At 63.9% G+C, this 54,801-nt stretch carries 57 protein-coding genes, 3 tRNA genes and 1 riboswitch (2 of these 61 cut by a window edge); of the genes, 43 read left to right on the forward strand and 17 right to left on the reverse strand.

Annotation, left to right across the window (positions count from 1 at the left end; translation table 11 throughout):
* Nucleotides 1-370, forward strand: the final stretch of a protein-coding gene (locus tag GYB81_RS04850; RefSeq protein WP_161866356.1) for a DUF4434 family protein. Its footprint begins 476 nt before the window's first position; 370 of the gene's 846 nt are visible here — the last part of the coding sequence; its start codon lies off the left edge, out of view; it ends in the stop codon at nt 368-370.
* Between the two features lie 43 nt (nt 371-413).
* Here the strand turns inward: GYB81_RS04850 and rimO are convergent, their stop codons facing one another.
* From rimO to GYB81_RS04865, 3 genes are all read right to left on the reverse strand, one after another.
* Nucleotides 414-1,736 carry a 30S ribosomal protein S12 methylthiotransferase RimO gene (gene rimO / locus GYB81_RS04855; RefSeq protein WP_161866355.1) on the reverse strand — a complete coding sequence of 441 codons (1,323 nt, stop codon included), beginning with the start codon at nt 1,734-1,736 and terminating at the stop codon, nt 414-416.
* A gap of 142 nt (nt 1,737-1,878) precedes the next feature.
* Nucleotides 1,879-1,955: transfer RNA gene (locus GYB81_RS04860), tRNA-Met, on the reverse strand.
* Between the two features lie 114 nt (nt 1,956-2,069).
* Nucleotides 2,070-2,146, reverse strand: a tRNA-Met gene (locus tag GYB81_RS04865).
* Between the two features lie 144 nt (nt 2,147-2,290).
* On the opposite strand from GYB81_RS04865, the gene dinB reads away from it, so the two are divergent.
* Nucleotides 2,291-3,343, forward strand: a complete 1,053-nt coding sequence (gene dinB / locus GYB81_RS04870; protein WP_161866354.1) for a DNA polymerase IV — start codon at nt 2,291-2,293, stop codon at nt 3,341-3,343.
* 93 nt (nt 3,344-3,436) lie between these two features.
* On the opposite strand, the gene GYB81_RS04875 is transcribed toward dinB, so the two are convergent.
* The 3 genes from GYB81_RS04875 to GYB81_RS04885 all read right to left on the reverse strand — a co-directional run bounded on the left by GYB81_RS04875 (nt 3,437) and on the right by GYB81_RS04885 (nt 7,213).
* Nucleotides 3,437-3,835 carry an META domain-containing protein gene (locus GYB81_RS04875; protein WP_161866353.1) on the reverse strand — a complete coding sequence of 133 codons (399 nt, stop codon included), beginning with the start codon at nt 3,833-3,835 and terminating at the stop codon, nt 3,437-3,439.
* A 4-nt stretch (nt 3,836-3,839) separates the two neighbouring features.
* On the reverse strand, nt 3,840-4,271 hold the full coding sequence (locus GYB81_RS04880; protein ID WP_024308724.1) for a hypothetical protein: 432 nt from the start codon (nt 4,269-4,271) through the stop codon (nt 3,840-3,842).
* A 191-nt stretch (nt 4,272-4,462) separates the two neighbouring features.
* Nucleotides 4,463-7,213 carry a response regulator gene (locus GYB81_RS04885; protein WP_161866352.1) on the reverse strand — a complete coding sequence of 917 codons (2,751 nt, stop codon included), beginning with the start codon at nt 7,211-7,213 and terminating at the stop codon, nt 4,463-4,465.
* A gap of 118 nt (nt 7,214-7,331) precedes the next feature.
* Here GYB81_RS04885 and GYB81_RS04890 point away from each other — a divergent pair, with 118 nt between their 5' ends.
* The 9 genes from GYB81_RS04890 to GYB81_RS04930 all read left to right on the forward strand — a co-directional run bounded on the left by GYB81_RS04890 (nt 7,332) and on the right by GYB81_RS04930 (nt 19,048).
* Nucleotides 7,332-8,042 carry a response regulator transcription factor gene (locus GYB81_RS04890; protein ID WP_161866351.1) on the forward strand — a complete coding sequence of 237 codons (711 nt, stop codon included), beginning with the start codon at nt 7,332-7,334 and terminating at the stop codon, nt 8,040-8,042.
* Nucleotides 8,039-9,391, forward strand: coding sequence for a sensor histidine kinase (locus GYB81_RS04895; RefSeq protein WP_161866350.1), 1,353 nt, complete (start codon nt 8,039-8,041; stop codon nt 9,389-9,391). The genes GYB81_RS04890 and GYB81_RS04895 overlap by 4 nt, the downstream gene beginning before the upstream one ends.
* A gap of 167 nt (nt 9,392-9,558) precedes the next feature.
* A complete protein-coding gene (locus GYB81_RS04900; protein ID WP_161866349.1) occupies nt 9,559-11,628 on the forward strand; it encodes a TonB-dependent receptor domain-containing protein in 2,070 nt (689 codons plus the stop codon).
* 129 nt (nt 11,629-11,757) lie between these two features.
* The gene (locus GYB81_RS04905) at nt 11,758-12,720 is read left to right on the forward strand and encodes a siderophore ABC transporter substrate-binding protein (protein WP_161866348.1); all 963 of its coding nucleotides are present in this window, start codon (nt 11,758-11,760) and stop codon (nt 12,718-12,720) included.
* Nucleotides 12,721-12,844: 124 nt separating this feature from the next.
* Nucleotides 12,845-13,750 (forward strand): cysteine synthase CysM, encoded by a 906-nt coding sequence (cysM, locus tag GYB81_RS04910; protein WP_115291237.1) that lies wholly within the window; start codon nt 12,845-12,847, stop codon nt 13,748-13,750.
* Nucleotides 13,750-15,108, forward strand: a complete 1,359-nt coding sequence (gene rlmD, locus GYB81_RS04915) for a 23S rRNA (uracil(1939)-C(5))-methyltransferase RlmD (protein WP_161866347.1) — start codon at nt 13,750-13,752, stop codon at nt 15,106-15,108. The genes cysM and rlmD overlap by 1 nt, the downstream gene beginning before the upstream one ends.
* A gap of 134 nt (nt 15,109-15,242) precedes the next feature.
* Nucleotides 15,243-17,486, forward strand: a complete 2,244-nt coding sequence (gene relA / locus GYB81_RS04920; protein ID WP_161866346.1) for a GTP diphosphokinase — start codon at nt 15,243-15,245, stop codon at nt 17,484-17,486.
* 12 nt (nt 17,487-17,498) lie between these two features.
* A complete protein-coding gene (mazG, locus tag GYB81_RS04925) occupies nt 17,499-18,329 on the forward strand; it encodes a nucleoside triphosphate pyrophosphohydrolase (RefSeq protein WP_161866345.1) in 831 nt (276 codons plus the stop codon).
* A gap of 179 nt (nt 18,330-18,508) precedes the next feature.
* Nucleotides 18,509-19,048, forward strand: a complete 540-nt coding sequence (locus GYB81_RS04930) for a DUF2058 domain-containing protein (RefSeq protein ID WP_161866344.1) — start codon at nt 18,509-18,511, stop codon at nt 19,046-19,048.
* 48 nt (nt 19,049-19,096) lie between these two features.
* Here the strand turns inward: GYB81_RS04930 and GYB81_RS04935 are convergent, their stop codons facing one another.
* A complete protein-coding gene (locus GYB81_RS04935; RefSeq protein WP_161866343.1) occupies nt 19,097-19,369 on the reverse strand; it encodes a Rho-binding antiterminator in 273 nt (90 codons plus the stop codon).
* A 119-nt stretch (nt 19,370-19,488) separates the two neighbouring features.
* Complete coding sequence (locus GYB81_RS04940) at nt 19,489-20,736, reverse strand: OprD family porin (RefSeq protein ID WP_161866342.1); 1,248 nt, start codon at nt 20,734-20,736, stop codon at nt 19,489-19,491.
* Between the two features lie 316 nt (nt 20,737-21,052).
* Here GYB81_RS04940 and GYB81_RS04945 point away from each other — a divergent pair, with 316 nt between their 5' ends.
* A complete protein-coding gene (locus GYB81_RS04945; protein WP_161866341.1) occupies nt 21,053-22,189 on the forward strand; it encodes a DUF5610 domain-containing protein in 1,137 nt (378 codons plus the stop codon).
* A gap of 48 nt (nt 22,190-22,237) precedes the next feature.
* Complete coding sequence (locus GYB81_RS04950) at nt 22,238-22,474, forward strand: glutaredoxin family protein (protein ID WP_161866340.1); 237 nt, start codon at nt 22,238-22,240, stop codon at nt 22,472-22,474.
* 63 nt (nt 22,475-22,537) lie between these two features.
* Here the strand turns inward: GYB81_RS04950 and GYB81_RS04955 are convergent.
* The 3 genes from GYB81_RS04955 to mobA form a co-directional block, all read right to left on the reverse strand.
* Nucleotides 22,538-22,614: transfer RNA gene (locus GYB81_RS04955), tRNA-Pro, on the reverse strand.
* A gap of 129 nt (nt 22,615-22,743) precedes the next feature.
* Nucleotides 22,744-22,965: a YgdI/YgdR family lipoprotein gene (locus GYB81_RS04960; RefSeq protein WP_161866339.1), complete on the reverse strand. Its 222-nt coding sequence runs from the start codon at nt 22,963-22,965 to the stop codon at nt 22,744-22,746.
* A gap of 85 nt (nt 22,966-23,050) precedes the next feature.
* A complete protein-coding gene (gene mobA, locus GYB81_RS04965) occupies nt 23,051-23,641 on the reverse strand; it encodes a molybdenum cofactor guanylyltransferase MobA (RefSeq protein ID WP_161866338.1) in 591 nt (196 codons plus the stop codon).
* A gap of 67 nt (nt 23,642-23,708) precedes the next feature.
* Between mobA and moaB the strand changes: the two genes are divergently transcribed.
* The 19 genes from moaB to GYB81_RS05055 all read left to right on the forward strand — a co-directional run bounded on the left by moaB (nt 23,709) and on the right by GYB81_RS05055 (nt 39,027).
* Nucleotides 23,709-24,248: a molybdenum cofactor biosynthesis protein B gene (gene moaB, locus GYB81_RS04970; RefSeq protein ID WP_161866337.1), complete on the forward strand. Its 540-nt coding sequence runs from the start codon at nt 23,709-23,711 to the stop codon at nt 24,246-24,248.
* The gene (locus GYB81_RS04975) at nt 24,245-25,459 is read left to right on the forward strand and encodes a molybdopterin molybdotransferase MoeA (protein ID WP_161866336.1); all 1,215 of its coding nucleotides are present in this window, start codon (nt 24,245-24,247) and stop codon (nt 25,457-25,459) included. Before moaB ends, GYB81_RS04975 begins: the two co-directional genes overlap by 4 nt.
* 147 nt (nt 25,460-25,606) lie before the next feature.
* A complete protein-coding gene (locus GYB81_RS04980) occupies nt 25,607-26,227 on the forward strand; it encodes a C40 family peptidase (RefSeq protein ID WP_024308707.1) in 621 nt (206 codons plus the stop codon).
* Nucleotides 26,228-26,311: 84 nt separating this feature from the next.
* On the forward strand, nt 26,312-26,836 hold the full coding sequence (locus GYB81_RS04985; RefSeq protein ID WP_161866335.1) for a C40 family peptidase: 525 nt from the start codon (nt 26,312-26,314) through the stop codon (nt 26,834-26,836).
* 6 nt (nt 26,837-26,842) lie between these two features.
* Nucleotides 26,843-27,163, forward strand: a complete 321-nt coding sequence (locus GYB81_RS04990) for a hypothetical protein (RefSeq protein WP_024308705.1) — start codon at nt 26,843-26,845, stop codon at nt 27,161-27,163.
* A gap of 38 nt (nt 27,164-27,201) precedes the next feature.
* Nucleotides 27,202-27,557, forward strand: a riboswitch (cobalamin riboswitch).
* 184 nt (nt 27,558-27,741) lie between these two features.
* Entirely contained in the window at nt 27,742-28,353 is a 612-nt protein-coding gene (cobO, locus tag GYB81_RS04995) for a cob(I)yrinic acid a,c-diamide adenosyltransferase (RefSeq protein WP_012018254.1), read from the forward strand.
* On the forward strand, nt 28,353-29,645 hold the full coding sequence (locus GYB81_RS05000; RefSeq protein ID WP_161866334.1) for a cobyrinic acid a,c-diamide synthase CobB: 1,293 nt from the start codon (nt 28,353-28,355) through the stop codon (nt 29,643-29,645). The genes cobO and GYB81_RS05000 overlap by 1 nt, the downstream gene beginning before the upstream one ends.
* Complete coding sequence (gene bluB, locus GYB81_RS05005) at nt 29,642-30,295, forward strand: 5,6-dimethylbenzimidazole synthase (RefSeq protein WP_161866333.1); 654 nt, start codon at nt 29,642-29,644, stop codon at nt 30,293-30,295. Before GYB81_RS05000 ends, bluB begins: the two co-directional genes overlap by 4 nt.
* 3 nt (nt 30,296-30,298) lie before the next feature.
* Nucleotides 30,299-31,207 (forward strand): adenosylcobinamide-phosphate synthase CbiB, encoded by a 909-nt coding sequence (cbiB, locus tag GYB81_RS05010; protein ID WP_161897745.1) that lies wholly within the window; start codon nt 30,299-30,301, stop codon nt 31,205-31,207.
* On the forward strand, nt 31,200-32,210 hold the full coding sequence (cobD, locus tag GYB81_RS05015) for a threonine-phosphate decarboxylase CobD (RefSeq protein ID WP_161866331.1): 1,011 nt from the start codon (nt 31,200-31,202) through the stop codon (nt 32,208-32,210). The genes cbiB and cobD overlap by 8 nt, the downstream gene beginning before the upstream one ends.
* Complete coding sequence (locus tag GYB81_RS05020) at nt 32,210-33,679, forward strand: cobyric acid synthase (protein ID WP_161866330.1); 1,470 nt, start codon at nt 32,210-32,212, stop codon at nt 33,677-33,679. Before cobD ends, GYB81_RS05020 begins: the two co-directional genes overlap by 1 nt.
* Before the next feature lie 3 nt (nt 33,680-33,682).
* Entirely contained in the window at nt 33,683-34,204 is a 522-nt protein-coding gene (gene cobU, locus GYB81_RS05025; RefSeq protein ID WP_161866329.1) for a bifunctional adenosylcobinamide kinase/adenosylcobinamide-phosphate guanylyltransferase, read from the forward strand.
* On the forward strand, nt 34,201-35,256 hold the full coding sequence (gene cobT / locus GYB81_RS05030; protein WP_161866328.1) for a nicotinate-nucleotide--dimethylbenzimidazole phosphoribosyltransferase: 1,056 nt from the start codon (nt 34,201-34,203) through the stop codon (nt 35,254-35,256). The genes cobU and cobT overlap by 4 nt, the downstream gene beginning before the upstream one ends.
* The gene (gene cobC / locus GYB81_RS05035; RefSeq protein WP_161866327.1) at nt 35,256-35,828 is read left to right on the forward strand and encodes an alpha-ribazole phosphatase family protein; all 573 of its coding nucleotides are present in this window, start codon (nt 35,256-35,258) and stop codon (nt 35,826-35,828) included. The genes cobT and cobC overlap by 1 nt, the downstream gene beginning before the upstream one ends.
* On the forward strand, nt 35,825-36,556 hold the full coding sequence (locus tag GYB81_RS05040; RefSeq protein WP_161866326.1) for an adenosylcobinamide-GDP ribazoletransferase: 732 nt from the start codon (nt 35,825-35,827) through the stop codon (nt 36,554-36,556). Before cobC ends, GYB81_RS05040 begins: the two co-directional genes overlap by 4 nt.
* Before the next feature lie 71 nt (nt 36,557-36,627).
* Nucleotides 36,628-37,032: a MarR family winged helix-turn-helix transcriptional regulator gene (locus GYB81_RS05045; RefSeq protein WP_161866325.1), complete on the forward strand. Its 405-nt coding sequence runs from the start codon at nt 36,628-36,630 to the stop codon at nt 37,030-37,032.
* Nucleotides 37,033-37,085: 53 nt separating this feature from the next.
* On the forward strand, nt 37,086-38,291 hold the full coding sequence (locus GYB81_RS05050) for an MFS transporter (protein WP_161866324.1): 1,206 nt from the start codon (nt 37,086-37,088) through the stop codon (nt 38,289-38,291).
* On the forward strand, nt 38,288-38,413 hold the full coding sequence (locus GYB81_RS24940) for a hypothetical protein (protein ID WP_267903725.1): 126 nt from the start codon (nt 38,288-38,290) through the stop codon (nt 38,411-38,413). The genes GYB81_RS05050 and GYB81_RS24940 overlap by 4 nt, the downstream gene beginning before the upstream one ends.
* 62 nt (nt 38,414-38,475) lie before the next feature.
* Complete coding sequence (locus tag GYB81_RS05055) at nt 38,476-39,027, forward strand: glutathione peroxidase (RefSeq protein ID WP_161866323.1); 552 nt, start codon at nt 38,476-38,478, stop codon at nt 39,025-39,027.
* Nucleotides 39,028-39,084: 57 nt separating this feature from the next.
* On the opposite strand, the gene GYB81_RS05060 is transcribed toward GYB81_RS05055, so the two are convergent.
* From GYB81_RS05060 to GYB81_RS05070, 3 genes are all read right to left on the reverse strand, one after another.
* Nucleotides 39,085-40,359: an OmpP1/FadL family transporter gene (locus tag GYB81_RS05060; protein ID WP_161866322.1), complete on the reverse strand. Its 1,275-nt coding sequence runs from the start codon at nt 40,357-40,359 to the stop codon at nt 39,085-39,087.
* Nucleotides 40,360-40,508: 149 nt separating this feature from the next.
* A complete protein-coding gene (locus GYB81_RS05065) occupies nt 40,509-40,988 on the reverse strand; it encodes a hypothetical protein (RefSeq protein WP_161866321.1) in 480 nt (159 codons plus the stop codon).
* 199 nt (nt 40,989-41,187) lie between these two features.
* Nucleotides 41,188-42,042, reverse strand: a complete 855-nt coding sequence (locus GYB81_RS05070; protein ID WP_161866320.1) for a sulfurtransferase — start codon at nt 42,040-42,042, stop codon at nt 41,188-41,190.
* Between the two features lie 96 nt (nt 42,043-42,138).
* Here GYB81_RS05070 and GYB81_RS05075 point away from each other — a divergent pair, with 96 nt between their 5' ends.
* Both GYB81_RS05075 and gdhA read left to right on the forward strand, forming a co-directional pair.
* Nucleotides 42,139-42,951, forward strand: coding sequence for a lysophospholipid acyltransferase family protein (locus GYB81_RS05075; protein ID WP_161866319.1), 813 nt, complete (start codon nt 42,139-42,141; stop codon nt 42,949-42,951).
* A gap of 170 nt (nt 42,952-43,121) precedes the next feature.
* Nucleotides 43,122-44,459 (forward strand): NADP-specific glutamate dehydrogenase, encoded by a 1,338-nt coding sequence (gdhA, locus tag GYB81_RS05080; protein ID WP_161866318.1) that lies wholly within the window; start codon nt 43,122-43,124, stop codon nt 44,457-44,459.
* A gap of 268 nt (nt 44,460-44,727) precedes the next feature.
* On the opposite strand, the gene GYB81_RS05085 is transcribed toward gdhA, so the two are convergent.
* Complete coding sequence (locus tag GYB81_RS05085; RefSeq protein WP_438810697.1) at nt 44,728-45,792, reverse strand: SMP-30/gluconolactonase/LRE family protein; 1,065 nt, start codon at nt 45,790-45,792, stop codon at nt 44,728-44,730.
* Nucleotides 45,793-45,919: 127 nt separating this feature from the next.
* Between GYB81_RS05085 and rnd the strand changes: the two genes are divergently transcribed.
* The 5 genes from rnd (at nt 45,920) to GYB81_RS05110 (ending at nt 50,141) form a co-directional block, all read left to right on the forward strand.
* Nucleotides 45,920-47,053, forward strand: coding sequence for a ribonuclease D (gene rnd, locus GYB81_RS05090; protein ID WP_161866317.1), 1,134 nt, complete (start codon nt 45,920-45,922; stop codon nt 47,051-47,053).
* Nucleotides 47,050-47,343: a YcgL domain-containing protein gene (locus tag GYB81_RS05095; RefSeq protein ID WP_024308684.1), complete on the forward strand. Its 294-nt coding sequence runs from the start codon at nt 47,050-47,052 to the stop codon at nt 47,341-47,343. Before rnd ends, GYB81_RS05095 begins: the two co-directional genes overlap by 4 nt.
* Before the next feature lie 3 nt (nt 47,344-47,346).
* Nucleotides 47,347-48,279: a D-2-hydroxyacid dehydrogenase gene (locus GYB81_RS05100; protein ID WP_161866316.1), complete on the forward strand. Its 933-nt coding sequence runs from the start codon at nt 47,347-47,349 to the stop codon at nt 48,277-48,279.
* A gap of 84 nt (nt 48,280-48,363) precedes the next feature.
* Nucleotides 48,364-48,813 carry a YcgN family cysteine cluster protein gene (locus tag GYB81_RS05105; protein ID WP_161866315.1) on the forward strand — a complete coding sequence of 150 codons (450 nt, stop codon included), beginning with the start codon at nt 48,364-48,366 and terminating at the stop codon, nt 48,811-48,813.
* Nucleotides 48,814-48,914: 101 nt separating this feature from the next.
* Nucleotides 48,915-50,141, forward strand: a complete 1,227-nt coding sequence (locus GYB81_RS05110; protein WP_161866314.1) for a hypothetical protein — start codon at nt 48,915-48,917, stop codon at nt 50,139-50,141.
* Between the two features lie 236 nt (nt 50,142-50,377).
* Here the strand turns inward: GYB81_RS05110 and GYB81_RS05115 are convergent, their stop codons facing one another.
* Nucleotides 50,378-50,746 carry a YajD family HNH nuclease gene (locus tag GYB81_RS05115; protein ID WP_161866313.1) on the reverse strand — a complete coding sequence of 123 codons (369 nt, stop codon included), beginning with the start codon at nt 50,744-50,746 and terminating at the stop codon, nt 50,378-50,380.
* Between the two features lie 75 nt (nt 50,747-50,821).
* Here GYB81_RS05115 and GYB81_RS05120 point away from each other — a divergent pair, with 75 nt between their 5' ends.
* A complete protein-coding gene (locus GYB81_RS05120; protein WP_161866312.1) occupies nt 50,822-51,133 on the forward strand; it encodes a hypothetical protein in 312 nt (103 codons plus the stop codon).
* Nucleotides 51,134-51,212: 79 nt separating this feature from the next.
* Here GYB81_RS05120 and GYB81_RS05125 read toward each other — a convergent pair whose 3' ends face one another.
* Nucleotides 51,213-53,255, reverse strand: coding sequence for a S9 family peptidase (locus GYB81_RS05125; RefSeq protein WP_161866311.1), 2,043 nt, complete (start codon nt 53,253-53,255; stop codon nt 51,213-51,215).
* A 101-nt stretch (nt 53,256-53,356) separates the two neighbouring features.
* Between GYB81_RS05125 and GYB81_RS05130 the strand changes: the two genes are divergently transcribed.
* From GYB81_RS05130 to GYB81_RS05140, 3 genes are all read left to right on the forward strand, one after another.
* Entirely contained in the window at nt 53,357-53,830 is a 474-nt protein-coding gene (locus tag GYB81_RS05130; RefSeq protein WP_161866310.1) for an MFS transporter, read from the forward strand.
* Nucleotides 53,831-53,892: 62 nt separating this feature from the next.
* The gene (locus tag GYB81_RS05135) at nt 53,893-54,339 is read left to right on the forward strand and encodes an HIT family protein (RefSeq protein ID WP_161866309.1); all 447 of its coding nucleotides are present in this window, start codon (nt 53,893-53,895) and stop codon (nt 54,337-54,339) included.
* A 4-nt stretch (nt 54,340-54,343) separates the two neighbouring features.
* A protein-coding gene (locus GYB81_RS05140) for a class II glutamine amidotransferase (protein ID WP_024308676.1) crosses the window boundary here: on the forward strand, nt 54,344-54,801 show its 5' portion. It continues 316 nt past the right edge of the window; 458 of the gene's 774 nt are visible here — the first part of the coding sequence; its start codon is at nt 54,344-54,346; its stop codon lies beyond the right edge, outside the window.

Genomic DNA, 54,801 nt, shown 5'->3' on the forward strand with positions numbered 1-54,801 from the left:
CCGCCAGTTGCAGGATTTCGCCACCAAGCTGGACGCGCCTCTGCACGTGAGCGCCTATACCGGTGCGCAGTTGGCTCCGGATATCTATGCCGCCTGGCTATACGAACTGCAATCGCTGGGATTGACGGTGTGGTGGCAGGATGGCGAAGGCACCGGCAACCTGTCCAAGGCAGTGCGCCGGGCCTACGGTCAGGCGTTGCCCTGTGAAGTCGGGATCGTCAGGGAGGCATTCCGTCAGGTCAGTGCCGATGGCGAACCGTTTCGCGCCGAGCCGGCCGAACCGAAGCGCATCTACCCCGACTGCCATGACGAGGCTGTATTTTCTCTGAGCTATCGTCCCTGGGGCGCGCCGCTGCGCGCCAACAGATAAAACAAACCCCGCATCGAGCGGGGTTTGTTTTAGTCGGCGGGTATCAGACCAGCTCGCCCCACATGTCGTATTCATCGGCGTCGACGATGCGCACGCGCACCTTGTCGCCCGGCTTGACGCTGGTGGAGTCGATGAACACGCTGCCGTCGATCTCCGGGGCATCGGCCCAGGAGCGGGCCACCGCACCTTCGCCGTCCACTTCATCGACCAGCACGTCCATTTCCAGGCCGATCTTGGCCTGCAGGCGTGCCGAGCTGATCGCCTGCTGGTGCGCCATGAAGCGCTCCCAGCGCTCCTGCTTGACGTCATCCGGTACTGGTTCCAGGCCCAGGTCGTTGGCCGGCGCGCCTTCTACAGGCGAGTACTGGAAGCAGCCGACGCGGTCGAGCTGCGCTTCGGTGAGCCAGTCCAGCAGGTACTGGAAGTCTTCTTCGGTCTCGCCGGGGAAACCGACGATGAAGGTGGAGCGGATGGTCAGCTCCGGGCAGATCTCGCGCCACTTCTTGATGCGCGCCAGGGTCTTGTCTTCGAAGGCCGGACGCTTCATCGACTTGAGCACTTTCGGGCTGGCGTGCTGGAAGGGGATATCCAGGTACGGCAGCAGCTTGCCGGCGGCCATCAGCGGGATCACGTCGTCGACGTTGGGGTAGGGGTAGACATAGTGCAGGCGCACCCACACGCCCATCGACGACAGCGCCTCGCACAGCTCGAGCATGCGCGTCTTCACCGGCTGGCCGTTCCAGAAGTCCAGCTTGTACTTCATGTCGACGCCGTAGGCGCTGGTGTCCTGGCTGATCACCAGCAGCTCCTTGACTCCGGCCTTGACCAGGCGCTCGGCCTCGCCGAGCACATCACCCACCGGACGGCTGACCAGCTTGCCGCGCATCGACGGGATGATGCAGAAGCTGCAGGTATGGTTGCAGCCTTCGGAAATCTTCAGGTAGGCGTAGTGGCGTGGGGTCAGCTTGATGCCCTGCGGCGGCACCAGGTCGATCAGCGGGTTGTGGGACGTAGCAGGCGGGATGACCTCGTGCACCGCGCTGACCACCTGCTCGTACTGCTGCGGGCCGGTGACGGCCAGCACGCTGGGGTGCACATCGCGGATGCTGTCCTCGGCCACGCCCATGCAGCCGGTGACGATGACCTTGCCATTCTCAGCCAGTGCCTCGCCGATGGCGTCCAGCGACTCGGCCTTGGCGCTGTCGATAAAGCCGCAGGTATTGACCACCACCACGTCGGCATCCTGGTAGGTCGGTACGATCTCGTAACCTTCCATGCGCAGCTGGGTCAGGATGCGTTCGGAGTCGACGGTGGCCTTGGGGCAACCCAGGGAAACGAAGCCGACTTTCGGTGTGGCGGTGGACATGCGGGCTAACCTCTAAGGGCGCCTGGGTGGCGCCTCTGATCAAAAAGTGCGCAATTCTAGCGGCGGATCATACGCTTGACCAGTGCTGGTCAGGGGGCGGAAACGAAAAAGGCCACTCGTTTGAGTGGCCTCTTTCTGAAGGTGGTTGCGGGAGCAGGATTTGAACCTACGACCTTCGGGTTATGAGCCCGACGAGCTACCAGACTGCTCCATCCCGCGTCGACAATTCTACGCTTGCTTAAAGTCTTGTCAATCGATTTCTTACTTATGATCGAAAAAACTAATTCTCGCCAAAGCAAAAAGGCCACTCAGTGAGTGGCCTTTTCGTGAAGCTGGTTGCGGGAGCAGGATTTGAACCTACGACCTTCGGGTTATGAGCCCGACGAGCTACCAGACTGCTCCATCCCGCGTCTGTGGGGCGGCATTCTACAGCCAGATGCTCGGGTGTCAACCGCTATTTATAAGAAAAGTGTTTTCAACTCAGGTGCTTAGCGTTAAACAGCTGTTAGACTTTAGTGCTCCAGGCCAGGCCGGACAAGGCTTCCGAGGATGTTGTGCGTAAGATAATTCATGTGGATTGCGACTGCTTTTACGCTGCCATCGAGATGCGTGACGACCCGAGCCTGGCCAATCGTCCGCTGGCTGTCGGCGGTTCGGCGGACCGTCGCGGGGTGATCGCTACCTGCAATTACGAAGCGCGTGCCTACGGTGTGCGCTCGGCGATGTCGTCGCGGCATGCATTGAAGCTGTGTCCGGACCTGCTGATCGTCAAACCGCGCTTCGAGGTCTACCGCAGCGTGTCGCGGGAGATTCACGGCATCTTTCGCCAGTTCACCGATCTGATCGAGCCGCTCTCGCTGGATGAGGCCTATCTCGACGTCAGTGACTCGCCGCATTTTTCCGGCAGCGCCACGCGCATCGCCCAGGAGATTCGCCGAAGGGTGGCGCAGGAGCTGCACATCACGGTTTCGGCCGGCGTGGCGCCGAACAAGTTCCTGGCCAAGATCGCCAGTGACTGGCGCAAGCCCAACGGATTGTTCGTCATCACGCCGGATCAGGTGGACGATTTCGTCGCCGAGTTGCCGGTGGGCAAGCTGCATGGGGTCGGCAAGGTCACAGCAGACAAGTTGACGCGCTTAGGGATTCGTACCTGTCTGGATCTGCGTGACTGGAACAAGCTGGCGCTGGTGCGTGAGTTCGGCAGTTTCGGTGAGCGCCTGTGGCGCCTGGCCCACGGCATCGATGAGCGCGAGGTGAAGGTGGATAGCCGCCGCCAGTCACTGAGCGTGGAGCACACCTACGATCAGGATCTGCCCGATCTGGACGCCTGTCTGGAGAAACTGCCGGCGCTGCTCGAGGAAATGAACGGCCGCCTGCAGCGCCTGGACGCGAGCTATAGGCCGGACAAGCCCTTCGTCAAAGTGAAGTTCCACGACTTCACCCAGACCACTCTGGAGCAGGCGGGCGCCAGCCGGGATCTGGACAGCTATCGGCAATTGCTCAGCAATGCTTTCGCCCGGGGCGACAAGCCGGTGCGGCTGCTCGGAGTGGGGGTCAGGCTGCACGATCTGCGTGGCCGGCAGGAGCAGCTGGAGCTTTTCGCCTAGTTGCCGTTGTGGGAGGGGCTTTAGCCGCGAGGTTTTATCGCGGCTGAAGCCCCTCTTACAGGAGCAGTGCGCGTCCTGTAAGCGAGTGTCGTGTTACTCGGCCCAGAGGCGGATCGGCTTGCCGCTTGCCGGCCACAGCTGCAACTGGCCGATGCCGTTGAAGTCCCAGCGCTGCACCTCGCCGAGCGCCGCGAGGAAGCGCTGTTCCTGTTCCATCAGAGCAGGAGCGCACATCTTGCGGGTGCTGCCGGCCGGCTCGAAGCTGAGCGCGTCGCCATTGAGCGTATAGCCGGCGAACCAGTGATTGCAGCCCGCGTGGCCATGGGCGCGGCCGTCAGCGGCGAAGGTGATGGTCAGGTGGCTGCGGTCGATCAGCGGGCGTTCGCCGATCCACTCCACACGGTAGCTGCGCTCGGTTTCCAGTTGCGGCGCGTCGCTGGCGCAGCCGGCCAGTGCGGCGGCGAACAGGGCGAGGGGCAGGGCGCGGTTCATGGTGTCAGGCCTCCTGGCAGGTGCGGCATAGATGACGGCCAGCGTCGTTGCGCCAGCCCAGTTCGGCGATGCGGGCCTCGGCTGCCGGCGCCTGCGCGGCTTTGCCGAGGGCCGCATCGACGGCGAATTCGAAATCCAGCTGCTTGCCGCAGCCGTCGCAGTTCACCTGCCAGTTATGAATGGCCAGTTCCTTGAACTGCGGCCCTTTGCACACGGCCAGCCACTGGCCGGGCGGGTTGATCAGGTGGCGAACCTTTTCCACATCCAGGCGCATGTGCAGGTCGCGGCTGCCCTTGAGGGTGACCAGCAGCGTGTCACCCGCCTGGATCGAACCGCCGTTGCCGGTGACCTGGTAGCGGCCCGGCGCCAGGGCGCGGCATTCGGTGAGGGTGTGTTGCGGGTTGAGCAGGGAATAACGGAAATCGTGTTCGGCCATGGGTCCTCCGGTTCAGCCGGCATGCTATCACGCGGTGCTGTGCGCTACGGCTTCTGCTTGGAGCGGATCTATCCGCGAAATTCGCGCTGTGATGGTGAATGAATTCGCTCCTGCAAAGCTGCCTAGCCCGGATGAAATCCGGGAAACGCAGCCAGCCGGCCCCGCACGCAGCCGGGCTACAGCTCTGGGCCCTACGCGCTCTGGGCAGTTGCTTCGGTCAGGCGCACGATGGCGTCGTCCAGTTCGTCAAGTGCGCGTTGCGCCTCGGGATCATCCTGCTTGAGCAGCGTCTCGCTGCGCTGGCAGGCGGCGCGCAGTTGCGGCACGCCACAGTAGCGGGTGGCGCCGTGCAGCCGGTGAACCCGCTCGATCAGCGCGGTGCGCTCGCCTGCATCGCGCGCCTGGCGGATGGCCTGACGATCTCCAGGCAGGCCGGCCAGCAGCATGCTGAGCATGTCCGCCGCCAGGTCGGCCTTGCCGGCGGCCAGGCGCAGGCCCTCTTCGGCGTCGAGCACCTTGGGCTGCAACTGAGGCGGCGCAGCTGGGGCGATTCTGTGACTCGGCTGGTTGCGCAGATTCAGGCCTGTCCACTTGAGCACCACCTGGGCCAGCTGGCGTTCATTGATCGGTTTGGTCAGGTAGTCGTCCATACCGCTTTGCAGCAGGGCGCGCTTCTCGTTGGCTAGGGCGTGGGCGGTCAACGCAATGATCGGCGTGGCGCTGCAGCCTTCTTCACTTTCCCACTGGCGAATCGCTTCGGTGGCTTCACGACCATCCATGCCGGGCATCTGCACGTCCATGAACACCAAGTCGAAGCTGCCTTGCTGAACGGCTTCTATCGCCGCGTAGCCGCTGTCCACTGCCTTGACCTGGGCACCCAGGTCGTCGAGCAGGGTTTGCACCAGCAGCAGGTTGGCCGGGTTGTCATCGACGCAAAGGATTTGCGGTCGGCGCGTGTCGCCAATGGCGACCGGCTCGCTGGCCGAGCGCTGTGGGTTGACCATTTCCGTCAGCGCCTTGTGCAGCTTGCGCGTGCAGGGAGGCTTGGCCTGCAGCTGGGTGTAGGCGTCGGGCAGCGATTCGTGGAACAGCCCCAGCTCGGTGGTCGGGCATAGCACCAGGGCTTTGCAGCCAAGACGATCGAGGTCGTGGATACGCTGGCCGAGTTCTTCGGGTGGCATCTGACTGGCGGTGATGCCCAGCACTGCCAGGCTCAGCGGTGGTTCGCGATGCCGCTGGTCGTTCACCGCCTCGAAGAGCTGGCTGGCATCGGCAAAGCTTTCCACCACCAGACCGCAGTCTTCGAGCTGATGGGCCAAGGCTTGACGCGCCAGCTCGTGGCTTTCCAGTACGGCCACGCGGCGGCCCTGCAGAGCGGCGCGCGGCAGGTCCTCGGCATCGTCCCGGGCCTTGGGCAGGGTCAGGGTGATCCAGAATTCCGAGCCTTCGCCCGGCGTGCTGTCGACACCGATCTCGCCGCCCATCTGTTCGATCAGGCGTTTGGAAATCACCAGGCCGAGGCCGGTGCCGCCGGCCTGGCGGCTGAGCGAGTTGTCGGCCTGGCTGAAAGCCTGGAACAACGCGCGCAGGTCTTCATCCGACAGGCCGATGCCGGTATCCATCACGCTGATGCGCAGCTGCGCGGTGTCGGCGCTCTCGTCCTCGACCATGGCGCGCATGACGATGGTGCCTTCGCGGGTGAACTTGATCGCATTGCTCACCAGGTTGGTCAGCACCTGTTTCATGCGTTGCGGGTCGCCGCGCAGCGCCAGCGGAGTGTCGCGGTAGATCAGGCTGACCAGCTCCAGCTGTTTTTCATGAGCGGCGGGGGCGAGGATGGTCAGGGTGTCCTGCAACAGGTCGCGCAAATTGAAGGGGATGGATTCGAGCACCAGCTTGCCGGCCTCGATCTTGGAAAAGTCGAGCACTTCGTTGATGATGCCGAGCAGGCTGTCGGCGGATTTTTCGATGGTCGACAGGTAGTCCTGCTGGCGCGGGCTGAGCTCGCTTTTTTGCAGCAGGTTGGTGAAGCCGAGAATGCCATTGAGCGGGGTGCGGATCTCATGGCTCATGTTGGCCAGGAATTCGGACTTGATGCGGCTGGCCTCCAGGGCTTCCTTGCGCGCGAAGTCCAGCTCGATGTTCTGGATTTCGATGGTTTCCATGTTCTGGCGCACGTCCTCGGTGGCCTGCTCGATGCTGTGTTGCAGTTCTTCCTGGGCATTTTGCAAGGCTTCGGCCATGCGGTTGATGCCGGCGGCCAATTCGTCCATCTCATGGCTGCCCAGCGGCGGCAGGCGGGTTTCAAGACGGCCGTCCTTGAGCAGGGCGACGCCGGCCTTGATCTCGCGCAGCGGGCCGTTGATGCTGCGGCTCATGCGCAGGGCGAGTAGGGCGGTGACGGCAAGGCCTGCGGCGATCAGCAGCAGGCTGGCGAACAGGCTGCGATAGCCGCTGAGCAGCGTGCCCTGGTGCGAGAGCTCCAGCTCGACCCAGCCGAGCAGCTCCAGCTTGCGCTCTTCACCCCGGAGATCGCTGAACACCAGATGCTGGTCGTAGACGGGCAGCAGAAAACGCGTGGCGTCCTGGCCGCTGAGCAGGCTGATCCCCGGCTGTCCGGCGGGAGAAGGATTCAGCATGCTCGGCCCGGCATGCGCCAGCAGGGCACGTTCGGGGGCAAGAAAACTGACTGCACGAACGTCCGGGTGCTCCAGTGCCTGCTGAGCGATGCGTTCAAGTTTTTTTACATCGTTCTGTTCCAGCGCCGGGGCAGCGAGGGGCGCCAGGTGTTCGGTCAGCATCTCGCCGCGCTGCAACAACTGAGTCTGCAGGTCCGACAGCTGCACCCAGGTAAAATAGCCACCCAGCACCAGCGCCAGCAGGCTTGTGGGTAGCAAGGTGAGCAGCAGCACGCGCCCTTTGATGCTGAGATCCTTGAACACGACCTTCCTCCTTCAGAACGTCCGAGCAGTGTAGCGATTCGGCGCGGGGGAATCTGTAGGTGAGTGCTCGTCGTTTAATAGGTAGAATTGTTCTCATTCTGCCTGTTCGGTTTTCACCATGATGACTCCTGTTTCCACCTCGGCTCGAATCCTTGCCGTCGAGGACGATCCGATGCTTGCCAGTCACCTGCAGGCCCACCTGATGAGGTGTGGGTTTGACGTGACGCTCAGCCATGACGGCAGCGAAGGTCTGCAGCTGGCTGAAAGCGAAGATTTCGACCTGATCCTGATGGATATCCTGCTGCCTGGTACCAACGGCCTCGAGGCGCTCCAGCGCCTGCGTCGGCAGCGCAGTGTGCCGGTGTTGCTGATGTCGGCGCTGGGCGACGAGCAAAACCGCATCGCCGGTTTCAGCCAGGGCGCCGATGACTACCTGCCCAAACCCTTCAGTCTGGGTGAACTGAGCGTGCGGATAGAGGCGATACTGCGGCGTGTGGCCTATGAGCGACGTGAACTGCGGCCGAGCACCGAGGACAGCGGCTTGCAGTTCGACGAAGGGCGCAGCGATGTCGCCTTCCGTGACAGCTGGGCTGGCCTGACACCCAGCGAATACCGCGTGCTGGAGCTGCTCTGGCGGCACAAGGACGAGGCTTTGAGCAAGCCCTTCCTTTATCAGCAGGCGCTGCGCCGCGCCTACGCTCAGCACGACCGCAGCCTGGACATGCACGTCAGTCATATCCGTCGCAAGCTGCAGGCCATTGGTTACGCTGCGGCCCGGGTGGAAACGGTCTGGGGCAGGGGGTACATACTGGTGCAGGTGAGCGCGTGACCCTGCCCGGCAGGCATTCGCTGCTGTGGCGCCTGACCGGAGCGCTGGCGCTGTTCTGCCTGTTTCTGACGAGTCTGTACGCCGATCTCGGGCGATTCGTGACCGAGGCTTCGTCCTATCTGTCGGACTCGAGTCGGCAGGTGCTGCTGGATTACGCCGAGGAGGCAGAGCATGCCTGGCGCCGGGATGGGGTCGAGGGTGTCGATGCTTTCCTGGTGCGGCTGCGCGAGCGCGAGTCGGTCTGGGCCGTGGTGGTCGATAACGGCAAGAGATCGCTGTCTTCACGGCCGCTGGATGATGAGGAATCGCAGCGTCTGGATTTCGTGCGTCGCCTGGATTTTCCAGTGGGCCGTCCTGACGGAACGCCCTCTTTTTACATCCCGTTCAGCGACGGCCAGGGCCGCCTGGTGATGGACCTTCCCTGGCACCTGAGCCCAAGGCGCTACAGCGATTTGTGGAACCTGCTGTTGGAACGCCTACTGCCAGCGCTGCTGGCGGTCTTTTTTGGTGTGGTGCTGTATCGCGTATTGATCGCGCCGCTGTCCATCATGCGGCGGCAGGCAGCGGCTCTCAGTGCGGGCGATCTTTCGGCTCGACTGGGACCGGAGATGGTCAAGCGTCGCGACGAGCTCGGCGAGCTGGCGCGTACCTTCGATCATATGGCTGAGCGCCTTGAAGGTACGGTGGCCTACCAGCGGCAGTTGCTGCGAGCGCTTTCACACGAGCTGCGTACACCATTGGCTCGCCTGCGCGTTGCGGGCGAGAGCGAACAGGACCTTGCGGCGTTGCGCCAGCGCCTGGAGCGTGAAGTACAGACCATGGAGAAGCTGGTGGGGGATGCCCTCGAACTGGTCTGGCTGGATACCGAAAGGCCTAGTTTGCCGCTAGAAGAGGTGGACGTTGTAAGGCTCTGGGATGTTTTACGGGAGAACGCGGGGTTCGAAACGGGATGGCCCGCCGAGCGCATGCCCTGCGACCTGCCTGCCAACTGCCGCGTGATGGGTAACCTCAACGGGCTGGCGCAGGCATTGGAGAACATCCTGCGCAACGCTATTCGTCATTCGCCGCAGGGCGGTGTCGTGCGCTTGCAGGGGTGGCTGGAAAATGATCGCTGGCATCTGCAGCTGAGCGATGAAGGATGCGGTGTGGATGAGTCAGAGCTGGAGTTCATCTTCAAGCCCTTTGCGCGACTTGATGATGCGCGCCCTGGTGACGGAGGCTTCGGACTCGGACTGAGCATCGCGCGTGGCGCCATCGCCTTGCAGGGCGGGCAGATGTGGGCGACGAGTCCGCAGCGGCGCGGCCTGCATATGCACGTTTTGCTGCCCGCGGCCCTTGACGCGACCTAATTGTATAGAATGTAAATTCAATTTACTCGCAAATGATATTAAGTATCGTTTGGCTTTTCCTGTTGCCTGACCGAAGGCAGCAATAGTCATCGTTTCAGGCTCTGCATGGTTGTGTTTGATCCATGCATGGCTCTGACCGGGATATGGATCGCCAAGGAGATACTTATATGTTGCGTTTTTCTCGCAGCCGGCTGGCATGCGCCATCAGTTGCGTTGCCATGACCTGTACGGCTGCGCATGCCCAGGACGCCATTGAGCTGCAAAGCGTCAAGGTGGTGAGTGCTGCTGGTTACGAGCAGAACATAGCCGACGCGCCGGCAAGCATCTCGGTGATTTCTCGTGAAGAGCTGGAGAAAAAAGCCTACAAGAACGTCGTTGACGCGCTGAAAAACGTGCCGGGTGTCTATGCCTCCGGCGGCAGCACCTATCAGGACATCTCCATCCGGGGCATGGCTAGCGACTACACGCTGTACCTGATCGATGGCCGTCCCATGCAGGGTAATGATGCCTTCAGCCCCAACGGCATGGCGGGCGGCACCCAGATCGCCTTCCTGCCGCCGCTGGAGATGATCGAACGCATCGAAGTGATCCGCGGGCCGATGTCGTCGCTGTACGGCAGCAACGCCATGGGCGGCATCATCAATATCATTACCCGTCGCGCGCCTGACCAGTGGACTGGCTCCGTTTCCGGCGAGTACACCACGCCTGGCAAGAATAACCAGATCAACGAAGATGGCTGGCAGACCAATGTCTATGCAGCCGGGCCGCTGATCGACCAGTTACTGTCGCTGCAGGTCAATGGCGGCTTCCAGCGTATCGAAGAAAGTCACTTTCAGGGTGGCGGCAAAGATGCCTCCAGTGATCCGAAGTTCACCCGCAAGCAGGGCGGTCTGAAGCTTACCCTGACGCCGGATGAAGAGAACGATATCTCCCTGGCTTATGACTTTTCGCGCCAGGAGCGTGAAGCCAATGCCGGTGTTTCCAGTACGGCTGACGCATTTACCCGTGGTGATCGGGAAGTGTTCACCCTGGCGCACGACGGTCGCTATGGCCAGCTTCAGATGAGCAGCTACATCAAGTACGAGGAAACCGAGAATCCCAGTCGCGGCAGTGAGACCACCGGGCTGCGCGGCATATTCTTCGACACCCTGACGGCCAATTCCCAGGGTACTTATTTCTTTGATCGCCACACTCTGACGCTTGGCGTGCAGTACATCAGCGAAGAGCTCAAGGACCGGGCGACCAATGCGCTCAACGACCGTGGCCCGATGACGGCTGATCGCTGGCAGTATTCGCTGTTCATGGAAGACGAGTGGCAGGTCACCGATGACCTGGCGATCACCGCTGGTCTGCGCATGAATCGCGACGAGAACTACGGCACGCATATCTCGCCACGCCTGTACGGCGTTTATCATCTGACCCCGGAGCTCGCGCTCAAGGGCGGAGTATCCACTGGCTACCGCACACCGACCCTGCGCGAGTCGGCTGCCAACTACGGAGCCATTACCGGTGGAGGTCGGCTGGCCTATCCAGGCGCAGTGATCATCGGTAATCCGAATCTCGATCCGGAAAAGAGCACCAGCTACGAATTCGGCTTCGTCTACGACAACCCCGAACTGGGCTTGAACACCAGCGCCATGCTGTTCCTTACCAAGTTCGAGGACAAGATTACCGAGAATCGTCTGTGTTCCAGTGCGGACGGCGGAGGCGTTTCTTCCAACCCGGCGAGTTGGGGCGTGGGCGCCAATGGCTGCTCCACGAATTATCAAGGCACCAACTACTGGTTCGTCAGCGAGCAGATCAACGTAGACGAAGCCGAGATGCAGGGTGTCGAGCTGACCCTGGACTATGACCTGCTGCGCAATCTGCGCCTGGGCACCAGCTATACCTTCACCGATTCCGAGCAGAAAAGCGGCAGTTTGAAAGGTGAGCCGCTGAACAAGATTCCCAGGCACATGTTCAATGCGCTCCTGGATTACCAGCTCAGCGACCGTATCGGCCTGTGGACCCAGTACAACTACCGTGGCCGTACCTCCGACTACCTGAGCCGTACCTCGATCGCCGAGGGCACCCCGGGCTACGGCTTCGTCGACCTTGGTGCGACCTGGCAGGTTACCGGCAGCACCCAGCTCAAGGCCGGCATTTACAACCTCGACAACAAACAGGTGACCAACAGCGACTACGGCGTGGTACTCGACGGGCGTCGTTATACCCTGGGCTTTACCACCACTTTCTAAAAGAGGCACGGCGGCGAATACCGGTCCTGGCGTCATCCGCCGTGTTGCCGTCGCCAACCCCTGGGCGTTTCACAACGTTCATGGGTAGCCCTTCTGACCTTCAATTGATAACGGATACAAGGAGAGAACATGATCTCGCTTCGCTGGGTTCTGGCCAACGTGCTTATGATCTTCAGTTCGCTGGTCCTCGCGTCGGCCCAGGCGGCCTATCCCGTTACGGTTAGTCATGCCCAGGGCAGCCTGACCTTGAATGAAGCGCCCAAACGGATTGCCGTGTTCGACCTGGGCACGCTGGACACGCTCGATGCGCTCGGCGTATCGGCGGCCGGAGTGCCGCAGATGGTCGGTCCGGCCTATCTGCAGAAGGCTTATGCCGGACGCGAGGTGGTCGACATCGGTACCCTGTTCGAGCCTGACTATGCCGCTTTGCAATCCCTCGAGCCGGATCTGATCATTATCGCCGGGCGTTCCAGCGCCGCTTACGAAAAGCTCGCGCAGCTGGCGCCGACCATCGACCTCAGTATCGCTCCGGAAAGCTTCCTTGCGGGCGTGGAGGGCAACCTGCAACTGCTGGGAGCTATCTTCGACAAGCAGGAGCAGGCCGCGAAACTCGGCAGCGAGCTTGAACAGGCGCTGGCAGCGACGCACGAGAAGAGCAAAGGGCTGACCTCGCTGACACTGTTCACCATCAACGATGCCCTGATGCTGCATGCCCCGGGTGAGCGTTTCGGTATGCTGTACGAGGTGTTAGGTACCCGCTCCGTTGCTGAGGCGGTGGACCCGGCCAGCGTGCCGCAGGGGCGCCCGGCGCCGGATTCGCCGGAGGCCAGGCAACTGCGCGAACAGCAGCAGGTGCGCCTGGATGCGGCCTTGCAGGCTGAGCCGGACTGGTTGGTGATTCTGGATCGTGGTGCGGCAACCGGGGGTGAAGGCAAGGCGGAAGAAACCCTGGGCAAACACCCGGGAATCGCCGCAGGCAAGGCCTGGACAGCAGGCAAGGTGTTCTACCTCAATCCGGCCACCTGGTATATCGCGACAGGCGGTTATCAGGGGCTGATGAAGACCTTGAAGGATTTCTCCGCCGCGCTGTGAAAACTAGCGGCAGCCCTGGTGGCTGCCGGCTTGCGTCACGACACGACAGCGATCATGGCGTGATGAAGTCACGGGTTCGGCGTATCATGACGCCCCTTCGCGTCAGTCTGGATTCGAGCGACCCATGACCCTGCAATTTCCCACCATTGCCGATTGCATCGGCAATACCCCCCTGGTTCGTCTGCAACGCCTGGGCGGCGACACCAGCAACACGCTGCTGGTCAAGCTGGAAGGCAACAACCCGGCCGGCTCGGTCAAGGACCGGCCGGCGCTGTCGATGATCAACCGCGCCGAACTGCGCGGCGACATCCGCCCCGGCGATACCCTGATCGAAGCCACCAGCGGCAATACCGGTATCGCCCTGGCCATGGCGGCGGCGATCAAAGGCTACAAGATGATCCTGATCATGCCGGACAACTCCACCGCCGAGCGCAAGTGGGCGATGACCGCCTACGGCGCCGAGCTGATCCTGGTCAGCAAGGAAGAGGGCATGGAGGGCGCGCGTGATCTGGCCGAGAAGCTGCAGGCCGAAGGGCGCGGCAAGGTGCTCGATCAGTTCGCCAATGGCGACAACCCCGAGGCGCACTACAGCGGCACCGGCCCGGAAATCTGGCGCCAGACCGGCGGGACCATCACTCACTTCATCAGCTCCATGGGTACCACCGGCACTATCATGGGCACCTCGCGCTACCTCAAGGAGCAGAACCCGGCGATCCAGATCGTCGGGTTGCAGCCGCAGGAAGGCTCGGCCATTCCGGGCATCCGTCGCTGGCCCGAGGAATACCTGCCGAAGATCTATCAGGCCGAACGGGTCGATCAGGTGATGGACATGGGCCAGGCCGAGGCCGAGCACGTCATGCGCCGTCTGGCGCGGGAAGAGGGCATCTTCTGCGGCGTTTCCTCTGGTGGCTCGGTGGCCGGCATGCTGCGCCTTTCGCAGCAGGTGGAGAACGCGGTGCTGGTGGCGATCATCTGTGATCGCGGCGACCGCTACCTGTCCACCGGCGTTTACCAAGAACCGGCTCACTGATGGCCAGACGCAGCTCCAACCTGCGCTTTCAACCCAGCGGCGGCAGTCGCGCGGCGCAGATTCCGGTCGGCAAGAAGCAGAAGCTCGCCATCGAGCGCCTGGCTGGCGACGGTCGCGGCATCGCCTTCGAAGGCGGGCGTACCTGGTTCGTCAGCGGCGCCCTGGCCGGCGAGCAGGTCGAGGCGCGGGTGCTCAGCGCCCGCAGCCAGACCATCGAAGCGCGCGCCGAACGCATCATCGCTGCCAGCGGCGAGCGCCGTGAGGCGCCTTGCAGGCATGCCGATCGCTGCGGCGGTTGCAACTTGCAGCATATGCCGCATGCCGATCAGCTTGCCCTGAAACAGCGCACGCTGGCCGAGCAGCTGTCACGCCTGGGCGGTGTTCAGCCGGACGAGTGGGCAGCTCCGTTGACGGGCCCCGAACTCGGCTACCGCCGCCGCGCGCGCGTTGCCGTGCGCTGGGATGCCAAAGGACGTCAGTTGCAGGTCGGTTTCCGCGCCGAAGCCAGCCAGGACATTGTCGCCATCGACCAATGCCTGGTACTGGTACAGCCCTTGCAACCTATTTTCAGCGCCTTGCCGGCGTTGTTGCACAGCCTGGAAAAACCGCAGGCGGTTGGGCACGTCGAGTTGTTCAGCGGCAGCGCCGAAGCCGTGCTGCTGCGCCATACCGCCGCGCTGCCGGAAGTTGATCTGAGCCGCCTGCGCGCCTTCTGCGACGAGCATCGCGCGCAGCTGTGGTTGCAGGGCGAGGGACAGCCACAGCCGGACGATCCCTCCGCGGTGCTGGGGTTCGAGCTGCAGCGCTGGCAATTGCAGTTGGCCTACCGTCCGGGCGATTTCGTACAGGTCAATGGTCTGGTCAATGAGGCCATGGTCGCTCAGGCGCTAGACTGGTTGGCAGTACAACCTGGCGAGCGGGTCCTGGATCTGTTCTGCGGCCTGGGCAACTTCGCTTTGCCGCTGGCGCGCCAGGCGGCCGAAGTGGTGGCCGTGGAGGGCGTCGAGGCGATGGTGCAGCGGGCTGCAGGCAACGCGCAGAACAACGGCTTGGACAATGCGCACTTTTATCGTGCCGACCTGTCCAACCCGCTGGCCAATGAAGCCTGGGCGCGCGGTGGTTTCGCCGCGGTGTTGCTCGACCCGCCGCGCGACGGGGCGTTTGAGGTGGTACGTGGGATGAGCGAGCTGGGCGCGCGGCGTCTGGTCTATGTATCCTGCAACCCGACTACGCTGGCGCGCGACGCCGCCGAGTTGGTGCAGCAGGGTTACCGCCTGCGCCGCGCCGGGATTCTCGATATGTTCGCGCAAACCGCGCATGTCGAGGCGATGGCTCTGTTCGAGAAACCCGAGATCTAGGTCTCGGGCCAAAGCGGTACGTTCGGTACCGCAGGGGTGTGCAGGACGCGCATCCTTTCAGTTAATCCGACCGGCTCAGAGAAGGCCGGCGACTGCTCGGTGTGGCCTATGCGCACCGTAGGGAAGGTAAGACGATGGTTCAAGTGAGAGCGCATCAGCCAGTCAACGACGACGGCAGCATCAATCTTGAGGCCTGGCTGGATCATGTCACCCGCGTCGATCCGGCGCTGGATCGCAAGGCGCTGCAAGAAGCCTGTGAGTTCGCCCGCGATCTGGAGCAGCAGGCCAACACTACCGAGCATCATTGGAGCGAGGGCGCATCGACATTTCGCGCCGGCCTCGATATCGCGGAAATCCTCGCCGATCTTAAACTCGATCAGGATTCGCTGGTTGCGGCGATCATTTATCGCGGGGTGCGTGAGGGCAAGATCACTCTGGCGGCGGTTCATCAGCGTTTTGGCCCGGTGGTGGCCAAGCTGATCGAAGGCGTGCTGCGCATGGCGGCGATCAGCGCCAGTATCAACCCGCGCGAGTCGGTAGTGGTCGGCTCGCAGACGCAGGTGGAGAACCTGCGCAAGATGCTGGTGGCCATGGTCGACGATGTACGCGTGGCGCTGATCAAGCTGGCCGAGCGTACCTGCGCCATTCGCGCGGTCAAGGAAGCCGACGAAGAGAAGCGTCAGCGCGTCGCGCGCGAGGTGTTCGACATCTATGCGCCACTGGCTCACCGCCTGGGCATCGGCCATATCAAATGGGAGCTGGAAGACCTGTCGTTCCGCTACCTGGAGCCGGAGCAGTACAAGCAGATCGCCAAGCTGCTACACGAGCGTCGTCTGGATCGCGAGCAGTACATCAATGATGCGATGGATCATCTGCGCCAGGAGCTCGACGCCACCGGCATCAAGGCCGACATCAGCGGCCGGGCGAAACATATCTACTCGATCTGGCGCAAGATGCAGCGCAAGGGCCTGCAGTTCAGCCAGATCTACGATGTGCGTGCGGTGCGCGTGCTGGTGCCGGAGGTGCGCGACTGCTACACCACGCTCGGCATCGTGCACACCCTGTGGCGACACATCCCCAAGGAGTTCGACGACTACATCGCCAACCCCAAGGAAAACGGCTACCGCTCGCTGCACACCGCCGTGCTCGGCCCGGAAGGCAAGGTGCTGGAGGTGCAGATCCGCACCCACGCCATGCACGAGGAGGCCGAGCTGGGCGTTTGCGCGCACTGGCGCTACAAGGGCACCGACGTCAAATCCGGCTCCAACCACTACGAAGAGAAGATTTCCTGGCTGCGTCAGGTCATCGAGTGGCATGAGGAGCTGGGCGATATCGGCGGTCTGGCCGAACAGCTGCGCGTGGATATCGAGCCGGACCGGGTCTACGTCTTCACCCCCGACGGCCACGCCATCGACCTGCCCAAGGGCGCGACGCCGCTGGACTTCGCCTACCGCGTGCACACCGAGATCGGCCACAACTGCCGCGGCGCCAAGATCAACGGTCGAATCGTTCCGCTGACCTACAGCCTGCAGACCGGGGAGCAGGTGGAGATCATCACCAGCAAGCAGGGCTCGCCGAGCCGCGACTGGCTCAACCCCAACCTGGGCTACGTCACCACCAGCCGTGCGCGAGCCAAGATCGTCCACTGGTTCAAACTGCAGGACCGCGACCAGAATGTCGCGGCCGGCAAGCAGTTGCTCGAGCGCGAACTGGCGCGGATGGCACTGGTGGGCGCGGACTTCGACAAGCTGGCCGAGAAAGCCAATCTCAAGACTGCGGAGGACCTGTTCGCGGCCCTGGGCGCCGGCGATGTTCGCCTGGCTCATGCGGTCAACCTGGCGCAGCAACTGGTCGAGCCGGAGCGCAGCAGTGAGCAGCTCGAACTGATTCCGCGCAAGGCGCAGGGCTTTAAACCGGGCAAGCGCGGCGATATCCAGATTCAGGGTGTCGGCAACCTGCTGACGCAGATGGCCGGCTGCTGTCAGCCGCTGCCTGGCGACCCCATCGTCGGTTACATCACCCTCGGGCGTGGCGTCACCATCCACCGTCAGGACTGTCCCACAGCCTTGCAGCAGACCGCGCGCGAGCCGGAGCGGATGATTCAGGTGAGCTGGGGGCCGGTGCCGGTGCAGACCTACCCGGTGGAAATCGTCATCAAGGCCTACGACCGCTCCGGTCTGTTGCGTGACGTCACCCAGGTGCTGCTTAACGAGAAACTCAACGTGCTGGCGGTCAACACCCGCTCGAACAAGGAGGACAACACCGCCTCCATGTCGATCACCGTGGAGATTCCCGGCCTCGATGCACTCGGTCGCCTGCTGGCGCGTATCGGCCAGTTGCCCAACATCATCGAGGCGCGTCGTCACCGCGTGGCATAACAGGACGTATTCATGTACCAACTCGACGACCTGCTGCACCTGATGGCGCGCCTGCGCGACCCGCAACACGGCTGTCCCTGGGACCTCAAGCAAAGCTACGCGAGCATCGTGCCCTACACGCTGGAGGAGGCCTACGAAGTCGCCGACGCCATCGAGCGCGGTGATTTCGATCACCTGCCGGGGGAGTTGGGCGACCTGCTGTTTCAGGTGGTCTACTACAGCCAGCTGGCGCAGGAGGAGGGGCGCTTCGACTTCGCCCGGGTGGTCGATGGCATCACCCGCAAGCTGATTCGCCGCCACCCCCACGTATTCCCAGACGGTGACCTGTATGGTGCGCCGGATGCGGCCAAACTGGAGGAGGCCGCGGTCAAGCAGCGCTGGGAAGAGCTCAAGGCGCAGGAGCGCGCCGAAAAGGCCGCGGCCCCCGAGCAGTTGTCCCTGCTCGACGACGTACCCACTGCGCTGCCGGCGCTTTCGCGCGCCGCCAAGTTGCAGAAGCGCGCCGCCCAGGTCGGTTTCGACTGGCCAGAAGCGCTGCCGGTGGTGGACAAGGTCCGCGAAGAGCTGGACGAAGTGCTCGAAGCCATGAGCGAGAACGATGCCGAGGCGGTGGCCGAGGAGATTGGCGATCTGTTGTTCGTGGTGACCAACCTGGCGCGGCACCTGAAGGTTGATCCTGAAGCCGCGCTGCGCGCCGCCAATGGCAAGTTCGAGCGACGCTTTCGCTTTATCGAGCAAAGCGTGCGCGAAGCCGGGCGCAGCCCTGGCGACTGCTCGCTGGAAGAACTGGACGCGCTGTGGGGCGAGGCGAAGAAGCTGGAGAAACAGGCGCCAGGCTGTTGATGACGTAGCCCGGATGCAATCCGGGAAATGCCTAGCTCGTGCCTCCCGGATTGCATCCGGGCTACCGTTGGGTTTTCGGGCTGGAGCCGCTGCGCCTTAGCCCTTATGCTGGGCGCCTTGGACTGGCAGCGCGAATCTGCGTCGCTGCCGCAACAAAATCATGTTCGGGATCTTTAGTCATGGGTCTTTCCCTGCGCGACCAGCTGCTCAAAGCCGGCCTGGTCAATGAAAAACAGGCCAAGCAGGTTGGCAAGCAGCAGCAGAAGCAGAAGCGTCTGGCGCACAAGGGCCAGGCCGAACTGGACGACAGCACGCGCCAGGCAGCACTGCAGGCTCAGGCCGAGAAGGCTGCGCGCGATCAGGAGCTGAACCGCCAGCAGCAGGAAAAGGCCGAGCAGAAAGCCCGTACGGCGCAGATCAAACAGTTGATCGAGCGTTCGCGCCTGCCCAAGCTCGATGGCGAGGACTACTACAACTTCGTCGATGACAAGAAGGTCAAGCGCCTGCCGGTCAACACCATGGTGCGCAACAAGCTGTCCAACGGCTGGCTGGCCATCGTTCGCCATGGTGGTGGTTATGAAATTATTCCGCGTGAAGCCGCGCTGAAGATCCAGGAGCGCGATGCCTCGCGCATCGTTCTGCTCAATACCCATGTCGAAGAGCCGGATGCCGACGATCCTTACGCGGCCTATCAGATTCCCGACGATCTGATGTGGTAATGCTGCGTTACTTGGGCGTTGCGCACCCTGCCGGTATGGGCGTTGCGCTCAGCAGCGCTTGCCGCTTAACAGCACCCGGCCGAAGCTGGCGCCCGGATCCTGCGGGGTGATCGCCAGCAGCCGATCCATGCGCAGACGCTGCTCGCCATCGGTCGTCCGTAGCAAGAGAAATTCCTCCTTGCTCGCGGCGGTTTCCGTGGTCATCGCCTGGCCCAGCAGGCGAGTGCCGTCGACCAGTTCGACATCCAGCTGATAACCGTGCATGCAGGCGATCTCGAGGTAGTCGTAGAGGTCGCAGGCCAGGGGTTGGTAGTTGTCCATCGCGTTATCCTCCAGAGTCGCTGGAGCCTGGTCGAGATAAGGCTCCGACTGTTCTTGGCAAGACCAAAGGCGCCGCAACCCGGTACTGGTGTTGCGGCGTCTAGGTGTTGCTGGAACGTTTACATCAGCGGGATGGTGTAGCTGACGATCAGGCGGTTCTCGTCAAGGTCACCGATACTCGCGTTGGAGCGTACCATCGCGTTACGCCAGCGCACGCCGAGGTTCTTCAATGGGCCTTCCTGGATGATGTAGCTGATATCCACGTCGCGTTCCCATTCCTTGCCGTTGGCGCCGCCGACGCCGTCGAAGCCGTCACCGGTAACGTAGCGCACGAAAGCCGTCAGCCCGGGAATGCCGTAGCTGGCGAAATTGATGTCATAGCGCGCCTGCCAGGATTTCTCGTCCTTGCGGGTGAAGTCGAGAATCTGCAGGTAGTTGACGATGTAGGGGTCGGTTTCGGCCAGGAAGGGGAAGGCATTGTCGCCGCCGACCTTCTGATAGCCCACGCGGAAGGTGTGCGCACCGATGCCGGCCCAGAGGTTGACCGAGGTCAGGTCGTTGTCGAGATTGCCGCCGAGTTTGCGGCCGTTGTCCTGAGAGTCGAAGTAGGCCAGGTTGGCGCCCAGTTTCCAGTCTCCGATCGGTTGCACATGGATCAGGTTGTACAGCTTCTGGTCGTAGATGTCTTCCAGCTCGCCGTACCACAGGCCAACGGTGGTGTTGCCACCGTTGAACTTGTAGTCGCCGCCAGCGAAATTGTAGCGATCGCTCTCGCCGCCGACGTTGGTGGCAGTGATGTCCTGACTGTTGGTGGAATTGCGGAAATTCACTTCGCGCAGCTGTCCGCCATTGAGCGTCAGGCCATCGATTTCCTGTGAGGTGATCATCCCGCCGTTGAAGACCTGCGGCAGCAGGCGCGAGTCGCCCGAGGAGACAATGGGGAGCTTGGGCATCAGGCCGCCGACTTTGCCCACGGTCTTGGACATGCGCACTTTGACCGCGCCGGTGGCTTCGGAGTATTCGTCCGGGCCTTCGTTGCCAAAACCATTGGGCAGCAGGTTGGTGCCGGCGCGCTCGTCCGAAGAGTCGAGTTTCAGGCCCAGGCCTGCGTAGGCATCCAGGCCGAAGCCGACGGTGCCTTCGGTGAACCCTGATTCGGCCTTGAAGATGAAGCCTTGAGCCCATTCTTCGCGCTTGGACTGCTGAGCCGCCGTAGTGTCGCGCAGATCGCGATTCATATAGAAGTTGCGCAGTTCCAATGTTGCTTTGCTGTCGCCGATAAAGTCAGCCTGTGCCAGGGTTGGCAGCGTCAGGCAGGCGCCCAGCGTGGCGAGGGCCACGGCGCGGGCGAGGGGAGTCTTGCTCATTATTGTTGTCTCCTCGTTGTTATTAGCAGCTCGGCCACCATGTGACCGATCAGTTACGGCGCGATGAAATAAAGCATCTGGATAGCGAGTCGACTGTAAGACTTTAGTCTGGCGGGGCTTCAAGCGAAGCGGAGGCTGGACGGGCGCAGGCTCTAGACCGCGGCTATGGGTATGTTCGGAGGGCGCCATCGATCAGAAAAAATGCGCCCACGGGAAATCGACCTGAGAAAAATCGGTAACCGTTGGTCGATAAAAGTTAAAGGTAGCTTTCCACAGGCCGTTAAGTTCGGCAGATAACCTATTCGGGTACCCAGCCATGAATCCTCTGAGCTCACTCAATTCTGCCGCGTCCCGCGCCGCGCAAACCAGCCCGTCTGTGGCAGCGCGCAACAGTTCCGCCGATCCGCAGGCTACCCTGGCCAATCGGCTTGCCGAGAAACTGGGCGTGCAGCCGGGGTCGCTTTCCGGGCCGCGTGATGACTACACGCCAGAGAAGGTAGCCGGGCGTATTCTCGGTTTCATCGAGCAGCGTCTGCAGAGTGAGGCGGCCGCCGGGGCCGATCCGGCCAAGCTGGACAAGCTGCTGACCCAGGCGCGCGACGGCGTGGAGAAGGGCTTCGCCGAGGCACGCAAGATTCTTGATGGTATGGGCGTGCTCAAGGGGCAGGTGGCCAGCGATATCGACGACACCTACAAGCGCATTCAGGATGGTCTTGGCGATCTCGACAAGCGCTTCGGTAGTGCCCCGAGCGAGTCTGGCAAGGTTGCGGTAGCTGGCTACAGCGAGCGCTTCAGTGCATTGGCAGAGACGTTCGATCTGTCCGTGACTACACGTGATGGCGATCGCCTGCGTATTTCCGTAGCGCAGGCTTCTGCCAGCTGGTCACAGAGCAGCTTCGCAGCCTCCAGCGACGGCAAGTCCACCACCGTAGCGGGTAGCAGCCAGTCCGGCAGCATGCGCATCGGCGGCTGGCAAGTCGATGTCGAAGGTGAGCTGGACGACGACGAGGTCAAGGCGCTGGAGAAACTCTTCAGCCAGGTTCAGGATCTTTCCGACAAGTTCTATGCCGGTGACCTGGCTGGCGCTTTCGACCGCGCCATGGCATTGGAAATGGACAGCGAGCAGTTGGCATCGATGTCTCTGCGTCTGACCCAGACCAGCGTGCGCCAGGCTACCGACGCCTATGGTGCGGTGGCCGGACAGGGTGCCAGCGCGGTCAATGGCGGGCTGCAGGAGTATGCGCAGGGGTTGCTCGATGCGCTGCGTACTGCCGGTGATCTGAGCAAGGATGCTGGCGGCCTGCTCAAGGATCTGCTCAAGGGCGGTTTCTCGCTCGATGAGCGCTTCGACCTGCCTCGTCTGGAAAAGGCTGACAGCCTCAATCGCAGCCTGCTCGACGGCTTGCAGTCGCTGCTCGCCGGTCAGGGAGGCAAGGGCGGAGACGTGAGCTGATCCAGCCCGGTGTTAAACTGCGCACCTTGCGGATAGTGAGGTGCGCACATGACGCCTGAATGCCAACTTTTCGGAACCCTGGGGTGTCATCTCTGTGAGGTGGCCGAGGCGTTGCTGATGCCGTTCGTCGAGAATGGTCTGCTGGTCGAGTTGATCGACATTGCCGAGCACGAAGGAATGGTCGAACAGTACGGTTTGCGCATTCCGGTGCTGCGCCGTTGTGATACCGGTAGTGAGCTGAACTGGCCATTCGATGCCGATCAGGTGGCGGGCTTTTTGAGCTGAAAGGCTGACGCCGAGAAAACTGCAGGCAATAAAAAACCCGCCGGTTAAGGCGGGTTTTTGATTTGGTCGGAGAGACAGGATTCGAACCTGCGACCTTCTCGTCCCGAACGAGACGCGCTACCAAGCTGCGCTACACTCCGAATGAGGCGTATTCTACCGAAAAACTTTTACCGCACAAGGGGTTAGCCTGAAAAAATCTGCAGGCTGATCCGCCGTTTCTGCAGCCGGGGCGAACCCCGATGCTAGTCGGTCGCGCCTCTGGGCTGGTCTCAGAGATCCTTGACGGTCTGCACCTGATCCTTGTTGATCGTGGCGCGCTTGCCATCAAGTTGCTCGAATTCGTAGAAGCCGGATTCCTCATCGAATTTTGGCTTGTCCACGGTCTGGATCTCACGCCCGTCATTCAGCGTGATCACCGACGGCGTAGAGCAGCCGGCCATTACAACGAAGCCGAGGGTCATCAGCAGGGCGGGGATGATCCGTTTGGTCATGGTCTTTCTCCTTGCATTCAAATGGGTGCCATACCTTCGCTCAGACGTAAAACTGTTTTGCGAGTTCCGCAGCGGGCGTTTGGCTTCAGCTTGCAGGTGCGCTTTTTGCCAGCGTTTCGGGGGTGTTCAGGTTGGCCAGCCGCGCATCGTCCGGCGGGCAATCGACGGCGATGGGGGACAGTTTGCCGAACCAGCGTTGCGGGCTGCGCTCGCCGGAATGCCAGGCGTGCTCCAGATCCTCCTTCAATCGAGTCGGCAGCAGGCAGAACAGGGGTTGCCAGTAGTTGCCCTGGCGAATCACCACCGGCTGGTTGCCGGCGTGGGCGAGCAGTGATTCGATCAGTGCACGGTCCACCAGCGGGGCATCGCATGGCAGCACAAGCATCTGCTCGTGGCGTGCCGCGGCCATGCCGGCACGAATACCGGCCAACGGCCCTTGAAAGTCGTGGTCCGGATCGGCGACCAGTTGGTCGGCGTAGGGTGCGTAGCTTTCGCTATTGCGGTTGCAGGAGATGATCAGATCATCGCTCAACGGCCTGACCAGGTCGTGCAGCCAGGCGATCAGCGGCCGGCCGCGCCATTGCACCAGCCCCTTGTCGCTCCCGCCCATTCGCTGGCCGCGGCCGCCGGAAAGCAGCAATACAGAGCAGGCGAGCGGGGAGTTGGGGGCGGGCATGCGGGCAGTCTCCGAAGTCGGTCTGTGTGATATAACAGGCTCATTCTCTCGCAATTGGATGTCTGTCATGAACCATAAGGTCGAGGCGGTTTTCGTGCCGCTGAATATTGCCGTGCTGACCGTCAGCGACACGCGTACGCTGGAGACCGATACCTCGGGGCAACTGCTGGTCGATCGCCTGACCAGCGCAGGCCACCAGTTGGCTGCCCGGGTGCTGCTCAAGGACGATCTGTACAAGATTCGCGCTCAGGTCGCGACCTGGATTGCCGAGGATCAGGTGCAGGTCGTGGTGGTTACCGGCGGTACCGGTTTCACCGGGCGCGACAGCACGCCGGAGGCAGTCGCCTGCCTGCTGGACAAGCAGGTCGACGGTTTTGGCGAGCTTTTCCGACAGATCTCCGTGGCCGATATCGGTACCTCCACCGTCCAGTCGCGCGCGCTGGCCGGCCTGGCCAACGGCACGCTGGTGTGCTGCCTGCCGGGTTCGACCAACGCCTGCCGCACCGCCTGGGACGGGATTCTCGCCGAGCAGCTGGATGCGCGGCATCGTCCCTGCAATTTCGTGCCGCACCTGAAGCAAGCCGCCGCCTGCGAGACGCGCGGATGACCTGCTGCGATCATCCCGGCCTGTTGCCCATGGAAGCGGCGTTGCAGCGCCTGCTGGCACTGGCCGACGCTGCGCCCATCGAGCAGGCCGAGCAGGTTGCGCTGGCCGAGGCCGATGGCCGGGTACTGGCTGAGCCGCTGATCGCTGGGCTGGATCTGCCGCCCTGGGCCAACAGCGCCATGGATGGCTATGCCCTGCGGCTGGCTGACTGGGAGGGCCAGCCGCTGCCGGTCAGTCAGCGTATTCAGGCCGGTACTGCGCCTGAGCCCCTGCAGCCGGGCACCTGCGCGCGTATATTCACCGGTGCGCCATTGCCAGAAGGCGCCGACACCGTGGAGATGCAGGAGAACGTCGAGGTCGATGAAGCCGGATGCGTGCATTTTCGCGAGGCGCTGAAAGCCGGGCAGAACGTCCGTAACCAAGGTCAGGAAACCCGCGCGGGAGAGTGCGTGCTGCCTGCCGGTACGCGTTTGGGCCCTATCGAGCTTGGGTTGGCGGCGTCTCTGGGAGCGGCGCAGCTCGCTGTGCGTCGGCGCTTGCGCGTGGCCGTGCTGTCCACGGGCGACGAGCTGGTGGAGCCGGGGCAGACGCTCGGTCCAGGGCAGATCTACAACAGCAATCGGCGCCTGCTGATCGCCTGGCTGCAGCGTCTGGGCTGCGCCGTGGTGGATGCGGGGATATTGCCCGATGACCTGCAGCGCACCCGTGAGGCGCTGGGCTCGTTGGGCGCGGTCGATCTGATTCTTTCCACGGGCGGTGTGTCGGTAGGCGAGGCCGACTATCTCGGCCTGGCGCTGCGTGAGGCGGGCGAGTTGGCGCTGTGGAAACTGGCTATAAAGCCGGGCAAGCCGCTGACTTTCGGCCATTACCAAGGGGTTCCGGTGATAGGCCTGCCGGGCAATCCGGCCTCCACACTGGTCACCTTCGGTCTGTTGGCGCGTCCTTATATACTGCGTTGCCTTGGTGTGCAGCGGGTCGAACCTCTGGGTTTCGTTGTGCCGGCGGGGTTCACCTGGAACAAGCCGGGCAAACGTCGAGAGTACCTGCGCGCACGCCTGGAGAATGGTCGTGTGGTGCCTTACGCCAACCAGAGTTCTGGCGTTCTGCGCAGTGCCGCGTGGGCCGAAGGTCTGGCTGAGGTAGTAGAGGGCAGCACGCTGGCCGAAGGGGACGCGCTGCGTTTTATTCCCTTGAGCGAGATTCTCGGCTAGTGCCTGATTCGTCCGGCTGTGCGACAGCCGGGCGCGTTAGATGGCGCGGCAAAACCACTGGGTCACATTTCTAGCGATAGAATTTGCAAATGAGCGTTATAGAGGGCATAGTCGCCGACTTGTAAATCAACCGACACGGTCGTGCCCATGCTAAAACGCTTCGCACCCCTCGTGCCTCTTGCACTGACAGTCTTTCTCGCTGCCTGCGCCGGCCATTCGCCGCAGCCGCAGATCAGCGAAGCCAAGGTCGAGCCGGTTGCTCGTCCGCTCTCTCATCAGGCCGAGCCTGCTGATGATGAAATCAACGCGCTGATCGACGACAAGCCCTATGAAATGCCGCAGCTGGCCGACAGCCTGCTCGATCTCGGGCGTTCGCTGATCGGTACGCGCTATCGCTACGGCGGCACCTCGGTGCAGTCCGGTTTCGATTGCAGCGGTTTCGTCGGTTATCTGTTCCGTGAGGAAGTGGGTCTGGAGCTGCCGCGCTCCACTCGCGAGCTGATCAACCTCGACGCGCCCAAGGTTGCGCGTGCCGATCTGGAACCGGGCGATCTGATCCTGTTCAACGACCGCGGTCGTGGTCGCGTCAGCCACGCCGGTATTTACCTGGGCGATGACCAGTTCATCCATTCCAGCAGCAGCCGCAGCGGTGGTGTACGTATCGACAGCCTCGATGACAGCTACTGGAATCGCAGTTACCTGCAGGCCAAGCGCGTTCTTGCGCTGGCTCCGGTGGAAGAGCAGGTGGCAGCCAAACGCCACAATTGATGTGTCACGGCGTAACCCCAGGGTTGCGCCGTTTGCCTGCAAACGGCAGAGTAGAGCGCATTCAGGCTTTGGATTGCCTCGCTTATGCCCGTCACGACCCGCGTCGTCCTCATTTCTCTCGCACTGCTGCTGAGCGCCTGTAGCAGTCGCGCTCCAGCTCCCCAGCCCGTCTACCAGCCACCGGTCTCTTCGTCCTCCTATCAGGGCGGCGCCGAAGACGTATTGTTCCGCGCTCTGGGGCTGGTCGGTACCCCTTATCGTTATGGTGGTAACACGCCGGAAGGTGGTTTCGACTGCAGCGGTTTGATCGGCTACGTCTACCGCGATGCTGCCGGTATCAGTCTGCCTCGCTCGACACGTGAGTTGAGCGCGATGCGCACCCCAGGCGTGCGCCGCGATGCCTTGCAGAGTGGTGACTTGGTGTTTTTCGCCACCAATGGCGGGCGCGCCGTGAGCCATGCAGGTATCTATGTCGGCGAAGGGCGTTTCGTACATGCGCCATCCAGTGGCGGTACCGTGCGCCTAGACAGCCTCGACAATGTTTACTGGCAGCGCGTCTATCTCGATGCCAAGCGGGTGATCACGCCCGAGCTTGCCCGCAACCCCTGAGGCGCCATGGCCGAGCCTATCCGTCTGCCGCCTCAGCCCGAGGTCTGCGAGCTTTGCGCGCGGCCTGTAGCACTCACCCGTCATCATCTGATTCCCAAGGCGCTGCACGACAAGGCTTATGTGCAAAAGCGCTTTGCCCGTCACGAACGTATTACCGCCACGCTCTGGGTATGCCGGGCCTGCCATAACCAGATTCATCGGCTGTTCAGTGAAAAGGAGCTGGCGCTGAACTACAACAGCCGGGACGCGCTGTTGGCGGATGAGCGCCTGCGTACCTTCGTCGAGTGGCTGGCCAGCAAGCCGCCGGGTTTCACGCCTCGGCATTAGCGGTATCGGCGTTGACGGGCAGTGCTGCCAGCCTCTACCCTGCGCGCCTTGCTTCAGGTGCCCCGCGCCGTTTCCATCGACGGCGCCGGGGTGAAACAGGGAAGCCGGTTCCAATGCCGGCGCTGCCCCCGCAACGGTAGGTGAGTCAAACGCTGCATAAGCAGACCGTGTGAAAACGTAGCGAGCGAAGGTCAGGCAAGGCAAAAACAGGCGAGAAAGCGGAGTTTACGAGCTGTAAATGAGCATTTTGAGACTGTTTTTAACGCCGCATGGCCGAGCGCAGTAGTTTTCACGCAGTCTGCAAGGCCACTGTGTATTTGCACGGGAAGGCGCAGCGTCGAACCTTTCAGGTTCGCTCACGAGCCCGGAGACCGGCCTGTCGCAGTTCCACGGCATCGCGGAGGGCGTTGTCCGGCCAGTGCTCCGGTTCTACCGGGGCCTCGGTGTTGCCCGCCTTCCGCTCGCCTGACCAGCCATTGGCGCCTGTATGAGGTCGCGCGGATCATCGCGATTCTTCATTGTCGTTCGCACTGTTCCTGAAGCAGGCAACGCGGGCACCTGACTTGCAGGAGCACAGCATGAGCGAATCCGCCGAACGCGACGCCCGCCACAAGGCGCGCATGCAGCGCAAGAAAGCCCTGATCGACGAGAAGATCGCCCAGGCCCAGGATGAATACGGCCTGCTGCTGGTGCACAGCGGCAACGGCAAGGGCAAGAGCAGCAGCGCCTTCGGCATGGTCGCGCGCGCCCTTGGTCATGGCATCAGGGTTGGCGTGGTGCAATTCATCAAGGGCGCGGCCAGCACCGGTGAGGAAACCTTCTTCCGCCGTTTTCCCGAGGAAGTCAGCTACCACGTGATGGGCGAGGGCTTCACCTGGGAGACCCAGGATCGTCAGCGCGACATCGCCAAGGCGCAGGAGGCCTGGGCCGTGGCCCGGCGTCTGCTCGGCGACGAGTCCGTCGGCCTGGTGGTGCTGGACGAGCTGAACATCGCCCTCAAACACGGTTACCTCGAACTGGATGCGGTGCTGGCCGATATCGAGGCCCGTCCGCTGTTGCAGCATGTGGTGGTGACCGGCCGCGGTGCCCTGCCGGGGATGATCGAGGCGGCCGATACGGTCACCGAGATGAGCCTGGTCAAGCATGCGTTCAAGTCTGGCGTGAAGGCGCAGAAGGGCATCGAATTCTGATGACGGCACGTCACTGCCCGGCGTTGCTGATCGCCGCCCCGGCTTCCGGCCAGGGCAAGACCACCGTCACCGCTGCGCTGGCGCGTTTGCATACGCGCCAGGGACGACGCGTGCGGGTGTTCAAGTGCGGGCCTGATTTTCTCGACCCGATGATCCATGCCCGTGCCAGCGGCGCGCCGGTGTACCAGCTCGACCTGGCCATGGTCGGTGAGGCGGAGAGCCGTCGCCTGCTGTGGCAGGCCGCGGGCGAGGCGGATCTGATCCTCATCGAAGGGGTGATGGGCCTGTTCGACGGCAAACCCTCGGCGGCGGACCTGGCCCGTCATTTCGGCGTGCCGGTGCTGGGCGTGATCGACGGCGCGGCCATGGCGCAGACCTTCGGCGCCCTGGCCCATGGCCTGGCCACCTTCCAGCCCGATCTGCCCTTTGCCGGCGTGCTCGGCAATCGGGTTGCCAGCACGCGCCACGGCGAAATCCTGCGCGATGCCCTGCCGCCGAGCATTCGCTGGTTCGGCGCCTTGCCGCGCAGCGCCGCGGTGGAGCTGCCCAGTCGCCATCTGGGCCTGGTGCAGGCCGCCGAGCTGGCGGATCTGGATGCGCGTCTGGACGCCGCCGCCGATGCGCTGGCGGCCAGTGCCGATGTCGACCTGCCGCCGGCGGTGAGCTTCGCCGCGCCGCCTATCAATGAACTCGCGCCCTTGTTGAAGAATGTGCGCATCGGCGTGGCGCGCGATGCGGCGTTCGCCTTCCTCTATCAGGCCAATCTCGACCTGCTGCAGGCGCTGGGGGCCGAGCTGCGCTATTTCTCGCCGCTGGCCGATAGCGCGCTGCCCGAGGTAGACAGCCTCTATCTGCCTGGCGGCTACCCCGAGCTGTACCTGACCACGCTTGCAGGCAATCAGGCCATGGCCGCAGCCATCCGTGCCCATCATCAGGCCGGCAAGCCGCTGCTCGCCGAATGTGGCGGCATGCTCTATCTGCTCGACGAGCTGCGTGACAAGCAGGGCGCCAGCGGGCGCATGCTCGGCCTGCTGGCGGGCAGCGCCGCATTGCAGCCGCGCCTGACCGCGCTGGCCCTGCAGGAGGTGACGCTGCCGGAGGGCGAGCTGCGTGGCCATAGCTACCATCACTCGCGCCTGGACAGCCCGCTCGAGCCGCTGGTGCGCGGGCGCTGTCCGAACGGCAAGCCGGTGGCCGAGGCGGTGTATCGCCTGGGGCGACTGACCGCCAGCTATATCCACTTCTACCTGCCGTCCAACCCGGAGGCAGCCGCCGCGCTGCTGCGTCCATGAGCGAGCACGCCTTCAGCCCCGAGGAGCGCGCGGCGGTGTACCGCGCCATCGCCGAGCGTCGTGACATGCGCCATTTCAGCGGTGGCGAGGTATCGGCGGAGGTGCTGGCGCGCCTGCTCGAAGCCGCTCACCACGCGCCCAGCGTTGGCCTGATGCAGCCCTGGCGCTTTGTGCGCATCCGCGATACGCAACTGCGCGAGGCGGCTCATGCGCTGGTGGAGGCCGAGCGGGTACGCACCGCGGAGGCCCTGGGCGAGCGCAGCGACGAATTCATGCGGCTGAAGGTCGAGGGCATCCGCGATTGTGCCGAGCTGCTGGCGGTGGCGCTGATGGACGGACGCGAGGCACATGTCTTCGGGCGACGCACGCTGCCGGAAATGGATATGGCCTCGGTGGCCTGCGCCATTCAGAATCTGTGGCTGGCCGCGCGCGCCGAAGGTCTGGGGCTGGGCTGGGTGTCGCTGTTCGATCCCGCAGCGCTGGCCGAGCTGCTGGGCATGCCGGCCGGCAGCAAGCCGGTGGCGCTGCTGTGTCTGGGGCCGGTGGATGCCTTCTATGAAAAACCCATGCTGGTGCAAGAGGGCTGGGCCTCGCCTCGACCGCTGAGCGAGCTGCTGTTCGAGAATCGATGGGGAGTGCAGGGTGACTGAACGATGAGCCTGGCGCTGATCACCTGCGCCGGTGTGGCGCTGGACGCCGTGCTGGGCGAGCCACGCCGCGCGCATCCGCTGGTGGCCTTCGGGCGCCTGGCCGATCGCCTGGAGCAGCGTTTCAACCCGGCCGGTGGTGGCTGGCGCAGCCATGGCGTCACCGCCTGGTGCCTGGCAGTACTGCCGCTGACCCTGCTCACCTGGCTGCTGGTGCAGATCAGCGGGTTGGGCTGGGCGGTGGAGATCTTCGCCCTGTATTTCGCCATTGGCCTGCGCAGTCTTTACGAGCACGCGCAGCCGGTGGCCCGCGCGCTGCGTCTGGGGGATCTGCAACTGGCACGCGAGCGGGTCGGCTGGATGGTCAGCCGCAACACCGCCGAGCTGGACGCCACCGGCGTGGCCCGCGCCGGTACCGAGTCGGTGCTGGAGAACGGTTCCGATGCGGTATTCGCTGCCTTGTTCTGGTTCATCGTCGCCGGTGCGCCCGGCGTGGTGCTGTACCGCCTGAGCAACACCCTGGACGCCATGTGGGGCTATCGCAACGAGCGCTTCGAGCGCTTCGGCTGGGCGGCGGCGAAGATCGATGACCTACTCAATTACGTCCCGGCGCGCCTGGTGGCGCTGACCTATGCGCTGCTCGGGAATACCCTTCTGGCGCTGCGCTGCTGGCGCCGGCAGGCACCGTTGTGGGACAGTCCCAATGCTGGCCCGGTGATGGCCGCTGGTGCCGGCAGCCTGCGAGTGAGTCTGGGCGGCGCCGCCGAATACCACGGCGAGCTGCATGAGCGCCCGCAGCTGGGCGAGGGCCCGGCGCCGCGCGCGCGGGATATCGAACGGGCGATGAACCGGGTCGTTGCCGGCGTTGGCCTGTGGTTGCTGTGCCTGATGATCTGGGAGGTACTGGGTGCTTGAACACGGAGGTCGACTGCGCGCGGCGGCGCAGCGCTATGGCATCCCCCTGGAGGACTGGCTGGACCTGTCCACCGGTATCGCCCCCTATGGCTGGGATCTGCCGCCGGTTCCGGCTCAGGCCTGGGCGCGGTTGCCTGAGATCAACGATGGCCTGGAGGCGGCCGCGCGCGATTATTACGGCGCCGCCAGGCTGTTGCCGGTGGCCGGTTCGCAGGCGGCGATCCAGGCTCTGCCACGCCTGCGCACGCACAGCAGCGTGGGCATCCTCGCACCGACCTACGCCGAGCATGCCGCGGCCTGGCGCCGCGAGGGCCATCGCATCACCAAGCTCAGCGAAGGCTCGGTGCATCGCGCGCTGCCGCAGCTCGACGTGCTGCTGGTGGTCAATCCCAACAACCCGACCGGGCGCCTGATCGAGCCGGCGCGCCTGCTCGACTGGCACGACGAGCTGGCCGAGCGCGGCGGCTGGCTGGTGGTCGACGAAGCCTTCATCGACTGCACGCCGCAGCACAGCCTGGCGGCCTACAGCGACATGCCGGGGCTGATCGTGCTGCGCTCGTTCGGCAAGTTCTTCGGTCTGGCCGGCCTGCGTCTGGGCTTCGTCCTGGCGGAGCAGGCCTTGCTGGATGAGCTGGAAGCGCTGCTCGGGCCCTGGGCGGTCAGCGGTCCGGCGCGCAGCATCGCTCGCCAGCTGCTTGCTGACAGCGCCGGGCAGCGCCGCCAGCGCGAGCGTTTGCTGGCCGATGGTGAGCGTCTGGCGGCGCTGCTGCGCGACTGCGGCCTGCCGCCTACCGGCGGTTCGGCACTGTTCCAGTTCTGCTGCACGCGCCGCGCGGTGCCCTGCATGGAGCTGCTGGCGCGACGCGGCATTCTGATCAGGCTGTTCGCCGAGCTGGACAGCCTGCGCTTCGGCCTGCCGGCAGACGAGGCCGGCTGGTTGCGCCTGGAGCAGGGCTTGCTGGACTGCGCGCCGATCCTCGCCAGCCTCGAGGAAACCTCCTGATGCCAACCCTGATGGTGCAGGGCACCACTTCCGATGCCGGCAAGAGCACCCTGGTGACGGCACTGTGCCGCTGGGCGCGGCGCCAGGGCGTGTCCGTGGCGCCATTCAAACCGCAGAACATGGCGCTCAACTCGGCGGTGACCGCCGATGGTGGCGAGATCGGTCGGGCCCAGGCGGTACAGGCGCAGGCCGCCGGCCTGGCGCCGCACACCGACATGAACCCGGTGCTGCTCAAGCCCAACAGCGACATGGGCGCCCAGGTGATCATCCACGGCCGCGCCATCGGCAACATGCAGGCGCTGACCTACCACGGCTACAAGCCGGTGGCCATGACGGCAGTGCTGGAGTCCCATGCGCGGCTGGTCGAGCGCCACCAGCTGGTGCTGGTCGAAGGCGCCGGTTCGCCGGCCGAGATCAACCTGCGCGCCGGTGACATCGCCAACATGGGCTTCGCCGAGGCGGTAGACTGTCCGGTGATTCTGATCGCCGACATCGACAAGGGCGGCGTGTTCGCCCATCTGGTCGGCACCCTGGAGTTGCTCAGCCCCAGCGAACAGGCGCGGATCAGGGGCTTCGTGATCAATCGTTTTCGCGGCGATATCGCCCTGCTCGAACCGGGGCTGGATTGGCTGGAGCAGCGTACCGGCAAGCCGGTGCTCGGCGTGCTGCCGTACCTGACGGATTTTCACCTGGAAGCCGAGGACGCCGTCGATACCCGTCAGCAGGCCAAGAGCGCGCAGGCGCTGAGCGTGGTGGTGCCGGTGCTGCCGCGCATCAGCAACCATACCGATTTCGACCCGCTGCGCCTGCATCCGCAGGTGCAGCTGACCTTCGTCGGGCCGGGCCAGGCCATCCCGCCGGCCGACCTGATCATCCTGCCCGGCTCCAAGAGCGTGCGCGCCGACCTCGCCCGGCTGCGCGAGCAGGGCTGGGACACGGCCATCGCCCGCCATCTGCGCTATGGCGGCAAACTGCTGGGCATCTGCGGCGGCCTGCAGATGCTCGGTCGGCAGATTCACGACCCGCATGGCCTGGAAGGCGCTGCCGGCAGCAGCGAGGGCCTCGGCCTGCTGGATTTCGAGACGCTGCTGGAGCCGGAGAAACAGTTGCGCAACGTGCGTGGCCAGCTGTGCCTGGAGCAGGCGCAGGTCAGCGGTTACGAGATTCACGCTGGCGTCAGTCGCGGGCCGGGCCTCAATGGCGCCGTGCAGCTTGACGACGGCCGCAGTGACGGCGGACTCAGCGCCGACGGCCAGGTGCTCGGCACCTACCTGCATGGCCTGTTCGAGCAGCCTTCGGCGTTCGCTGCGCTACTGCGCTGGGCGGGCTTGGATGAGGTGGAACAGGTGGACTATCAGGCGCTGCGCGAGCGCGATATCGAGCGCCTGGCCGACCAGGTGGAACTGCACCTGGATAGCGAAAAACTCAAAGTGCTTTGCGGCCTATCGGTAGAAATGAATGCGGATTGAATCATGCTTGAACTGATTCTCGGCGGTGCCCGTTCCGGCAAGAGCCGCCTGGCCGAAAAACTGGCCGACGAGTCCGGGCTGGAGGTGGTTTACATCGCCACCAGCCAGCCGCTCGACGGCGAGATGAACCAGCGCGTTGCCCAGCATCGCGCGCGGCGTCCGGCGCACTGGGCGCTGGTGGAGGAGCCGCTGGCACTGGCCCGTGTGCTGCAAGAGCAGGCCGCCTCCGGTCGCTGCCTGCTGGTGGACTGCCTGACCCTGTGGCTGACCAACCTGCTGATGCTGGAGGACGCGCAGCGCCTGGATGCCGAGCGCGAGGCGCTGCTCGCTTGTGTAGAGCGATTACCCGGCCGCATTCTGCTGGTTAGCAACGAAACCGGCCTGGGCGTGGTGCCACTGGGCGAACTCACCCGTCGTTATGTCGATGAGGCCGGCTGGCTGCACCAGGCCCTGGCCGAACGCAGCCAGCGCGTGCTGTTCACCGTCGCCGGTCTGCCGATGACCCTCAAGGGAGATGCCCTATGAGTCTGCAATGGTGGCAGGGGCCGTGCCAACCGCTCGACCACGTGGCCCGGACCAAGGCTGAAAACCGCCAGCAGCAGTTGACCAAGCCCGCCGGTTCGCTGGGGCGTCTGGAAAAATTGGCCATTCATCTGGCCGCGCTGCAGGGGCGCGAAAGGCCCAGCCTGGACAAACTGTGGATCGCCATTTTCGCTGGCGACCACGGCGTGGTGGCCGAAGGTATTTCTGCCTACCCGCAGGCGGTGACCGGGCAGATGCTGGCCAACTTCGTCAGCGGCGGTGCGGCCATCAGCGTATTGGCGCGTCAGCTGGACGCGGCGCTGGAGGTGATCGACCTGGGCACCGCCGAGCCGCTGCCGCCGTTGCCTGGCGTACGCCACCTGCAAGTGGGTGCTGGTACCCGGAACTTCACCCAAGGCCCTGCCATGACCCTGGCTCAGGCGATGATCTGCCTGGAGGCGGGGCGCGACAGCATTCAGCGCGCCCGTGCTATCGGGTGCGACCTGTTCGTGGGCGGCGAGATGGGCATTGGCAATACCACGGCGGCAGCGGCGCTGGCCTGCTGGCTGCTGGATTGCCCGGCGAGCGAACTGGCCGGCCCCGGCACCGGCCTGGATGGCGCAGGTGTGGCGCACAAGGCGCGGGTGATCGATGCGGCGTTGGCCCTGCACCGGGCGCAGATCGGCGACCCCTTGCAAGCGCTGGTCCACCTCGGTGGCTTCGAAATCGCTGCGCTTACCGGGGCATACCTGGCCGCCGCGCAGCAGGGCATCGCCGTTTTGGTCGACGGCTTTATCTGCAGCGTCGCGGCCTTGCTGGCGGTGCGCCTCAACCCCGCCTGCCGCCAATGGCTGCTGTTCGCCCATCACGGCGCCGAGCCGGGTCATGTGCGCGTGCTGCAGGCATTGGGCGCCGAACCTTTGCTGGAGTTGGGGCTGCGCCTGGGCGAGGGCAGCGGCGCGGCGCTGGCGGTGCCGGTGTTACGCCTGGCCTGCGCATTGCACGGGCAGATGGCGACATTCGCCGAGGCCGCGGTAGCCGAGAGGCCGCGTTGATGCTGCAGCTCGAATTGCTGCGCCACGGCGAAACCGAGCAGGGGGGCGGGCTACGCGGCAGCCTCGATGATGCGCTGACCGAGCAGGGCTGGACACAGCTGCGCGCCGCCGTGCAGGGAGCGGGGCCCTGGGATCGGCTGATCAGCTCGCCGCTGCAGCGTTGCGCGCGTTTCGCCGAGGAAGTGGCGGCGGCTCATGGATTGCCGCTGCACTACGAGCCGGGCCTGCAGGAGCTGCATTTCGGCGACTGGGAAGGGCGTAGCGCCGCGCAGCTGATGGAAACTCATGCCGAGGCGCTGGGCCAGTTCTGGGCTGACCCTTACGCCTTCACACCACCTAACGGCGAGCCGCTGCTGCAGTTCGAGGCCCGCGTGTTGGCCGCGCTGCAGCGCCTGGTGCAGGCGTATGCCGGTCAGCGTCTGCTGCTGGTGACCCATGGTGGGGTGATGCGTCTGCTGCTGGCACGTGCCCGCGGCTTGCCGCGCCAGGACCTGCTGCAAGTCAACGTCGGCTATGCCCAACGCTTTCGCCTGAGCCTGGACGCAGACGGACGCCTGGCGGAGCTGCCATGATTGCACTGCTGATCGCCTTGCAGTTCCTCACCCGCCTGCCGGTCAGCCTGCCGGGCATGCCGACGCCCGAGCAGATCGGCCGTTCGCTGCTCTGGTATCCGGTCGTTGGCTTGCTGCTCGGTCTGCTGCTGTGGGGCGCGCATCTGCTGTTGGGGCAGACCTCGGCCCTATTGCAGGCTGCGATCATTCTGGCGCTGTGGGTGGGGCTGAGCGGCGGGCTGCATCTGGACGGTCTGGCCGACACTGCCGACGCCTGGGTGGGCGGCTTCGGCGACCGCGAGCGCACCCTGACGATCATGAAAGACCCGTGCAGCGGGCCGATTGCCGTGGTGGTGCTGGTGCTACTGCTGTTGCTCAAATTCGCCGCGCTGCTGATCCTGTTACAGGCCGGGAAGGGCGCCTATCTGCTGCTGCTGCCCTGGTTAGGGCGCAGCCTGCTGCCGCTGCTGCTGGCAACCACACCCTATGTGCGCGCCGGCGGTCTGGGGCAGGCGCTGGTCGATCATCTGCCGCGCAGGCAGTTGCCCTGGGTGCTGGGTGGGCATGTGGCGGCCATGTTGCTGCTGGGCTGGGGTGCATTTATTGCCCTGGCCACGGCCCTGGCACTGTTCGTCTGGCTGCGCCGCGCGCTGTTACGGCGCCTGGGCGGCACTACGGGCGATACCGCCGGTGCTCTGGTCGAGTTGGCCGAGTGTGCTGCGCTGTTGGCTCTGGCATTGAGCCTCTAAACAACTGTTATGGCGACGCACCAGGTAACTGTATGAGTGCCAATCGCTGATGCGGGTATATACCTGTATGCATGTTGCCGACTTCCTGTCTCTGCACCCAACTGCGTCGCGCCAGCCGTGGCGTGACCCGCCGATACGACGACGCCCTGGCTGCCGTCGGGCTCGGTGCCGCGCAGTTTTCCCTGTTGCGCCACGTACAGCGGCTCGGACAGCCGAGCATTTCAGTGCTGGCCGAGGCCATGGGCCTGGATCGCAGTACCCTGGGTCGCAATCTGCGGGTGCTACAGGAGCAGGAGTTGCTGCAGCTGGGAGAAGGGCGCGATTTGCGTGCTCGCGAGGTACGGCTCACAGAGGCCGGCCTGCAACGTATCGAACAGGCGCTGCCGCTGTGGGAACAGGTGCAGCGTGAGCTGAATGGTCGGCTCGGCGAGGATCGCCGCGCCGAACTGATGGCTTTGCTCGACCAATTGGCCTGATGGCCCCCTTTACTGCCTGAGCGGCTGCGTGCGGCCGTCTGCTGGAGATCACGATGACAACTGCATGGCGTTCAACCACCTGGCTGCTGCTCGGCGCCTCGCTGATTCTCGCGCTGTCGCTTGGCACTCGCCATGGTTTCGGCCTGTTCCTGCCGCCGATGAGTGCGGAGTTCGGCTGGGGGCGCGAGGTATTCGCCTTCGCCATCGCTCTGCAGAACCTGATCTGGGGGCTGGCGCAGCCGGTCACCGGTGCGCTGGCCGACCGCTTCGGCGCGCGCAAGGCCATCGTCGTCGGCGGTGTGCTCTATGTACTGGGGTTGCTGTGCATGGGTATGGCGGACTCGCCACTGTCGTTGTCGCTGAGCGCCGGCCTGCTGATCGGTATCGGTCTGTCCGGTACCTCGTTCTCGGTGATTCTCGGCGTGGTCGGCCGCGCCGTGCCGGTGGAGAAGCGCAGCATGGCCATGGGCATCGCCGCCGCGGCAGGGTCCTTCGGCCAGTTCGCCATGCTGCCGGGTACGCTGGGGCTGATCGGCTGGCTGGGCTGGTCGGCAGCCTTGTTGGCGCTGGGCCTGCTGGTCGCTCTGATTCTGCCGCTGGCCGCGATGATCAACGAGACGCCACCACCGGCAAGTACCGGGCCGCAGCAAACGCTGGTCGAGGCGCTGCGCGAGGCGGCCGGGCATTCGGGGTTCTGGCTGCTGGCACTGGGCTTCTTCGTCTGCGGCTTCCAGGTGGTGTTCGTTGCCGTGCACCTGCCAGCCTACCTGGTCGATCACCATCTGCCGGCGCTGACCGGCACCACGGTGCTGGCGCTGGTCGGCCTGTTCAATATCTTCGGCACTTACATCGCCGGCTGGCTGGGCGGGCGCATGGCCAAGCCGCGCCTGCTCAGCGCCCTGTACCTGCTGCGCGGGGTGGTGATCACGCTGTTCATCGCAGCACCGCTGACGCAGTGGAGCGCCTACCTGTTCGGTATCGCCATGGGCCTGCTGTGGCTGTCGACCGTGCCGTTGACCAACGGCACGGTGGCGACCCTGTTCGGCGTGCGCAACCTGTCGATGCTCGGCGGCATCGTCTTTTTGTTCCACCAGCTCGGTTCTTTCCTCGGCGGCTGGCTGGGCGGCTATCTCTATGACACCACCGGCAGTTACGACCTGGTCTGGCAGATTTCCATCGGCCTGAGCGTGATGGCCGCGGCGCTCAACTGGCCGGTGCGTGAGGTGCCGGTGGCACGCCTGCAGGGGACGCCGGCGTGAGCTGCAAGTTGCTGAGGTTCAGCGCCGTGGCAGTGGGCCTTGGCCTGCTGCTGGCGCTCGCCTGGTGGGGCTGGCGCCAGGGCGGGCTGGCCCTGTTGCAGCTGGGCGTGGGCATTTGCTAGTTGCCTGGCGCATGCCCTGCGAGTAGCGTGGCAAGACTGCGTTATCGCTCGAGGTCATCGTCATGTCGTTTCATCGTCTTGCCTGCTCCTTGCTGCTCTTCAGTCTTGCTTTGCCGGCGCTGGCCGCCGAGTGTCCGGCGCTGCTGCAGGGGGAATTGCCCAAGCTGCGTGCCAAGGGTGAGAGCGTCGAACTCTGCCAGTTCGCCGGCAAGCCGCTGGTGGTGGTCAATACCGCCAGCTTCTGCGGCTTTACCCCACAATTCAAAGGGCTCGAAGCGCTTTATCAGCGTTACAAGGATCAGGGCCTGGAAGTGCTGGGCGTGCCGTCCGACGACTTTCGCCAGGAATCCGCGGATAGCCAGGAGACGGCTACCGTCTGCTATGTCAACTACGGCGTGACCTTCGCCATGACTGAGTCGCAACCGGTATCCGGCAAGGCCGCGATTCCCCTGTTCAAGGGGCTGGCCGAGCAGAGCAGGGCGCCGCGCTGGAACTTCTTCAAGTACGTGGTCGATCGTCAGGGCAAGGTGGTGGCCAGCTTCTCCAGCCTGACCAAACCGGATGATCCCGAGCTGATCGCTGCCGTCGAGAAGGCCATCGCTTCAAAGCCCTGAATTCGCCTAGCTGCGGTAGGGCTAATTCGGCCGTCCCTGGCCGTGTTCCGGATCCGATCAGAAGCGGTAACTGAGCGAAGCACCCAGACCGTGTGCGCTGTTCTTGTAACGTGCGCGGTAGGTGCCACGGGTATCGCTGGCGTGGTTAACGTCCACCGATTCTTCCTGCAGGTAGGAGTACGCCAGGTCGATGGTCATGTCCTGGTTCGGACTCCAGCCCGCGCCGACGCTGAAGATGGTGCGGTCGCCGGACGGCACGCGTGGCGAGCGGTCGACGTTGTTGGTCGGTGACTGGTCGATGGCGACCCCGGTACGCAGCGTCCACTGCGGATTGAGCTTGTAAGACAGACCGATCGCATGGGCCCAGGTGTCGTGCCAGTTCTGCTCCTCGACGATGGTGGAGAGGTTGGCTGGCAGCGTCGCCGAGTCATTCTCCACGCGGATTTCCTTGAAGCGGCTCCAGCGTGTCCAGGTGCTGCCGAGGTGCAGCGTGAGGACATCGGTCAGATCGTGGGTGATCGACATATCCACCGACTCGGGGGTGGTCAGGTCGAGATTGGCGTCGTATTTGCCAGCTACGCCAGCCAGAACGCCGCTGCCGGAAACGCGGGTATCACCTTCCAACTCGTACTTCACGCGCGAATGGTAGGTCAGACCGGCACGGGTGCCGGGGGTGAACTCGTAGAGCACACCGACGTTGAAACCAACGGCAGTGTCGTCGCCCTTGACCTTCACCTTGCCGTCGTTGCTGCCGGGGCTCAGCGGGTTGAGCACCGAGGAGGTCAGCTCCCCTTCGATATGGTTGAAGGTGGGGCCGAAACCGACCGACAGCTTGTCGTTGAAGCGATAGCTCAAGGTCGGCTGCACGGTGATTACCCGTACATAGCTTTTATCGGCGTGATAGCGCCCCTGAAAGTTGCTCTCGTAATCGGTCATCAGACCGAACGGTACGTAGATACCCAGACCGAAGGCGACCTTGTCGTCCAGTGGCTTGACGTAGTAGCCCATCGGTACGCCGGTCGTCGGCACCATATCGCCGTCATTGCTGCCGGACAGCGCCAAGGGACCTGCGTTGGCGCTGGCGTGGCTGATATCGCTCTTGGCATGGATCGCCGCGGCACCGACATAGATCTCGTCGCGCTTGAGGCGCGACATGCCGGCCGGGTTACCGAACACGGTGCTGGCGTCGTCGGCGGACGACGAGCGCCCGGCGAAGGAGGTGCCCATACCGGAAATGCTCTGTTCGTTGAGGGCGAAGCCGCTGGCGAAGCCATGGCTGGAGGTGGCGGCAATGGCGACGGCCAGACCGGTCTTGAGAAGACGTTTGCTCACGGGGAAGCTCCTTTGGTGAGGCGAGGGGGGCACGCTACAGTTTTTCCTGACCCTTGCCAAGACGCTGAAGTTCCCGAAATAGAGCGTATTGTCGGACAATTGGCGTAGATTTGTGCAGAACTTCATCCGGTGTATTTCTGACGGATTGGTCAGGCTACCCGGCTTACCGGTTCGATGCAGCGCTGCCAGGCTTCGAGAAAGTCACCTTGACGACCTTGTGGCTGAAAAACCCGGCACCAGATCCGACCCAGCGCCAGCAGGTCGTCGGCGTCTGGCAGCTCGAGGTGTTCGGCCTCCACCAGCAGCCAGGCGACGGCTGTGGCGTAACGCAGGTTGACCGTGAGTTCCAAGTGCGGTGCTTCGAGGAAGGCGTGCTGGCTGGCGAGGCCGCGGACACGGCTGGCAAGTTCTGGATCGAAGGCTAGATGCCGATCCCATAGGGTCTGGTGGCGCTGCTCGCTGATGCGATACAGGCCGTGGCCTTGTGGGGTGTCCAAAGCGCTGCCGAGTGCCGACTGACAGGCCGCAGCCCCCAGTAGCAAGGCTTCGGCCGTGGCACTATGACGCTGCAGATAGAGAAGGGTAGGGCGGATCACATGCTGGCTGAGATCGCAGGCGGCTATTCCCATGACATCCTCGCGGAGGGTGCCGGTGGGGCCGGGCGCGTGGCAGCTTTTCTAGTGTCTCTTCGATAAAGGCCCCACCGGGAGCGGGGTTAGCCGCTCATTTTCAAGTCTAGTGCGATATTTCAGCTGTAAAGGGCTGTTTTTAAATTGATTCCAGATTTGAGTTATTGGGCATATTTCGATTGGTGCTTAAAACCCTGCGTCAGTCGCCGGTGGCTATCGGGTGTGACGGATCGGTGATCCATTCACTCCAGGAGCCCGCATACAACTGCGCCAGCGGATACCCGGCGAGGCTCATGGCGAACAGGTTGTGGCAGGCCGTGACTCCGGAGCCGCAGTAGGCCACCAGGTTTTCCAGCGGGCGGTCACCACGCAGTTTGTCGAAGCGCTCGCGCAACGTTTGCGCCGAAAGAAATTTGCCATCGGCTCCGAGGTTGTCGGTGAAGGCTGCACATTGCGCTCCGGGAATGTGTCCGGCGACCGGGTCGAGTGGCTCGACTTCACCGCGAAAGCGCGGCAGTGCTCTGGCGTCGAGCAGGGTGAGATCCGGATTGCCCAGGCGCAGGGCCAGTTGTTCGGCACTCAGCAGCAGGTTGCTGTCGGGTTGCGCCGAAAAATCACCGGGGGCGCTCTCCGGTGGGGCAATCGTCAGTTCCTGACCGGCCTCGCGCCAGGCCTTCAGACCGCCGTCGAGCAGGTACAGGCCATCGCGCTTGCCGAGCCAGATCAGCAGCCACCATGCCCGCGCGGCGAAGGCGCCGGGACCATCGTCATACAGCACTACCTGGCTGTCTGCCCGCAGGCCGCAGTTGCGCAGGCGTTCCACCAGTGCGCTGGGGTCCGGCAGCGGATGGCGCCCGGTTACGCCCTTGATCACCGGGGCGGACAGGTCCTGCTCGAGATCGAGGAAGTAGGCGCCGGGAATATGCCCGTCAAGGTAGCTGCGACGGCCATAGGCCGGGTCTTCGAGGGCGAAGCGGCAATCCAGAACTACCAGATTGTCCTGCTCCTGACGTCGTTGAAGGTGTTCCGTGCTGATCAGCTGAGCGAGTGGCATGCTGCCTCCTGTGTCCTGGCAAGGTTTGCCAGCATCATAGCGCCTAGCCCACGCCCTGCCCCCGGATCGATCTTCAGATTAGTAAGGAGCCGTTTCATGCTGAGCCTGCAACCCATCGCCCGTAGCGCGAATATGGCCCGCCGCGTCGGCGTGGTGCTGGGGACCCTGAGCGTGACGCTGTATTTCTGCCTGCTGGTGATTGGGCGTGCCGCCATCGGCCGGCTGCGCCGCGAGCATGTAGACGGTTATACCCGTGCCTGGTCTGCGGCCTTGCTGCGGCTGGTGCGCATGCGTATGACGGTGCACGGCCAGTGTCCGGATTTCAATGATGGCCGGCGTTACCTGATTCTCTGTACGCACTCCAGCCATTACGACATTCCAGCGAGTTTCGTTGCCATGCCCGGGTCGATTCGCATGCTGGCCAAGAGCGAGTTGTACCGTATTCCCTTTCTTGGCCGTGCCATGCGTGCGGCGGAGTTCCCCTCGGTGGATCGGCACAATGCGCAGCAGGCCAGGCGTGATCTGCAGCGCGCCCGCCAGATGATGGAGAGCGGCGTCGTGCTGTGGGCCGCGCCGGAGGGAACGCGTTCGGCCGATGGCCGCCTGCAGCCGTTCAAAAAGGGCTGCTTCCACCTGGCACTGGACACCGAAGCGGTGATCGTACCGGTGGCCATTCGCGGTATTCACCACGTACTGCCGGCGCGCACCTGGCGCCTGAATCTCGATCAGCCGGTGCAGTTGCTCATCGGCTCTGCGATCGACGCCAGTCGCTATGATCGGGAACGCCTCGCTACCCTGATGGCTGACACACGGCAGAGCATGGAGATGCTGTTGCAGGGCGCCGAAGCCGCACCGGAAGCGGGCCTCGAAGTGGCGGGCGTGATCGAAAACTGTGCGCAGCGAGGCTGATTTTGGTGCGTGCCTTAACCTTTATTAAGCGCCATAAAATGCGGAGTTGGATGCTTCTTCTCAGGTCAATGCACTAAAAAGTTTCATCAAAGCGACATTCTGATCTGTTTTGGTGCTTTGCTGCCTGCTAGAGTGCCGGCCACTTTGTCTCTGTGGTGTCGAGGTGCCGCATGTCGTTGTCCGTCGATTCTTTCCTGGCGCGCCTGAAACAGCGCGATCCCGATCAGCCGGAGTTCCACCAGGCGGTGGAAGAGGTAGTGCGCAGCCTCTGGCCCTTTCTGGAGGCCAACCCGCGTTATCGCGATGCCGGCATTCTCGAGCGCATGGTCGAGCCCGAGCGCGCCATTCTGTTCCGTGTGCCCTGGGTCGACGACCGTGGCCAGGTGCAGGTCAACCGCGGCTACCGCATCCAGATGAGCAGCGCCATCGGCCCCTACAAGGGTGGCCTGCGCTTCCACCCCTCGGTGAACCTGGGCGTGCTCAAGTTCCTGGCCTTCGAACAGGTGTTCAAGAATTCGCTGACCTCGCTGCCCATGGGTGGCGGCAAGGGCGGTTCGGACTTCGACCCCAAGGGCAAGAGCGAGGGCGAGGTAATGCGCTTCTGCCAGTCGTTCATGAGCGAGCTGTACCGCCATATCGGGGCTGACCTGGACGTGCCGGCCGGCGACATCGGCGTCGGTGGCCGTGAGATCGGCTACCTGTTCGGCCAGTACAAGCGCCTGTCCAACCAGTTCACCTCGGTGCTTACCGGCAAGGGCCTGAGCTACGGCGGCAGCCTGATCCGTCCGGAAGCGACCGGCTATGGGTGCGTGTATTTCGCTCAGGAGATGCTCAAACGCATCGGTCAGGGCTTCGAAGACAAGCGTGTGGCCATCTCCGGTTCCGGCAACGTCGCCCAGTACGCGGCGCAGAAGGTCATGGAGCTGGGTGGTCGCGTCATCTCGCTGTCCGACTCCGAAGGCACTGTGCATATCGAGAGTGGCCTGAGCGATGAGCAGTGGTTGTACCTGATGGATCTGAAGAACGTGCGCCGTGGTCGTCTGCGCGAGATGGCCGAGCACTACGGTCTGCAGTTCCTCGCCGGTCAGCGCCCCTGGGACCTGCCGTGCGATATCGCATTGCCCTGCGCGACGCAGAACGAGCTGGACGGCGACAACGCCCGCGCGCTGCTGAACAACGGCTGCATCTGCGTGGCCGAAGGCGCCAATATGCCCTCGACCCTGGAAGCGGTGGACCTGTTCGTCGAGGCCGGTATCTGCTACGCGCCGGGCAAGGCCTCCAACGCCGGTGGCGTGGCCACCAGTGGCCTGGAAATGAGCCAGAATGCCATGCGCCTGCACTGGAGCGCCGGCGAGGTGGATGAGCGTCTGCACGGCATCATGCAGAACATTCACCATGCCTGCGTGCACCATGGCGAAGAGAATGGCCGCATCAACTACGTGAAGGGCGCCAACATCGCCGGCTTCGTCAAGGTCGCCGATGCCATGCTGGCCCAGGGTGTGGTCTGAGGTTCGATACTTCGCGATAAAAGAAAGCCCCGGTTATCCGGTAATGGTATTCACATAAGGTTGTGCGCGCTTTGCTCCCCTCTCCCATTTATTGGGGGCACGCCTAGTGGAGAGGGGCTGGGGGAGAGGGCTGAAATCGCCGCAAGTCTGCCGGCCCCCCTCTCCGAACGCGGCCCGCCCTAACCCTCTCCCCAGAGGGGCGAGGAGACTGATCGCGCCCAACCGCCGCTTAAGTGAACAGCATTACGGTTATCCGGGGCTTTTTTCGTCAGTGCAGTTCCAGGCGACCGATGCGGTCGTTGTCCAGACTACCGAAGTAGAGGTAATCCCCTACCGGCTTCACCGACGTGACCATGCGCAGATGCGTGCCGCTGGTGTCGTGCAGGCTGCGAACGATGTTGCCCTGTTCATCGAGTGCGATGGCGAAGCCGTAGGGGATCGCTTTCGGCCACAGCGCGCGCGGCAGCTTGGCCAGTTGCGCCTTGAGCCAGGGGTGGCGATGAAGGAAGTCGGCGTCGGCCTTGCGCGGGGTGGGCAGCGCCACCCAGAAGGTGCCCTTGCGGTCGCCCTGCAGGTTGTCCGGCAGACCAGGCAGGTTGTCGATGAATATGTCGTGCTGGCCGGCCTTGTCGCCCTTGAGCCAGTAGCGGGTGATGCGGTAGCGATAGGTCTCGTTGACCAGCACGAAGTCCTCGTTCGCCGACAGCGCCACGCCGTTGGCGAAGAACAGGCCATCGAGCAGAACGCGGGTTTCGCCGCTGGCCGGGTTGTAGCTCAGCAGGCGTCCGTGCGGGCGTGCTTCGAGCAGATCGAGCAGGTAGTCCGGTTGCTGGAAGCGCGAGGAGGCGTCGCTGAAGTAGATGGTACCGTCGCTGGCGATATCCAGGTCATCGGTGAAGGCGAAGGGCAGGCCGTCGGCCTCGGTGGTCAGCACCTTGATCGCACCCTGCGGGTCGATGCTCAACAGGCCCTTGTAGGCGTCGGCGACGATCAGGTTGCCATCGGCATCGAAGTTCATGCCCAGCGGGCGGCCGCCGGTTTCGGCGAAGGTTTCCAGGCTGTCGTCTGCCAGCACGCGGACGATGCGCCCGTCATGCAGGCCGGCGTAGACGCGGCCCTCGGCATCCACGGCGGTATCCTCGGGGCCATGGACCTGGCCGCGCGCCAGCAGCTCGGCCTTCATCAGGGTGTCGTTGGGTTCCAGCACGCCAGTCATCGCCGGGGCCGGCGCCGCGTCCCAGGGCAGCGGATCGATCGGGCTGGGCGTTAGGGCCAGGTAACCAGCCGCTGCGGCCAGCAGCATGACGAGCAGGGCAAGCAGTTTCTTCAGCATTGTTGTTCTTCCGTGTCGGAGGTGGTGCGCGGCACAGATTACACAGTTCCGCTGATCGGCGGCAGGCCGCGCCCCGTGCGAAGGCCTGGGCATATATACTGCGCGGCATTGTTCATGGGAGAGCCGCGTGGCTAACGACATTCATTGGATTCTCGACGACGCCAGCCTGGCCGAGCATTGCGCCGCCTGGCAGGCATTGCCTTTCGTCGCGCTGGACACCGAGTTCATGCGCGTCGACACCTTCTACCCCATCGCCGGGCTGCTGCAGGTCAGCGGCGGCGACGGCGCCTATCTGATCGATCCCTTGCGCATCAGCGACTGGCGACCTTTCGCTGTGCTGCTCGAAGCGCCGAACGTGGTCAAGGTGCTGCATTCTTGCAGTGAAGATCTGGAAGTCTTTCTGCGCCTGAGCGGCAGCCTGCCGGCGCCGCTGTTCGATACGCAACTGGCGGCCGGTTATCTCAACCTCGGTTTTTCCATGGGCTACTCGCGCCTGGTGCAGGCGCTGCTCGATATCGAACTGCCCAAGGGCGAAACCCGCTCCGACTGGCTGCAGCGGCCGCTGTCCGAACTGCAGGTGCGCTACGCCGCCGAAGACGTGCTGCATCTGGTCGAGGTGTACCGTGCGCTGATGGCCCGCCTGGCGCCGCAGAAGGTCGAGTGGGTACTGGAGGACGGTGCCGAACTGGTGGCCAACCTGAGCCGTGAAGTGGCACCGGAGGACGCCTGGCGCGAGGCCAAGCTGGCCTGGAAACTGTCGCGTCAGCAACAAGCGGTGCTGCGCGCCCTGTGCGCCTGGCGCGAACGCGAGGCGAGGGCGCGCAATCAGCCGCGTAATCGCGTGCTGCGCGAGCATTCGCTGTGGCCGCTGGCACGTACCCAGCCGGATAACCTGGTGGCGCTGGCGCGTATCGAGGACATGCATCCGAAGACCGTGCGCCAGGATGGCGAAACCCTGCTCAAGCTGATTCGCGAGGCCGCGGCACTGCCACCCGAGCAATGGCCCGAGACCTTGCCCGAGCCGTTGCCGGTCGAAGCCTCGGCGCTGCTCAAGAAGCTTCGCGCCGTCGGCCAGCGCGAGGGCGAGCGCCTGGATATCGTGCCCGAGCTGATGCTGCGCAAGAAAACTTTGGAGGCCCTGCTGAAAAGCGGCTTTCCCAATGGCCCTTACCAATTGCCCGATTCCCTGCGCGGCTGGCGCCGGGAGTTGATGGGTCAGGCTCTTCTGGACTGCCTGGCCGCTGAAGGAGAATCCGCGTGAAACGCATCTGTTCCATCTACAAGAGCCCGCGCAAGAACGAGATGTACCTCTACGTACTCAAGGCCGAGGCCCTGACCCGCGTGCCTGAGGGCCTGCTCGCGGTATTCGGTCCGCCCGCGCACGCCTTCGATCTGGTGCTCAGCCCGGAGCGCCAACTGGCGCGGGAAGACATCGCCACGGTGCTGGAGAATCTCGATAAGCAGGGTTATCACCTGCAGATGCCGCCGCCCGAAGAAGACTACATTCAGCACCTGCCTGACGAATTGCTGTGTCGTAACGACCCGGTTTGACGCATGCGCCTGCTGATCGCAGAAGATGATCATGTGTTCTATGCCGAACGCATTCGTAGCGCCTGTCCCGAGCTGCAGCTGGTAGCCAGCACGCAGCCCGAACAGCTGCATACGCTCGCCAGCGAATGTGACCTGTGGCTGGGGCAGCCTGACCTGCTCGCGCCCTTGCTGCGCGCAGGGCTGCGTCCACAGTGGCTGCAGTCGACCTGGGCAGGCATCACGCCGCTGCTGGCGGCGGGCCTGCCGCGTGATTATCGCCTGAGCCGCGCCGTTGGCATCTTTGGCCAGGCAATGGCCGAATACGTGCTCGGCCATATGCTGGCCCACGAGCGGCGTCTGTTCGCGCGGCTGGCGGCGCAGGTCGAGCAGCGTTGGGATCACAGCCTGCCGCGTAGCTTGCGTGGGCGCCGGGTGCTGGTGGTCGGTTGTGGCGATATCGGTCAGGCCGTGGCCACTTTTCTGCAGCCATTCGCTGTGGAGCTGCGTGGCGTTGCCAGCCATGCCCGAGAGCAGGCGCCTTTTGCCGAAGTGGCAGCCATGGACGGCTTGCCACGGCTGATCACCTGGGCCGACTATGTGATCAACCTGCTGCCGGACACGCCGGCAACCCGCGATCTGTACGATGCCGAGCTATTGGCCCATTTCCGTGAAGAGGCCGTGCTGATCAACGCCGGGCGTGGCGTCGCGGTGGTCGACGCCGACCTGGTCGCCGCGCTCGAGCGACATCAGCTGGCGGGTGCAGTGATCGACGTGTGCCGCGAAGAGCCTCTGCCGCCAGGCCATCCGTTCTGGACGGCGCCGCGTCTGCTGCTCACCGGCCACAGCTCGGCGCCCACCGATCCGGCGCTGATGAGCGACTTGTTCACCGACAACCTGACGCGCTGGAAAACGGGAAAGCCGCTACGTGGTGAAGTGGATTTCGCCCGCGGTTACTGATGCCGTTGGGCCAGTGCCGCTTGGCCGCACCTGCCGCCCGAGCTAGACTGCCGCGCTTTTTCCACCTGAGTCCATACTGCTCTCATGGCCGCCAACCTCGAACCCTTCTGGAAACGCAAGACGCTCGCCCAGCTCGACCCGGGCGAGTGGGAATCGCTGTGCGACGGTTGCGGCCTGTGCTGCCTGCAGAAGCTCGAGGACGAGGACGACGGCGCCGTCTACTACACGCGTATCGCCTGCAAACTGCTGGACCTGCAGAGCTGCCGGTGCAGCGATTATCCCAACCGGGTCAAGCATGTGCCCGATTGCATCCAGCTCACGCCGGCGCAGGCCGATCAGTTCCAGTGGCTGCCGCCGACCTGCGCCTATCGTCTGGTCAGTGAAGGCAAGGATCTGCCGCACTGGCATCACCTGGTGAGCGGTGATCCGGATGCGGTGCATGCCGAGCGGATTTCCCAGTCGGGACGTATGCTCAGCGAGAACAGCGTGGCCGAAGAGGACTGGGAAGATCATCTGATTTTCCGGGCGGGTTGATTGCCGCGCAGCTTCGTGGCAAATCTGTCTTCCGCCCATGGAATTTGCTCTGTGGCGCGGCGGTCATATGCCGCCATGTCACGCATCAGGAGTGTTGCTCGATGTCCCTTCGCTTGCCGTTGTACGCGTCTCTGCTGCTTCTGAGCCTGCCGGCCGTTGCCGCCGCGCAGAAGGTCGATCTGGATTACCACGTGCGCTTTCTGCCCGAGAGCAATCAGGCCGAGGTCAGCATCACGCTGGAGAAGGGCGAGCGCGTGCGTAGCCTCGATTTCAATCTTGGCGAGGACGGACGCTTCAGCGACTTCAAGGCCGATGGTCAGTGGTCGCAGGAGGTTGCCGGGCGAGGCAAGTGGCAACCGGGCGAGGGCAAGAGCGTGCTCAGCTATCGTGTGTTGATCGACAACGAGCGCAAGCCCGGCCGTTACGACGCCAGGATGACCGAGGACTGGGCGCTGTTTCGCGGTGATGATCTGGTACCCGCGGCCAGGCTCGATCAGCGTGACAAGACCGAGCTGGTAGCGCGCCTGCAATTTGAGTTGCCCAAGGGCTGGAAGAGCGTGGAAACCGGCTGGCCGCGCATCGGCAAGAATCGTTTTCGTATCGACAACCCGCAGCGCAAGTTCGATCGCCCGACCGGCTGGATGCTCGCCGGCAAGCTGGGTACCCGCCGCACGCGCCTGGGTGATACCGAAGTCGCCATTTCCGCGCCAGTCGGTGAGGGCATGCGGCGCATGGATATCATGACCTTCCTGACCTTCGTCTGGCCGCAGATGCAGCAGGTGTTCCCGCGTGATCCGGACAAACTGCTGATCGTCGGTGCTGGCGATCCGATGTGGCGCGGCGGCCTGTCGGCGGCCAACTCCTACTACATGCATGCCGACCGTCCACTGGTCAGCGAGAACGGCACCAGTTCGCTGGTGCATGAGCTGGTGCATGTGTTCGGCCGGATCTATGGCCGTGATCGCAGTGACTGGATCGCCGAAGGCCTGGCCGAATACTACGCCATCGAATTGATGCGCCGTGCCGGTGGCATCAGCGAAGACCGCTATCAGAAGATCCGCGAGCAGTTGATTCGCTGGAGCAAGCCGGTCAACAGCCTGCGCACCGACAATGCCAGCGGCCAGGTCACCGCCCGTGCCGTGCTGCTGTTGCAGGAGCTGGACCGGGAAATCCGCCAGAAGACCAAGGACAAGGGCAATCTCTCGCTGGACGACGTCACCCGTGGGCTGATGCGTCTGGACCGGGTCAGCACCAAGGACTTCGTCGACATTACCGAGAACGTCATCGGCGGCCCGTCGAAAACCCTGGATACACGCTTGCTGCGTTGAGTCCTGGTGCAGTCCCGTAGGAGCGGCTTCAGCCGCGAATTGCGAATGAATTCGTTCCTACAGGGCCGTGACGCCTGATCCCGCTGCCGGGGACGTTCCGCAGCGTTGAGAGCCGCCAAGCATGACGCGCAGCTGTCCACGCGCAACCTGGTTGCCCTCGGATTGGCGCACGCTACCGACTCCGTAGGAGCGGCTTCAGCCGCGAACGCGAATGAATTCGCTCCTACGGACCGCAGTCAGTCCTTTTTAGCGTCCGCCTGGCCGAGCAGTGCGGCCAAACCTGCCAGCCCCTTGTGCGTGACCTTGCTGCCGGAGCCCGCGCTGGCGGCCTCTTCCTTCTGGTAGTGCAAGTCGACCTGACGCTGGTGTTCGTTGTCGTGGCAGTACAGACACAGCAGCTCCCAGTTGGAACCGTCTTCCGGGTTGTTGTCGTGATTGTGATCGCGATGATGCACGGTCAGCTCGCTCAGGCGCTTGCCGCTGAACTCGCGGCCGCAGCGGCCACAGATGTGTGGGTACATGCGCAGCGCCTTTTCCCGGTAGCTGGTTTCGCGGCGTTGCTGGGCTTCGGCGAGAATCTTGTCGAGCTTGCTGGTCGGATTCATGGAGCGATTCGCTGGAACGTTGGTGGGCAGGTGTTGCCAGAATAGAACGAAAGCCTGTCGAGCAGGAGAGCCATCATGCGTATCCCTATTCTTGCCGCGATGATCCTGGCGTCCAGCGTCGCCACGCTGGCATGGGCGCAGCAGCCCACGCGCATGCCGTCAGCTCCGGAGGCCGGCTCGCCGGGCACGGCGACGCCACAGCCCTATGGCCAGCCCTCGACCGCCGTACCGATCAAGCGCCAGGGATCGGCGCCCCTTCTTCCGCCGCCTCAGGGCCAGCCCCTGCCCGGTGCGCCTCGCTCCAACGGTGATCAGCCGATCCCGCAACTGGACGAGCAGATACGCCGCAACAGCCAGGGGCTGGAAGGGCAGCGCAAGCAGGACTGAGCGTCGTTTTCCTGTAGGAGCGGCTGGGCGGCATTCCGCTTCAGCCGCGATGCTTGGGCAATCGCGGCTGAAGTCGCTCCTAGGCGTGCGCTATCCCGAGCACACGGAACAGGAACGCATACTCCAACGCCACATCCCTGATGCCCTGATAACGCCCACTCATGCCGCCGTGGCCAGCGCCGAGGTCGGTCTTCAGCAGCAGCAGGCTGTCGTCGGTCTTGTCGCGGCGCAATTTGGCCACCCACTTGGCGGCTTCCCAGTACTGCACGCGGCTGTCGTTGTAACCAGCCACGGCGAGAATCGCCGGATAGGCCTGGGGGCGCACATTCTCGTAAGGCGCGTAGGCCTTGATGCGCTCGAAGACCTCGGGCTGGTTCGGGTCACCCCATTCGTCGTACTCGGTCACGGTGAGCGGCAGGTCCGGGTTGAGCATGGTATTGAGCACATCGACGAAGGGCACTTCGGCAATGGCAGCGGCGAACAGCTCGGGGCGCTGGTTGAGCACGGCGCCGATCAGCAGGCCGCCGGCGCTACCGCCGCTGATCGCCAGCTGCGAGGCGGTGGTAAGACCTTCGGCGATCAGGCGTTCGGCGCTGGCGATGAAGTCAGCGAAGCTGTTCTGCTTGTGCGCAAGCTTGCCGGCGCGATACCAGGCTTCGCCCATCTCGCCGCCGCCGCGTATGTGGGCGATGGCGAAGACGAAGCCGCGGTCGAGCAGGCTCAGGCGCGCATGGGAGAACCAAGGGTCAAGGCTCGCGCCATAGGCGCCATAGCCGTAGAGATAGAGCGGGGCCGGCTGGCCTGCGGCGAACACCTCGCGGCGCGCCACCAGGCTGATCGGGATCTGCGTACCGTCGGCTGCGCTGGCCCAGAGACGACGGCTTTCATAAAGGTCGGCATCGAACGGGCCTTCTACCGGCGTCTGCTTGAGCACCTGCTGCGCACCCGTGGCCAGTTCCAGCTGACGTACCTGGGCGGGGCGGTTCAGCGCTTCGTAGCGCAGGCGAATCACCGGGCTGTGAAACTCCAGGCTGTCCTGCACATAGAGGCTGTAGGCCGCATCCGGCAGCTGCACGCGGTATGCCATCTGGCCCTGCGGCTGCACTTCGAGGATCGGCAGGCCACCTTCGCGCAGCGCCAGGACGATGGCGCGCTGGTTCAGCGTGGCACCTTCTAGCATCACCTGCGGGTCATGTGGACGAATCTGTTGCCAATGCGCGCGCTGCGGCTTGCCCTCGGTGGCGCGGTACAGCGCGAAGTTGATCCCGCTCTGGTTGCTGCGGATCAGCCAGCACCACTCGCCGTTGAGCATGCCGTGGTCGACGTCGTACTCGTGATTTTCCTCGCGGGGCGCCAGGCAGGTGAAGGCGTCTTGCGGGTTATGGGCGTCCAGCACCCAGACTTCGCTGGTGGTCTTGCTGCCCAGTTGCAGAATCAACTGGCGCTCGGAGCTGGAACGATAGCAATGCAGGAAGAAACGGCCATCTGCCTCCTCGAATACCGCTTCGGCTGCGGCCTCGCCGAGGCGGTGACGATAGAGCTTGTAGGGGCGGTGGGTGTCGTCCAGTTCGGTGAAGAACAGCGTCTGGCTGTCGTTCGCCCAGGTCATGCTGCCATCGCAGTCGTCGAAGGACAGCTCGCTGATCTGGCCGCTGCCCAGCTCCTTGACGAACAGGCGGTAGATCTCGTCGCCGCTGCTGTCGAGGCTGTAGGCCAGGCGTTGCTGGTCGGGGCTGATGCTGAATGCACCCACGGAAAGAAAGCCGCCACCGGCCAGCTCGTTGGGGTCGAGCAGCAGCGTTTCGCTGGCGCTGTCGACCTGCAGCGAACCATCGGCAGGGCGACGGCAGCGATAGTGCCGTGGATATTCGTCACCAGCGGTGGTGCGCTGGTAATAGAGGTAGTCGCCCCAGGGTGTGGGCAGCGACAGGTCGGTCTCGCGGATGCGCCCCTTAATCTCCTCGAACAGCTGCTCGCGCAGCGCCTGCTGTGGCTCCAGTACGCTCTCCAGATAAGCGTTCTCTGCCTGCAGGTACGCCAGCACCTCTTCGCTGTCGCGGTTCTCCAGCCAGCGATAGGGATCGTTGCCGGCTTGCTGGTGGGCGATGGGGGCAGAGGACATGGCGAAACTCCAGATCGGCCTGGCCGGCAAGAGCGCCGAGCCGGGTAAAAACCGCTATCATAAGCGCCCCTTTGCCAGACCTGCCACGCCGGCGCCTGCTTATGATGAATGAAAACGACTACCTCATGGCCTGGGCGGCCTACGGGATTGCCGCCCTGGGTTGCCTGTTGGTATGGATGCGCCTGACCAGCTGGATGTGGCGCTATCTGCGCGAGCCACTTGCCGTGCTGGTGGCGGTATTGCTGTTCAGCCCGACCATCGTCGACCCGACGCGTGAGCTGTTCGCACCAGCACTGGCGGTCACCGCCATGGACGTTTTGCTCAAGGTCGGCAACAACGCCTGGCGCGCCGTGGCCGATCTGGCGCTCTACAGCCTGATCGCGCTTGCCGTTTACCTGCTGTTCGTCGCCATTCGCTGGCCCATCGAGCGATGGTGGAAGAACCGCCATGGCCAGGCGGCCGCCGAGCCTGACGAAGACCCCCGTACTCTGCGCGAGCGCATGGAAGAGGACGACGATCTACCGATTCGCGATTACGGGCGCGATCGCAGCGGTCGTATGGAACCGCGTATCTGATTTGCCCCTTGCGCCTGCAGGTCCGTGCGTTCAGCATGATGACCTTGCGCAAGGGAGGCCCGATGGATTGCGTGTTCTGTGCCATTGCCGAGCGACGGCTACCCGCTCATCGACTTTACGAGGACGATGATTTCATCGTTCTGCTGGATATCTTTCCCATGCGTCCGGCCCATGTGCTGATCGTCAGCCGCCTGCATGCGCCGTTTCTGCGTGACCTGCCTGTGCCGGTTCGTGAGCGTCTGCTGACCTTGTCGGAGCGTGTGGCCAGTGCGCTGCGTGAGGCCGGCTACGGGGTCAACGGCATCAATATGCTGATCAACGATGGTCCGGACTCCAACCAGCATGTGCCTCATCTTCATCTACACCTGATTCCGCGTCGGCCGGGCGACCTGCCGGCGCTGCTCTGGCGGCTGCTGGTGCGTTTTCTGCCGCAGGGCCGCAAACGACTCGAAGCGCGTCTGCAGGACGAAGCCGAGCGCCTGTGCCTGATCCTCGGCAAGGAGAATTGATTCGATGTGCGAATTGCTCGGCATGAGCGCCAATGTACCCACCGATATCGTCTTCAGCTTCACCGGGCTGATGCAGCGCGGCGGCCGTACCGGGCCGCACCGTGATGGCTGGGGTATCGGTTTCTACGAGGGGCGTGGCCTGCGTCTGTTCCAGGACCCGCGGGCGAGCAGCGAGTCCGAGGTCGCGCAACTGGTGCAGCGCTACCCGATCAAGAGCGAGGTGGTGATCGGCCACATTCGCCAGGCCAATGTCGGTCAGGTTTCACTGGTCAATACCCATCCTTTCAGCCGCGAGCTATGGGGACGCAACTGGTGTTTCGCGCATAACGGCCAGCTCGCTGGTCTGCAGGGCTCCACCAGTTTCTATCGACCGGTGGGCGAGACCGATAGCGAAGCCGCCTTCTGCGACCTGCTCAACCGCGTGCGGCGCGCGTTTCCCGAGCCGGTCTCGGTGGAGGTGCT

The sequence above is a fragment of the Pseudomonas yangonensis genome, assembly GCF_009932725.1.
Lineage (GTDB): Bacteria > Pseudomonadota > Gammaproteobacteria > Pseudomonadales > Pseudomonadaceae > Aquipseudomonas > Aquipseudomonas yangonensis.

Excerpts from the sequence above, each read along its gene's own strand:
- rimO (WP_161866355.1), bottom strand. The coding sequence starts at position 1,736 with ATGTCCACCGCCACACCGAAAGTCGGCTTCGTTTCCCTGGGTTGCCCC.
- GYB81_RS04875 (WP_161866353.1), bottom strand. The coding sequence starts at position 3,835 with ATGAACCGCGCCCTGCCCCTCGCCCTGTTCGCCGCCGCACTGGCCGGC.
- GYB81_RS04880 (WP_024308724.1), bottom strand. The coding sequence starts at position 4,271 with ATGGCCGAACACGATTTCCGTTATTCCCTGCTCAACCCGCAACACACC.
- GYB81_RS04890 (WP_161866351.1), top strand. The coding sequence starts at position 7,332 with ATGATGACTCCTGTTTCCACCTCGGCTCGAATCCTTGCCGTCGAGGAC.
- GYB81_RS04900 (WP_161866349.1), top strand. The coding sequence starts at position 9,559 with ATGTTGCGTTTTTCTCGCAGCCGGCTGGCATGCGCCATCAGTTGCGTT.
- GYB81_RS04905 (WP_161866348.1), top strand. The coding sequence starts at position 11,758 with ATGATCTCGCTTCGCTGGGTTCTGGCCAACGTGCTTATGATCTTCAGT.
- cysM (WP_115291237.1), top strand. The coding sequence starts at position 12,845 with ATGACCCTGCAATTTCCCACCATTGCCGATTGCATCGGCAATACCCCC.
- rlmD (WP_161866347.1), top strand. The coding sequence starts at position 13,750 with ATGGCCAGACGCAGCTCCAACCTGCGCTTTCAACCCAGCGGCGGCAGT.
- relA (WP_161866346.1), top strand. The coding sequence starts at position 15,243 with ATGGTTCAAGTGAGAGCGCATCAGCCAGTCAACGACGACGGCAGCATC.
- mazG (WP_161866345.1), top strand. The coding sequence starts at position 17,499 with ATGTACCAACTCGACGACCTGCTGCACCTGATGGCGCGCCTGCGCGAC.
- GYB81_RS04930 (WP_161866344.1), top strand. The coding sequence starts at position 18,509 with ATGGGTCTTTCCCTGCGCGACCAGCTGCTCAAAGCCGGCCTGGTCAAT.
- GYB81_RS04935 (WP_161866343.1), bottom strand. The coding sequence starts at position 19,369 with ATGGACAACTACCAACCCCTGGCCTGCGACCTCTACGACTACCTCGAG.
- GYB81_RS04940 (WP_161866342.1), bottom strand. The coding sequence starts at position 20,736 with ATGAGCAAGACTCCCCTCGCCCGCGCCGTGGCCCTCGCCACGCTGGGC.
- GYB81_RS04945 (WP_161866341.1), top strand. The coding sequence starts at position 21,053 with ATGAATCCTCTGAGCTCACTCAATTCTGCCGCGTCCCGCGCCGCGCAA.
- GYB81_RS04950 (WP_161866340.1), top strand. The coding sequence starts at position 22,238 with ATGACGCCTGAATGCCAACTTTTCGGAACCCTGGGGTGTCATCTCTGT.
- GYB81_RS04960 (WP_161866339.1), bottom strand. The coding sequence starts at position 22,965 with ATGACCAAACGGATCATCCCCGCCCTGCTGATGACCCTCGGCTTCGTT.
- mobA (WP_161866338.1), bottom strand. The coding sequence starts at position 23,641 with ATGCCCGCCCCCAACTCCCCGCTCGCCTGCTCTGTATTGCTGCTTTCC.
- moaB (WP_161866337.1), top strand. The coding sequence starts at position 23,709 with ATGAACCATAAGGTCGAGGCGGTTTTCGTGCCGCTGAATATTGCCGTG.
- GYB81_RS04975 (WP_161866336.1), top strand. The coding sequence starts at position 24,245 with ATGACCTGCTGCGATCATCCCGGCCTGTTGCCCATGGAAGCGGCGTTG.
- GYB81_RS04980 (WP_024308707.1), top strand. The coding sequence starts at position 25,607 with ATGCTAAAACGCTTCGCACCCCTCGTGCCTCTTGCACTGACAGTCTTT.
- GYB81_RS04985 (WP_161866335.1), top strand. The coding sequence starts at position 26,312 with ATGCCCGTCACGACCCGCGTCGTCCTCATTTCTCTCGCACTGCTGCTG.
- GYB81_RS04990 (WP_024308705.1), top strand. The coding sequence starts at position 26,843 with ATGGCCGAGCCTATCCGTCTGCCGCCTCAGCCCGAGGTCTGCGAGCTT.
- cobO (WP_012018254.1), top strand. The coding sequence starts at position 27,742 with ATGAGCGAATCCGCCGAACGCGACGCCCGCCACAAGGCGCGCATGCAG.
- GYB81_RS05000 (WP_161866334.1), top strand. The coding sequence starts at position 28,353 with ATGACGGCACGTCACTGCCCGGCGTTGCTGATCGCCGCCCCGGCTTCC.
- bluB (WP_161866333.1), top strand. The coding sequence starts at position 29,642 with ATGAGCGAGCACGCCTTCAGCCCCGAGGAGCGCGCGGCGGTGTACCGC.
- cbiB (WP_161897745.1), top strand. The coding sequence starts at position 30,299 with ATGAGCCTGGCGCTGATCACCTGCGCCGGTGTGGCGCTGGACGCCGTG.
- GYB81_RS05020 (WP_161866330.1), top strand. The coding sequence starts at position 32,210 with ATGCCAACCCTGATGGTGCAGGGCACCACTTCCGATGCCGGCAAGAGC.
- cobU (WP_161866329.1), top strand. The coding sequence starts at position 33,683 with ATGCTTGAACTGATTCTCGGCGGTGCCCGTTCCGGCAAGAGCCGCCTG.
- cobT (WP_161866328.1), top strand. The coding sequence starts at position 34,201 with ATGAGTCTGCAATGGTGGCAGGGGCCGTGCCAACCGCTCGACCACGTG.
- cobC (WP_161866327.1), top strand. The coding sequence starts at position 35,256 with ATGCTGCAGCTCGAATTGCTGCGCCACGGCGAAACCGAGCAGGGGGGC.
- GYB81_RS05040 (WP_161866326.1), top strand. The coding sequence starts at position 35,825 with ATGATTGCACTGCTGATCGCCTTGCAGTTCCTCACCCGCCTGCCGGTC.
- GYB81_RS05045 (WP_161866325.1), top strand. The coding sequence starts at position 36,628 with ATGTTGCCGACTTCCTGTCTCTGCACCCAACTGCGTCGCGCCAGCCGT.
- GYB81_RS05050 (WP_161866324.1), top strand. The coding sequence starts at position 37,086 with ATGACAACTGCATGGCGTTCAACCACCTGGCTGCTGCTCGGCGCCTCG.
- GYB81_RS05055 (WP_161866323.1), top strand. The coding sequence starts at position 38,476 with ATGTCGTTTCATCGTCTTGCCTGCTCCTTGCTGCTCTTCAGTCTTGCT.
- GYB81_RS05065 (WP_161866321.1), bottom strand. The coding sequence starts at position 40,988 with ATGGGAATAGCCGCCTGCGATCTCAGCCAGCATGTGATCCGCCCTACC.
- GYB81_RS05070 (WP_161866320.1), bottom strand. The coding sequence starts at position 42,042 with ATGCCACTCGCTCAGCTGATCAGCACGGAACACCTTCAACGACGTCAG.
- GYB81_RS05075 (WP_161866319.1), top strand. The coding sequence starts at position 42,139 with ATGCTGAGCCTGCAACCCATCGCCCGTAGCGCGAATATGGCCCGCCGC.
- gdhA (WP_161866318.1), top strand. The coding sequence starts at position 43,122 with ATGTCGTTGTCCGTCGATTCTTTCCTGGCGCGCCTGAAACAGCGCGAT.
- GYB81_RS05085 (WP_438810697.1), bottom strand. The coding sequence starts at position 45,792 with ATGCTGAAGAAACTGCTTGCCCTGCTCGTCATGCTGCTGGCCGCAGCG.
- GYB81_RS05100 (WP_161866316.1), top strand. The coding sequence starts at position 47,347 with ATGCGCCTGCTGATCGCAGAAGATGATCATGTGTTCTATGCCGAACGC.
- GYB81_RS05105 (WP_161866315.1), top strand. The coding sequence starts at position 48,364 with ATGGCCGCCAACCTCGAACCCTTCTGGAAACGCAAGACGCTCGCCCAG.
- GYB81_RS05110 (WP_161866314.1), top strand. The coding sequence starts at position 48,915 with ATGTCCCTTCGCTTGCCGTTGTACGCGTCTCTGCTGCTTCTGAGCCTG.
- GYB81_RS05115 (WP_161866313.1), bottom strand. The coding sequence starts at position 50,746 with ATGAATCCGACCAGCAAGCTCGACAAGATTCTCGCCGAAGCCCAGCAA.
- GYB81_RS05120 (WP_161866312.1), top strand. The coding sequence starts at position 50,822 with ATGCGTATCCCTATTCTTGCCGCGATGATCCTGGCGTCCAGCGTCGCC.
- GYB81_RS05125 (WP_161866311.1), bottom strand. The coding sequence starts at position 53,255 with ATGTCCTCTGCCCCCATCGCCCACCAGCAAGCCGGCAACGATCCCTAT.
- GYB81_RS05130 (WP_161866310.1), top strand. The coding sequence starts at position 53,357 with ATGATGAATGAAAACGACTACCTCATGGCCTGGGCGGCCTACGGGATT.
- GYB81_RS05135 (WP_161866309.1), top strand. The coding sequence starts at position 53,893 with ATGGATTGCGTGTTCTGTGCCATTGCCGAGCGACGGCTACCCGCTCAT.